Origin of the sequence: Cellvibrio mixtus subsp. mixtus J3-8 (genome assembly GCF_000766945.1) — a bacterium.
Classification (GTDB): domain Bacteria; phylum Pseudomonadota; class Gammaproteobacteria; order Pseudomonadales; family Cellvibrionaceae; genus Cellvibrio; species Cellvibrio mixtus_A.
Genome location: NZ_KN266215.1, coordinates 2,222 through 47,769, shown reverse-complemented (window position 1 = coordinate 47,769; position 45,548 = coordinate 2,222). Strand labels below are relative to the sequence as shown.

Below are 45,548 nucleotides of genomic sequence, written 5' to 3'. Positions count from 1 at the left end.
ATCACGATCACGATCACGATCACGATCACGATCACGATCACGATCACGATCACAAGCATCATGATCTCAATCTGAAATCAGCATACATACATGTTATTGCCGACGCTGCCACCTCTGTGCTTGCAATAATTGCGTTATTGGGTGGATGGATTTACGGCTGGTCCTGGTTGGACCCGGTAATGGGCATTGTTGGTGCCGTGTTAGTGGCAATCTGGGCAAAGGGATTAATTCGCGAAACCGGAAAAATATTACTGGATCGCGAAATGGATCATCCGGTTGTCGACGAAATTCGCGAAGTGATAGAAGCGGAAAATAACAATACTCGCATTACCGACCTCCACGTATGGCGCGTAGGTAAAAATGTTTATTCCTGTGCGATTGCTATAGCGACAAAAGATGCATCTCTAACTGCGGATATTATTCGCCAACGTCTTTCTGTACATGAAGAAATTGTTCATTCAACTATTGAGGTCCACACTGTCTCCTGAAAAAACTATTTGAAAATAAAAATTTAGCCATTCTGATTTATTTTTATATGGTATCGCGAAGCAACTCTAAGCTACCGGCTTCAATCCCGGGCTAAAAATTCTGCCAATGCTGAAAGATCTACCGGTTTAATTAAATGTGCGTCAAATCCTGCTTCCAATGAAAGGCGTCGGTCTTTTTCCTGGCTCATGCCCGTCAAGGCTACCAATTTGAAATTGTCTTTTCGCGTTTTACGAATTCTACGCGCCGCCTCATAACCATTGACCTCCGGCATCCCGATATCCAATAAAATTAAGTCAGGATAAAAACTCGCAGCCTTCTCTATGGCATCAAGGCCATCATGAGCGACCGCAACCGAGTGACCTATCAATTCCAGTAATGCAGCAAGGCTGATTGCAGAATCCCGGTTATCATCCGCGATCAATATCCGCAGGGGACCGGCATTTTTTTGCGCAGGGCTGTTTTGAACCTGTGAACTCACTGAAAATTGCCCGGATAACACCGGCAATCTCACAATAAATTCACTGCCGAATCCTAATCCCTCACTGTGTGCTTCTACAGAACCATCGTGCATATCAACCAAACTTTTCACTAACGCTAATCCCAACCCAAGTCCATTGCGAGTGCGCTCCAATGATTTATCCAACTGGACAAACATTTCAAAAATTTGTTGCAAATCAGCTTTATCAATGCCAATGCCATTATCGCGGATGCGCACGGATACAAGATCATTGTCATGCTCAACCATAAGCCAAATTTTCCCGCCTTTACCTGAAAATTTGCTGGCGTTGTTTAAAAGATTACCAATAACCTGTGTCAAACGAATCGGATCACCATAAATATAAATCGGGTCCGTGTGTAGGGTTACAATGAACTCTTGTTCCAGCTCATCAAATTGCGAGCGACTGGTTTCAACGGCATGGCTTATGATTTTTGTTAATGCGGTATTCTCTTTTCTGAGCTCAATTTTTCCTTGTGTAATCCGGTTCACGTCCAGCAAGTCATCCACTTGCCGCACCATATGGTCAACTTGCCGATTTAAAATTTCTGCCGCCAAACGCGATGTTTGTGCATCGCCATTTGCACGCAATAAAATTTGCCCCGCGTTGCGAATAGCCGCCAGCGGATTTCTTAATTCGTGTGCAAGCAATGCCAGGAATTCATTTTTGCGATGATCCGCCTCGCGCAACACTTGCTCTGTGCGAATTCGCTCCTGCATTGCAAGATGATGAACCATGATTACTGCAGCAGCGTTAGTCAGTGTACTGGCAACTTCCAGATCGCGTGGTGTTACGTCGCGCGGCTGTTGGTAATACATGCAAAATGTACCCACAATTTTCCCGCCGGCAACGCGCACAGGGAACGACCAGGTCGCACGAAAATCAAATCGGCGCGCAAGCCATAAATAGCTTTCCCAATCAGGGTCAGTATCGACATCCGAATAAATTAATGGCGTTCCAATATGCGCTGCCAATCCACAGCCGATAGAATCGGGGCCAACAGGAAAATCACCGATTACTTTCGTGTATTCGTCGCCCATTCCGGTGATGTGGTTAATTGTTTTGCCATCAGGTTTAAGCAAAAAAAATGATGCCCGCCCACCGTCGCCCATAAAATTGGTAGCGCACCTAATCAGCATATCCAGGGAAGTTTCCAACGGTGCACCGTTGATCGACGCTAAAAAAGCTTCTTTTTGACCTTTTAACCAGGTTTCATTGCGGAGCAATGCCTGCTCGGATTCGCGCACCTTGGTTGAATCATAAAAATAACAAACAACACCATATCGTCCATCCGGCAAGGTAATACGATGAAGTTCCCACTCATAGGCCTCTACAGCATCAATATCGGCGCGAGGCTCAATATAATCAACAGAAAAAAATGGTTCGCCTGAATCCAATGTGGTGCGAAATTTACTAATGACAAATGCCGCTACTGCTTCAGGCCAAAGAATGCGTATCGCTTCAGCAAAATCCCTCCCGATTACCGGATTTACATTGCGAAAAGCGTGTTTCTTGGATTCTCCATTCATCAAGGCAATTCGAAAATCGGAGTCGATTATATAAAGACCGAAGGGTGCGAGTTCGACCAATGAGAACAAGGACTCCCAATTTAAACGTGCCGAATCAGAAACGTTTTCATGCTCGTTAATCATGCTATTTACTCAGTGATGTTTTCGCCGGTGCTGAATACACAGATAATATCCTTCAACAAAAGTAGCCTTATTGAATGAAAGTTGGGACCAGCATTGTTGCCGACTATAGAACGGAAACTATTTTTTCGACAGTAATTCTTTTAAAAGCGGAGTGTTGCGGAAATTTTTGGCGCATCAATCAAGTAATATCAAAATCTATGCCTTGAATAAAAACGAAATTAACCGGAATGATCCAGCATAGGGCGGAACCCTGCCGCAATTAGCCGAGTGCCGTCAAACACAGGCTCCAGATCAGTAAACTGCATCCGTGAATCCGCCATTGCCTTTGCCATTCCTTCATCGCGGCTGCGTTTGTCAGGCCATTCAATCCATGACATAACAATTGTTTCATCAGTTTTAGCACCAGCGGTTGCTGCCATGGCTCTGTAATTAGCTGCTTCTTGACGTGCACTGTCCGCATGATAACTCGCTGCATCTGTTCCTTCATCAAGCCAACATTCCACCACTCTCAACGCTCCAAATTCCCGCACCACACTGGAAGAAATTTGCGCAAGCTTTTCATAACTCGCCTTATTGGCGCGGGGAACAGGAACCAGGAAACAATCAATGTAAGTCATGTGAAACTCCCGGTAATATGGATTGATTTTTGCGAAAAAATTAACTTATAGATAAATGAAAACAAAAACGCTCTAAAGTTCCAAATGCAATATAGTGGACCGCAACACACGGTGCTTCCCCGGAAGTATACGCAACAATGCTATATGTACGATCTGTATAATTTTTTATAAAAGAAGAAATGACATATCTCACATAGTCAGGATCTAAATTTTTTAGCCATAGAATTTTTTTCTGCCTTTAACGTTGTGCTAATCAAAAGTCATTTATTTTTTATTAATTCCATCAAGGCAGATGCTTATGTCATTGTATAAACTGAAACATTCAACCTCTATTTTTATAACTGATTTTGCAACCCGATCAATATGTTAATCAGGGTAAAATCCAATAAAGGCCCTGTAATACAGGGCATAAAGGATTATGGAAATGCGATTTTCTGATTTTTACCTGCAACTTGCTATGTATTATCGTTTTCGCCCAACAAAGCCAAAAAACTTTTAGGCAAGAGACTTAAACCACACAATTCCGCAAGTTGCTCTTGGGATAGCAGCCTTTTTTGCCTGAGCTCTTTAATTAACATACAAACCTCTCGTTGCCGAAAGCCCATAATATTAAAAAATGTGAACTGTCGGTAACGAAAAAAAGCCGCCTTTTTACCGCCAATTGGCAAATAACTACTTTATCGCTATGCAGTACATTGTTATATAGGATATATCGAAGTGATAATTAACAAAAAAGGTGGCAGATGCCACCTTTTTTGAAAAGTTACAGGATGCTATGCGAATGATTTAAAAAAATAGCTTACTTATTTCAACACGCGACTGGAACTGGCCGGATGCCATGGTTCCGGAACATAGCGCGTGCGCGCCAGGGTTTTGTAATATTCAAGGTCGTGTTTTGGTTGTTCATATTCTGCAGGAATTGGTTTTCCGGAAAACGTTTGGAAATACAGCACACAGGAATCACGCCAGATTACCGCATCGCGCTCCTGTATTTTCAATAGCGCTTTTACCTGCGCGAAACGCTCTGCATCGATAAATGATTCCAGCTTTTCCCATTCGCGTTGCATACTGCGCACTTGCTCAACACCATCGTAGTATTTGTGTACCAATTCATTCCACAGAGTGCGACCGGATTGCATCTGGTGGTCCCAACTGACATGATGAAACCACAGCAACAAATCTTCTGGCACGGTTTTTAAATCACCGTATTGTTTAGCCAGGGTTTCCGGATATTGTGCAACCGCATTGGAACCGGTTTTAGTGCGATTAAATCCAATACCATCTTTGGCGGCGCGATGGTAATAAATTGCAGTCCAATCCGGGCGTTCCAAATTTGCAGTCCAGGGTGCAGGGCCATAGTGATCGCCCTGTGAATACAAGTGTGTTAATCCCAACGGTGAACGATAATTTACGCCGGCCTCACGCGAAGCGAGCATAAATTGTTTTACCGGCTCGATAAATTTTTTGTCGTTGGTGAATGTCATTCGCAGCCACTCATCGGCAGCAACATCTGCAGAGATACTGTGATCCCACGCCATACGCCCGAACGCGTACCAGCTTGATTGCACAAAAGGATGACCGGTCCAGTTTCGATCTGTTCCCGGATTAATGACTGCCGCCATGCCAGTGTGTTTGGTGTTAAAAGTTTTTCCTTCCAAAATATTACCAATTGTGGAACCTTCACCTTTTACATAAGTTTCTGTGCGCAATGATTCTTCAAATAGCGACCCCTGGTAAGCAAGGTGAGTAGCAAAACCGAAATATTCTTGCGTAACCTGGAATTCCATCATCATGTTGGTTTTTTCCATCGCGGAAAATAATGCGGAATAAGGTTCGCGCGGTTGGAAATCGATAGGACCATTTTTAACTTGCAGGATCACGTTATCTGCAAATTTCCCATCGAGCGGTTTAAATTCATCGTAAGAACCGCGAAAGCGATCATCAATATCCGGGTGATATACAAATGCGCGCCAAAAAACTATACCGCCGTAAGGTTTTAATGCAGCAGCGAGCATATTGGCACCATCAGCGTGATTGCGTTTGTAATCTTGCGGGCCGGGCTGCCCCTCAGAGTTGGCTTTTACCAGGTAACCACCAAAATCAGGAATATAGTCGTAAACTTTTTTAGTGCGCTCTTGCCACCATTTTGCGACGCGTGGGTCCAGTGGATCTGCTGTGTCCAAATCGCCAAATGCACGGGGCGAATTATAATTAATCGATAGATAAACCTTTATCCCGTAGGGGCGAAATACATCCGCCAATGCTGCAATTTTTTGCAGGAATTGATCACTCAATACGCGCGGATCAGCATTCACATTATTGATCACCGTGCCGTTAATACCGAGCGACGCGTTGATGCGCGCATAATCTACATAGCGTTGTGATTTATGCTCCGGTAGCGTGCCCCAATCCCATAGCGATAAACCGGCATAACCACGCTCAATAACGCGGTTTAGGTTATCCCAATGGTTGATAACGCGATGTTGTAGTTTGGGTGCACTGCTGATGGAAATATTATCCAGCGCTTGCTGTGTTTGCAGTAAGCGCAATAAATGAAAACTGCCGTAGAGCACGCCAGTATCGGAATTAGCCGCAATAACAGTGACATTGCGTTTATTGATGCGTGCTTTCTCGATCAAATAACCTTCGTTACCCAACATCGATAAACGCGCGGATAAATCCAGTGACGCTATTAAAGGCGAGCTTGCCGGCGTGCCGACCACTAACGCATTACTGGATAATTTTTCACTGATAGCAACTGGCTTGGCAAGTAAACCACTTAATCCACGCTGCAATTCGCCAGTTGCAGCTTGCAGTGTTGGCGAATTGCCCTCAGTGATGATCGCTCTCAATTGTTGCTGATATGCCTTGCGGAGCTTCTGCTCTACTACCGGTTGGTAACGCAGCCAGGCCTCATAGCCGTCTTCAGCATGGGCAGGCATTGCCACTGTGAATGAAACCGTCAATAAGAGGAATATTTTGTAAAGAAATGCCCGACGCACGCCAACCCCCGTAGATTATTTTTAATCGCCGCCTTATAGTCATTGAAAATATAACACTGGTATACAAGAATACACATTTAATAAATGTAAAGGAAATGCGCAAGCTCGCCATTGCCCATAGCGATAACCCCGACTATAAAGTAGAAGCGGTCCATGAAGATTTCACCCTGGCGCACCTGAATGAAGGGGTAAACACCAACGGGTTATTGATCGCCCGGGATTATGGTTTGATCCACAAACATTACCTGATACCGATGATCAGACAGCGTTACTCACCCAATAATTTTTAATAACCTGGATAGCGAATTTTCAATAACCAGACCATTATCAACCGAGGAGACAAGAATGAAAATCTCACGCAGACATTTACTAGCGATGAGCGGAGCAACTGCCGCTATTATCGCCAGTGCAAAATTGCAGGCAGCAGAAAAAGCCGCTGCTGCTACCGGATTAAAAGAAGCATACAAAGACGATTTTTTAATTGGTGCCGCGCTCAGCGCCAGCATTATTAATAAACAAGATCCGAAATTGGTTGCAATTATCAATAAAGATTTCAATTCCATCACGCCGGAAAACTGCATGAAATGGGGTGAGATGCGCAATGAAGATGGCAGCTGGAAATGGGGCGATGCCGATGCCTTTGTTGCATTTGGCAGCAAACATAATTTGCATATGGTAGGCCACACACTAGGTTGGCATAGCCAGATCCCCGATAGCGTATTTAAAAATAAAGATGGCAGCTATATCTCCAAAGCAGAATTGGAGAAAAAACAAAAAGAACATATCACGACGATTGTTGGCCGCTACAAAGGGAAACTCGCCGCCTGGGATGTAGTCAATGAAGCCGTAGGCGACGATGGCAAAATGCGCGATAGCCATTGGTATAAAATCATGGGCGATGATTTCCTGGTCAACGCCTTTAACCTCGCACACGAAGTCGATCCCAACGCGCATTTGATGTACAACGATTACAACAATGAACGCCCGGACAAACGCCAGGCAACACTCGATATGCTGAAACGCCTGCAAAAACGCAATACACCAATCCATGGTTTAGGCATGCAAGCGCATATCGGTTTGGAAACCAACATACAGGATTTTGAAGACAGCATCCTCGCCTATTCTGCATTAGGTTTGAAAGTACACCTCACCGAGCTGGATATTGACGTACTGCCTTCAGTATGGAATTTACCGGTTGCGGAAATTTCCACCCGTTTTGAATACAAACCAGAGCGTGATCCTTACATCAAAGGTTTGCCTAAAGAAGTCGAGGAAAAATTGGCGAAGGCTTATGAATCGCTGTTTAAGATCCTGGTGAAACATCGCGATAAGGTTGACCGCGTAACTTTCTGGGGAGTGAGTGATGATGCCAGTTGGCTGAATGATTTCCCGATTAAAGGCAGAACCAACTATCCGCTATTGTTTGATCGCCAACAACAACCAAAACCGGCCTATTTCCGCTTGCTGGATTTGAAGCGCTAATTTTTTCCGGTAACAAAAACGGGCGATTACCTCGCCCGTTTTTATTTGGTTTCTGCTTTAATCGATATTACCAATTCATTTTTTGTTTGATAAATGCCGTTAACTTTTCTGCATTGGCTTTGTGCTGCGCGATGCGCGGATGCCCACCGAAGCCAGTGAACTCAAAGAAAATAGTATCGAGTTTTTGATCATTATTTTCTTTTTTCATACGTTCAACCGCCGTGGTGATATAGCCAGGCCACTTGGGCGTTGCCGTTGCATCCATACTGCCCAATGCACAAATAATTTGTGCCTTTGGATATTTGGCTCGCACACTGCGCACAAAATTAATATAGGCTTGAACACGTTGCGCGTCCGTTGGCGCAGGTTGTAAACGTTGTTCGCGATCTACCAGCCATGAATCATTCTGGAATAAATTAATTACCACGAGATCCGGGGTCCATTGGCTAAAGTTCCATTGGCTGTCGTTATTGCCTACCGCGCTAAGCTGGTCATAAAACTGCGGCATAATAAAAGGAAACCAGCTAATCATAATGCCGATTCCGCTTTGCGAAATAGTATGTAGCTCTGCATTCAGGTTGCGCGCCGTTATCGCGCCGTAAGCCCAATAATTATTTTTTTCGCTGAGCAAATGGTCTGCGCCATTATCAGCACCTTCGTTGCCTGCACCGGTAGTAATTGAATCGCCATAGATTTCAATACGACGAGCGGGTCGTGCTGGCGGCGCCAGCAATTTTGCATCTTTATCCAATAACAATCCCTTAAATGCCGTAGCGCCCTCTTCCCCTTCGGTACGCTTGTAGATTTCCAGGGTATGGTTGCCTGCTTTTAAGGCGGTGCTGATTACATAAGTTTGCTCGCCTTGTTTGGCTTCAAGCACATAAGGGTGCTGCGTTTCGCCATCGATAAAAATATTGAAATAATTTTTACCGAATTGATCATCCAGTTTTAAGGCTAATGAGGTACCAGTAAAATTCGCCTTGATACTGGTACCGGTCCAGGAAATGGATGGTGCTTTTTTATCTGCAAAATCAACGCGACCGGTATAGAGATAATTGGCGTTATCTGCCGGTATCAATTGCACCGGTTCACCAAATACAAACGGGGATGAACACAGAATACCCAATAGCAATCCATGGATTTTTTTCATGTTATATCTCTAAAGAAAAGGGCAATGTCGGGAGGGTTATATTGTGCTGCGAATCAGGGGTTGACTCAAGCAATGAAATAACATGCAGGTCAAGGATATTAATAATAAAAAAATCCCGGGCTTTAACCCGGGATTTTTACGATAACAAACGCGTGGAACCTTACTTCACTTCTACAACAACAACCGATTTAGCCGGCAGATCCAGCGCCAGTTTGCCATTGCTGGCCTTCGCAGAATAAGCCTCCGGTTTAATGTTGTTCGGTGCAGCAAACGTGTTGTGTGCATCCATCGCTTTCGCCGTTAACACCTGGCCGCTAACAGAATTAATTTTTACACCAGCAAGATTGATATCCACCGCTTCCGCTTTATTGGGATTGGTATTCACCAGCGCCAGATAAATTTTCCCGTCTTTTGCTCGCGCTGCGGTTGCACTTACCGCAGGAACTGATTGTTTACCCAGGGTATATTGTGGAACGTTTTTCAACTCCAGCGGAAATGATGTCGCATCCTGGAATGGTACATACATTTTATAAATATGGTAGGTCGGGGTCAGGATCATTTTTTCTTTATCCGTCAAAATCATTGCCTGCAGCACGTTTACCATTTGCGCGATATTGCTCATATGCACACGGTCTGCGTGCTTGTGAAAAATATTCAAATTCAATGCAGCAACAATTGCATCACGCAAACTATTTTGTTGATAAAGGAAACCGGGATTCTCACCTTTCTCCACGTCGAACCATGTACCCCACTCATCCACATAAAAACCTACCGTTTTCTCCGGATCATTTTTATCCATCACTTTTTTATTGTTGATAATGAATTCGTCCATTTTCAACGTATTAACCACCGTAGACATCCACTCAGCCTCTGGAAACTGCAATGCAGCACCTTTAACTTTCCAGTCGCCAGTCGGGAGCGTGTAGTAATGGAAACTCACTGCATCCATTCGCAAACTCCAATTGGGTTTTACATTGGCGGTGAGATGATCGGCCCAACTGGTATCTTCAGTGTGTCCACCGCTGGCAATCAGCTTCGGTTTATTGTGCTCGGGAGTTTTCAGGAAGCTGGCATATTGTTTATAGAGGTGAGTGTAAAACTCAGGGGTCATATTGCCGCCGCAGCCCCAAGCCTCATTACCAATCGCAAAGTAATGTACGCGGAAAGGTTTGTCGCGGCCATTTTTACGGCGTAACTCGGCAAGTGTAGATTTGCCCTCGCCCGTCATGTATTCAACCCAATCAGCCATCTCCTGCGCAGTGCCTGTGCCGAGATTACCATTCACATAAGTCTCTGCGCCGAGTATTTCGGCCAAATCAAAAAATTCGTGCGTACCTACCGCGTTATTTTCTTCCACACCACCCCAGTTGGTATTTACTTTTACCGGACGTTGCGCACGCGGACCAATGCCATCGCGCCAATGGTATTCATCGGCAAAACAACCGCCAGGCCAACGAACCAGAGGGACTTTGATTTCCTTTAGCGCGCCAATTACATCATTACGCCAACCGCGTGTATTCGGGATTTTGGAATCCGGACCAACCCACAGTCCCTCGTAAACACCGCGCCCCAAATGCTCGGCAAATTGACCGTAGATATTTTTATTAATGACCGGACCGGGCTTGGTCGTATCCACACTTAACTGGGTATTGGCAAAGACCAGGGAGGATGCGCACAGGCCGATAGCTGCCGCGAGCGGTTTGATAAAACGCATAGGATTTTCTCCAGAGTTTGTATTTATAGTTAAATCAGGCAAGTTAAGAATAGTCGCCCAGAGATAATATAGTCATACAATTTAACCTAATTTTACCCGTTGTTACCAGGCTTCACACTGACCCGTATGGCCTGGCAGGAACACTCACATCACCCTGGCCCAATTACCACTGCCGTAACCTGGCGATACCAGGGCATATCCTTTGCAACGCAAATACTGGTTTTTTAGCCATACTGTGTTTAAATACAGAAACCTGACCAACTCCTTTTAACAAACACTTTCCTGATGCGTAAAATTATTCACCTGGATGCCGATTGTTTTTTCGCCGCGATTGAAATGCGCGATGATCCGTCATTGGTGAAACTTCCCATCGCAGTAGGCGGGCGCAGTGAAAGCCGTGGTGTTATATCAACCTGCAATTATGTAGCGCGACGCTACGGCGTGCGTTCCGCGATGCCCACCAGCCATGCCAAACGCCTCTGCCCGGACTTACTGGTATTACCCCATCGCATGGATTCCTATCGCGAGGCATCTATGCAAATGCGCAGTATTTTTTATGAATATACCGAGTTGATCGAGCCACTCTCGTTGGATGAAGCGTTTCTGGATGTGAGCGATTCGGAATTTCATCACGGCAGTGCAACACTCATCGCACAGGAAATTCGCGCGCGTATTCAAAAAGAAATCGGCATTACCGTTTCTGCAGGCATCGCCCCCAATAAATTCCTCGCCAAAATTGCCAGCGATTGGAATAAACCTAATGGCCAATTTGTTATTACGCCAGCCAAAGTACCAGAGTTTGTAGCGCAACTACCGGTAAATAAAATTTATGGCGTGGGCAAAGCCATGGCGGCAAAACTGGCAGAGTCCAGTATTTTTACTTGTAGTGATTTGCATAAGTTTTCAGTGTTCGAATTAACCCAGCGCTACGGGCAAATGGGCACACGCCTTTATCATTTAAGCCGTGGTATTGATAACCGCCCAGTGACTGTGGATCGCCGCCGTAAATCCCTGAGTGTTGAAAATACCTTTGCAAACGATTTATCGGGATTACCACAGTGCTTGAACGAAATCCCATCTTTAAGCCAGCAACTGGCGATTCGTCTGCGCCGCGTGGATGACGATTACAAAGTGGTGAAGCTTTACGTAAAAATAAAATTTTCCGATTTCAGCATCACCACTATCGAACGCAGTGCCAGTGCTGTTTCACTCAGCGAATTGCAAAGCTTATGCGCTGAAGCGTACAACCGCAAAAATATGCCGGTGCGTTTATTGGGTGTTGGTGTCAGGTTTATTGATTTGCGGGAAGATAATAATTTTTTGCAGTTGGAGCTTTTTTCTAATCAAAGCTCCATCCAATATGCTGAGGCAAATTAATAACCTAGCGACTGTTGTTCCAATCATACTCCATTTGCCGCGCAGTTCTTTCTGCTAAATCGCGACTGTGCAAGCGCGCAACCAAATATAAACTCATGTCAATTCCCGCTGAAATACCGCTGGAAGAAACCAGATTCCCGGCATCGACCCACCGAATATTTTCCTGTACATCCAATTCAGGAAATTGTTGGCGCAGATCGGGAATATCTTCCCAATGGGTGGTGACTGTTGTATTGGATAAATTAGTAGCTTTAGCAAGCAAAAAAATGCCAGTGCAAACTGTTGCTGTTAACGATACCCGGCAATGCTGCTGTTTCAACCAAGCCATTACATTATCCTTTTCCATCTCGCCGGTGTGAACACCACCAACCACGACTAATAAATCCAGTACAGGATGGTTATGAATTGAATAATCCGGAAGCACTTTAAAACCGGCACGGGCTACAACAGTCGCTCCGGTTTCTCCTATCAAATACACACGAAATAGATCCGGGTTTTTAGCCACACGCGCAGCCGTGGAAAACACTTCGAATGGGCCAGAGAAATCGAGCACTTCAGCATTATCGTAAATATAGATGCCTACATTCATCGCCAACTCCTTTCAATTCAATATTTGCCCTGGTTTCTACTTTTTAATTTAACGCTCGCCCAGGTTAACAGCATCAGCGTAACCAATGCAAAGAATGGCACTTGCCATAAGAGTGAATGGCGTAACGCGTTGCCGTCTGGCGAATTCGGGAAATGTGCCAATAACATTGAAAAAGCCAAACTAAATAGGCCATACCCTAAATTGAAAATTAAACCTTTAACCGAAAGCACAGTTGCGCGGCGCGATGATTCCGCTTCCTCATGCAATACACGGCTGACGGTGAACCCCAGGAAAAACATCATGCTGAACAAAAAAATAGCGGGAATTAATCCGTAAATCGACCAGGCAGGAACCAACACAATCAATCCAACCAGGGTACAAATTACTATGAATAACAAGTTGGTGAACAAACTGAATTTTTCATTCAACCGTTTGGCAATACCGGGGATAATAAAACCCATTATTCCAAATAACGCACCAAGAAACCCATAAGTCCATTCCGGCACATCAATCAGGCGGTAATAACTGCTGTTGATGGTAGCAAAATTACGCACAATGGAATCCACCGCAACACCGATCACTATCACTACCAATGTCTTCGGATTAGTTAGCACCCAGCGCGCTGTAGTGAGAATATGCTCCCAGGTATTTTCCAGTTTTGCACCAGCGATGGCATGGGCAGGCTCGCGCATGCGCCAGGTAATAAATACACAAACTATTGCCTGCAACAACACTAATAGAACCGGTATGCGATGAGCAATGTCAGCAGGAATAGTCTGGTCTTGTGGTAACAAAAAATTCAGTATCTGAGGATCGTATAAAATCCCGCCTAAAATCATCGCAACAACAAATCCAATCGAGCGCCAGCGCATTACTTTGGCAAGCAGTTTATCCCATGCCAGGGTGCGATTCTGCTCTGGCAATGAATCGTAGGCTAGCGCTTCGTCTGCACCGCTAGCGCAAGCTTCCGATATTCCCGAACAGATACGATTGAGAATACAAAGCAAGAGCAGCATGGCTCCGCTGGACCAGGATGCGAATAACAAGCAAAGCATTTCAATAAACATCAGCGCAGATGCAGCCACCAACAACTTGCGCCGGCCGATAGTATCAGCCAATGCCCCCGAGGGAACTTCAAACAGGAAAATGGTAACTGCCCACACAAAATTGAGCATGACGAACTGATCCAGGGTTAAACCCAAATCAATAAATAAGATTGCCAGTACCGGATAGTAAGCACGCGCAGTAAAGAATACGGAGAAGATAATAAAGCGATTAATATTACCTGATAAATCCGCGCGCATATTGATGTCCCTGGTTTATCGCTGGAGAGAACCATCAATATAGCGGGTTACTTGCTAACCGCCAGCATCAGTATAAAAATTAAAACCGGTATTGGATTACTCCAATACCGGTTTCCATAGATCAAATTGGCTAAATAAATGTCATTAGCAATTTTTGTCCGTGGCTTTTTCGCAGGCATCTTCAACGCCATCTTTTACTTCGTCGGCAGCATCATCCAATTTATCGCGGGCTTCATTGCCGGCATTATCAATTTTTTCCCCAAGTTGCTCTGCTTTTCCGTCATTGGAATCACAGGCAGCCAGAGGAAAAGCCAAACATAAAATAATCAATGCATTTTTGAGAATAGTCATAATAGACTCCTTATCCTTTTTCGCTTGAATTGAATTGCTCAACGCAAAGTTCATACGAGCTAATGCGCATTGCGTGCCAGAAAATAAAATTACCAATAAATTCAATAGCTAAATGGCATAGAGTGACTAAAAACCATTATGGAAGGAGAACTAATAACAGAATTTTCTGTAAAACTTACAAACAAAAAAACGGCGACTATAAAGTCACCGTGTAGAAAGACATGAAATTTTCCACTGTAATTAACCAATCTTGAAGCGGTCCAACAATGCTTCTATTTGCCATTCACATTCAAAGTCCTGGCCGGAATTTTTACTTTCGCCGTTGACTGCGGCTCGATTGCCGACCGCGCAAGAATTATTTCATACTGGTCCTTGGCAATTTTCCAGGTTTTGGACTCGCTTTGATAAATAGCCAACAAACGGGGGTCGACAACAACAGAAACCTGCGTTGATTCTCCCGGTTTTAAATCCACCTTTTGAAATGCCCCCAAACGTTTTGGAGCTTCCCATTTAGTGTTGAGTGGAGCGATATACACTTGTGCCACTTCTTTACCTGCAACAACACCGATATTTTTTACACGGAAGCTGACATTCAGTTGATCATTTTTAACAGTTGCCTTTAAATCGCTAAACTCAAAATCCGTGTAAGACAATCCGTACCCAAATGGAAATAATGGTGTGTGGTTGTGGGCATCAAACCACTTATACCCTACGGTAGCGCCTTCGGTGTAATTCACATCAAAGCGCTGATCCTTTACTTCAGGATAACCATCCACTTTTAATCGCGGTAATTGTGCTTCTGCGGCAGGGAAAGTAATTGGTAGATGGCCGGATGGATTTACTTCACCCGTTAAAACGCGCGCGATTGCTTCACCACCGCTAGTGCCCGGATACCATGCTTCTACCACTGCACCCACATCATTTAACCAGGGCATTAATACCGCACCACCTGTTTGCAAAACGACAACAGTTTTTTTATTGGCTTTAGCCACAGCGGCAATCAATGCATCCTGATTATCAGGTAAGGATAAATTCGCGGCATCAACCGACTCTGCGGTCCATTGATTGGCAAACACCAACACCAAATCACTTTCTGCAGCCAATGTTGCGGCAATTTGAATATTGGTTCCTTCATCAAAGGTAATGCGGGTATCAGGCAAACGTGCCTCCAATGCCTTCATCGGGGATGATGGGTAATACACCATTGGTCCAGGAAATATTTTCGGACCAAGACCAGAAACCGCCATTCCGCCCAACGGATAAACTTGCGATGAACCACCACCGGAAAGTACACCGACATTAGCATGGGAGCCGATGATCGCGATTTTTTTCACACTTTTGGTGAGCGGTAAAAGCTTGTCATTTTTTAATAATACAATGGCTTCTTCTGCATCTTTTTGGGAAATCAATCCGTGCTTTTTGAAATCAATATTGTTGCTGCCTTTGGGAACAGGATTATCAATGACACCCTTATCAAACAACGCGAAGAGCACACGCCCGGCCATATCATTAAAACGTTCTTGCGATACCCAGCCATTCATAACTGCTTCTTTTAATGGCTCTTTAAAATAAGCGGAAACATCGAAAGGAAAACCGGATTGCTGATCCAGGCCATTATTTGCTGCGGGAACTGTAGAGTGGGTTGCGCCCCAATCGGACATAACCCAACCTTTAAAGCCCCAATCCTTTTTCAATACTTCATTTAATAAATAATCACTTTCACAACCATATACGCCATACACACGGTTGTAGGAGCACATTACTGAACCGGGGTTGCCAATTTCGTAAGCAAATTGCAGTGCAAGTAAATCGGACATGCGCCCTGCAGCTTCATCAATATTTACATTTAAATTAAAGCGACCGGTTTCCTGGTCGTTGTACGCAAAATGTTTCAATGTGGAAACAATATGATTGGATTGCACACCTTTAATTTGATGGCCTACCATCACACCGGCAAGATAGGGATCCTCACCACCGTATTCAAAATTGCGGCCGTTGCGCGGTTCACGTACTAAATTTACACCGCCGGCAAGTAACACATTAAAGCCGGAAATGCGCGCCTCAGCGCCGATCATTGCACCACCATCAAATCCAATTTTTGGATTCCAGGTTGCTGCAGTTGCCATGCCCGATGGTAATGCCGTGCGCTCACGCACATTGGGGCCAGATTGGGACGCGACACCTACACCGGCATCTGCTTGCCAGATATTGGGAATACCCAGTCGCGGCACACCATAAACAAAACCCGCCGACTGCGGATAGGACTCTTCAGGACGCGTGAAATTTTTCCAGGGTGCATCCGTACCAAAATAACCCATCAATAAACTGAGCTTTTCATCCACTGTCATTTCTTTTAACACCAACTGCGTACGTTCATGCGCACCAAGTCTGGTGTTCATCCAGGGCTTGCTGGCCAGTTCTTTTTGACTTGGTGCAGATGCCTGTTGTTGCGTTTGCGCATTCGCCATCAATATTGGGCCGGCCAGTGCGCAGCCCATTGCGATGATGCTGAGTTTTTTTAGAAAGGTCATATTGTTGAGCCCCTTGCGTTGTGTATTGGAGAGCATCGTTGTTGTTATGAGTTGAGCGTTGTTATAAAAATCCGGGCGATACTAGCCGTTCAAATATCGATCCGCAGGAACTTAACCGATATTTACCTGCACCAGATATAAAAACGGCCCTTTTACAAGAGCCGTTTTTATTACTGAAATAATTTATTTCACTTCAGTCTCAATCGTATAGACACCGGAAATATCGCGATTAAACGCCGTAAGATTGTCTTTATAAAAGACACGGAAATCGTCTAAAGTTCCATTCTTGATATTTTCTTCACGATTCGATGGAACCCAATAATGAGGAACGTTTTTTCCATTCGGACCGGGAACACCTTGCGGAGCATTACGCCAGGTCAGCAAGAATGCAATGTGGCGCGCTTCATTATCTGCTTTTAATCCGGCAATCAATTTTTGATACCACTGGTTATCGTATTTACCAGCCTCAATATCGGGTGCGCGAATACCAATTTCAGAAATTACCGGAATTTTTCCGCGCGCATCTGCCATGCGCACAACCAGTGCTGCATTGGCGACTACATTTTTAAACCAGTCAGTGTTATCCGCTACCGGACCGTAAGCATCAAAACCCAGAACATCCACCCAGGCATTACCAGGATAACGCTCCAAATAGTTCGCTTCAGTCACATCCCAAAAATTATTCGGGGAGTACGCGTAAAGAAAATTATGAACACCTTTTTTATCGCGCAAATATTCTACGGTGTATTGATAAAGCCTTTTGTATTGTTCGGGTGTCGATTGTTTATCGCCCCACCAAAACCAGCTCCCGGTATTCTCATGAAGGATGCGGAAAATAACGGGGATTAATTTACCCTGGTCATCTTTTAAATTATTAGCCCAATGGGCGAGCTGATCGAGATAACCTTTATAGACATCATTAAATTCACCACCGGGTAAAGATTCAACAACGGCCGGGGTCTGGTCCCACGCAGTACCGACCATTCCCTCACCTTTTTTCTTATCAGTTTTGGGGTTATCAAAATGCGAGCTCACAGTGATGATACCGCCGCGAGCGTAAGCTTTTTTAATTTGCGCAACCACATCGCCTTCCTGTTTTGGTGTCACGATGCTGAGCGTATCCCAACCATACACCGCAGCAAAATCCCCCACCGCATTGAAGGTATCGGATTGAGAGCCATCGGTTGATGTGATCGTCAAACCTTGCGTTGTGTCATGCTGGTGGCCAAACATGATCGCTTGTTTGCGATGCTGTTGCATAAATACAAACAGCGAATGGGTTTCAGCAGTTGCTTTTTTATCGACAATATTAATTTCTATTGGCAATGCTTTTTTCGCAGCAACCTTCGTAGCACCCACAGATGTTGCAGAATTGCTTTCCGCCATCGAAAGCGCAGAAAACATTCCCAGCATTAACGTTGAACAACACACCAGCGCCGATAATAACTTCGGTAATATACATTTTTTCATTCCACCCTCGCGGATTCTTAAATTGTAAGGAAACGAGTCCATTTCTTTTTATTGCTATTAATTACCGCTGGTGCTGTGTTTTGATTGCAGGATATATTTATCCAAAAATATGTTTATACATTAATCAATCAGGTTAAAAATTCTTGTAATTTTTCCGGCTCATTTATTTTCAATGTGGATTGCAAACCAATGCAACTCACTTACTAAAGTAACGCACGCGAATACCCAGATCAAATGACAACCGCAATTCAGTCGCCGGTAATTCCGCAGGGAAAAAACATCCGGAAATGTGAGCCTGGCAAAAACTCGCACCTTCCAATTGGGTATTGCGAAAATCTACTCCACGCAAATCGGCCCCGCGAAAATAAGCATCGCGCAAGTCCAGGCCACTGGCATCCAGCTCACGCAAATCAAGGCCGCGAAAATCGCCGCCGCGCAACATACCGTCTTTTATTTCGCCGCGCGCTTTGCGCTGGTTAAACTCGGCTACCCGCTCGGAACGCAACAGTTCGTAATACGGATTAGTGTGGACAATCGGCTTGGTCATAACAGACTCCGTTTTGGTAGCAATAATCGCAATAAAACCTGTTTTGACTATAGCTGATGAATCCACTTTTGCTTAACCGGTTTAGCGGCGCCCGGCATTATACTGTAAACGGTTACATTCGAGTTAAAGAAGTGTAATAGTCGTAATAAATCACTGCGGCTAGCTGTTGGTATTTTGCCTGCCAGCAGTTACACTGGTATCCAAGCTGCAACATAGCGGCACGCCCAATAGTTACGGTTTTCGTGTGGTCATCCATTGAGCCTTTTGGGCAGGCAATCCTCGGTCAAACTTATCTCTTCGTGTATTGGCAGCATGCTGGTACTCGATGGAATAACAACATTCAACCAGTCTCCCTTTCCAAAGGTTGTCCGTTTATTTTCGGGCCAGGCTTTTATTTATGGTTTGGGAAAACGAGACATGCGTTGAGCGTAATACTTTCTTGCCATCGCACAGCCTCAACGGGAAACGCTGTTGCTTCGGCATATCTTGAGGAATTGTGAGAATGAGCTTTATCCACGACGACTTTTTGCTCGATACCGAACAGGCGAAGGTGCTATTTCATGACTACGCCAAAAATATGCCCATCATTGATTACCACTGCCACCTGCCCCCCGAACAAGTAGGCCAGAATAAACAATTCAGAAATCTCTACGAAGTCTGGCTAGCCGGTGATCATTACAAATGGCGAGCCATGCGCTCCAACGGTGTTGATGAGCGCTACTGTACTGGCGACGCCAGCGACTGGGAAAAATTTGAAAAGTGGTGCGAGACGGTTCCTTACACACTGCGAAATCCGCTTTACCACTGGACGCACCTCGAACTGCGCAAACCTTTCGGCATTACGGACCGCCTGCTTGATAGCACCAACGCCAAACGCACCTGGGATCAATGTAATGAATTATTGGCCACACCGGAATTCAGCGCGCGCGGTTTAATGCAACAAGCCAATGTGAAACTGGTGTGCACCACTGATGACCCCATTCACGATCTGGCACATCACAAAACTGCTGCTGCCGACAAATCCTTTAAATCGTCCATGCTGCCAACCTGGCGCCCGGACCGGGCAATGGCGGTAGAAAGTGAAGCGGCATACAATAAATATCTGGATCGCCTCGCAATCGCTGCTGATGTGAACATCAACACTTTTGATGATTTGATTCGTGCGCTGGATATTCGCCATGATTATTTCCACGCAAATGGCTGCCGTTTGTCGGACCATGGTTTGGAAACTGTTTACGCAGCGGATTATACCGAGGAAGAAATCAAAACAATTTTCCTCAAAATCCGTAACCACAAAGAATTGGATGCCGTTGAAATTGAAAAATTCCAATCTGCCATGATGGTGCAATTTGCATTGCAGGATCATGCGAAAGGTTGGGTGCAACAATTTCACATTGGTGCGATTCGCAACAACAACCCACGTTTGTTCCGTACCCTGGGTGCAGACACAGGATTTGATTCAATTGGCGACCACAATTACGCGAAGCCCCTGGCAAAGTTTTTGGGCCGCCTGGACGACCAGAACAAACTCGCCAAAACGATTATTTACAACTTAAACCCGCGTGACAACGAAGTCATTGGCACCATGATCGGTAATTTCCAGGACGGTTCGGTAGCGGGCAAGATCCAGTTTGGCAGCGGCTGGTGGTTCCTCGACCAAATGGACGGCATGACTCGCCAGATTGAAGCCCTGAGCCAATTGGGTTTGTTGAGCCGCTTCGTGGGCATGTTGACTGATAGCCGCAGCTTCCTGAGCTATTCGCGCCATGAATATTTCCGTCGCATTCTGTGCGGAATTTTGGGTCGCGATATGGCAAAAGGCTTAGTGCCAAATGACACCAAAATGGTAGGTAAGATGATTCAGGATATCAGCTTCAACAATGCGAAAAATTATTTTCCGTTTGTCCTGCCTGAGTAGGTTCAACCTGATATTTCACCGTGTAATTTTTCCAGCACAATAAAGCCCGCTTCGCCGGGCTTTATAAAAATTACACTAACTTTTTCTGCCAGAATAACGCCTGTCCAGCTTCCGGTTTTAATTCATAACCCGCAAAACCAAATTTTAAATAGGCACGCTTTGCAGTTTCATTTCCGCTTAATACTTCCAGCGTTATTTTGCAGCAACCGCGTTCGCGCGCGATGCGCTCAAGCGCTGCCAATAACTGTTGGCTGAGTTGCAATCCGCGAAACTCCTGCACCACAACAATATCATGCACATTCAATAGTGGTTTTGCTGCAAAGGTTGAGAAACCTTCAAATGCATTTAATAACCCCGCCGGTTTGCCATCCACATACGCCAGCAACGAAATAGCGAAACTGCGCCTGGCTAATTCATCAACCAGAGTATTTTGCACATGTCCGGTGAGAGGAGCGCCGCCGCCCATTGGGTCCAGTGCATATGCATTTAGCAGATACACCAGATCTTTTGCGTGCTGCGGATTTTTATAATCAGCCGATACAATTTCAATCGATACATCTGCCATAGCTAGGCCTTCTCAACATCATTTTGCGGGAAATATCACTACCTGAATTAACCGAAGCGCGGCTCTTCCAAACCTTGAATGTCGGTTTGGAAAATAAATAAGTTACCCGCCTGCGGTTGCAGTTTCAAAGCGTCTTCGCTTAAACCAATTCGCGCGCTGGTTACTGCGAGCAAATTTAATTGTTCGCCACCAAACGCAACGCAGGTTGCCTGCGAAACCGGCATTGTTAATACCAGGTCTATACTGCCATCAGGTGCATAGCGCACCACGCGATTGCCGCCCCACTGTGCATTCCACACATACCCTTGCGCATCCACGCAAGCCCCATCCGGTTCTACACCGGGCTCAGTGCGCGCAAACACCTGGCGATTGGACAGTGTTCCATCAGCAGCATCAAAATCATAAACATTAATTGTATGGGTGGGCGAATCAGCGTGATACAACTTGCGCGAATCCGGACTCCAGCAGAGCGCGTTGGAAATATGCAGGCCGGTAAGATGCTGGTTTATTTTTCCGTCAGCACTTAATGAATAAAGTGATGCGTATTGATCCGGTGTATTTTTCTGGTCAAGGATTGTGCCCATCCAGAAGCGCCCCTGGCGATCACAACGTCCGTCATTAGAGCGATTTCCCGGTATATGTGCTTCCGGTTTCGCGATCCACTCCACAACACCGTTGCTGTAATCAAACCATGCAAAACCGGATTCAAACGCTGCCAGCAGGCGCGAATCATTTTTCGCAAACGCAAAGCAACAAAGCTTTTCCGGCAAATTCCAGTGCGACAGTTTTTTAGTAGCCAGATGATAGCGATAAAGTTTTGCGGAATGGATATCTGTCCACCAAAAACATTGGTCTTGGGAATTCCATTGTATGCCCTCGCCTAATACGTTTTCGCAGGGCACGGTATCAATGAGCGTGTAGTTAGCCATAGTTGTTAGCCACAATTATTATCTGCATGTCGTTGCATTTTCTTTTATCTGTAAACAGCAATTTAACATTCACTGTAAAACAGTTTGCAATCCCGCAAATAAAAAAACGCCCCAAGGGGCGTTTTAACCAGTCCCATCAGGGCACGAAGCTTACCACCAGATACTGTAGAAGGCGACGAGTATCACCACCACGCCAACGCAGGCAGCGTTGTATACCGGCTCGGTTTTAAAATTGATGCCACTGAGATCGATGGCTTTCTCCTGATCCTTACCACCGGCAGCATAGGTAACGATCACGGCAAGAACAGCACAAATTACGAATACCAGACCTACGCGATCCATAAACGGCAAGCCGGGATAAAATTCTTTGAATGCAATCGATAATAAAATGGAAGAAATGCCTGCAACCAAAGCAGATGTCGCCGTTGCTTTTTTCCAGAAGAAACCAAACAAAAACATTAACACAATTCCCGGAGTGAAATAGGCGGTGAAATCCTGAATAAACTGGAACGCCTGATCTGATTTCCCGATAAGCGGCTTGGCGACAACCAACGCAATAATTAATGAAATCGTAGCCGCAATGCGACCTACGTTGACCAGATGCGCTTCTGATGCCGATGGCTTGATAATTAATTTGTAAATATCCATGGTGAACAATGTGGAAATACTATTCACCTTCGAGCTGAGCGATGCGCAAATGGCTGCAACCAGACTGGCAAAGACAATTCCCAATAAACCATGAGGAAGTAATTTCATCATTTCCGGATAGGCGCGATCGGATGGCGATAAACCGGGAATCAAACTCGCCGCTGCAACACCAGGTAATACCACAATGATTGGCATCAACACTTTCAGGTATGCCGCCAGCGCAATACCTTTTTGCGCTTCCTGCAAACTTTTTGCAGCGAGTGTGCGTTGGGTTATGTATTGGTTGAAGCCCCAGTACGACATGTTCATTACCCACATGCCACCAATTAACACAGAAATACCTGGCAGGTTTTGATATTGCGGATTGCTTGGGTCAAGAATTAAATCAAATTTTTCCGGAACTGTTTCCAACAGCGTAGTGAAGCCATGCACGATACCTTGATCGCCACCAATTTTTTCCAAACCGAGATAGGTAATTAATAAACCGCCTAACACCAATAGAGTTACCTGGAATACATCGGTAAACGCGACCGCTTTCATGCCACCGTAAATGGAATAGGTGAATGAAAAAACCGCAAGGCCGATCATGGCATAAGTCATTTCAACACCGGTTACCGCTTCAATTGCCAAAGCACCGAGATATAAAATAGACGTGAGATTCACCAGCACATACAAGGTTAACCAGAAAATCGACATCACGATGCGCACGCGACGGTCATAACGATTTTCCAAAAATTGCGGCATGGTATAAATCCCCTTCGCCATAAAAATCGGCAGGAAATATTTACCAACGATGAAGAGTGTAATAGCAGACATCCATTCGTAGGATGCAATGGCAATACCCGCGGCATAACCGGCACCGGACATACCGACAATTTGTTCTGCAGAAATATTCGCAGCGATGAGTGAAGTACCTACTGCCCACCAGGGCAAGGATTTACTCGCCAGAAAATAATCTTCGGCGTTTTTTTGGTGCCCGGCTTTTTCGCGCGAAACATAATAAGCAATGAAAATCAGAACCATGGCGTATAACGCCAGAATAGAAAGGTCTAACCAATTTAGGCTATTAATCATTACCGCAGATCTCCTGACTACTTATTGAATTTTATTTTTATAGCTTCAATGAGCTTTTGGTAATCAGGATTACCTACCGCAACCATTACGCCATAATCATTAAATACGCCCTCCATCTACGATAAACTCTTGCGAGGTAATCATGGCGGCGTCGTCGGATGCCAAGAACAAGGCAAGCTTGGCAACATCATGTGCACCCAGACGTTTTTTCAGGCACACACGTTTCATCAACTCTGCTTCTTCTTCCGGTGAGAGCCATTTTTCCAATTGTTTGGGCGTTGCAACCCAGCCCGGCAAAATGGAATTCACCCGGATATTATCTATACCGTAATCCGTCGCCAGCGCTTTTGAAATTCCCAAAATCCCCGCTTTGGCAGTGATATAACTGGCAAGGTTGGGTGGGCCGAATTGCACGTTAATGGAGCTGATATTTACAATCGATCCGCCCCCCAATTTCGCCATCATAGGCTGTACGGTTTGCGCTGCAAAAAATGCCGGGTGCAAATTGATCGCCAAACCGCGATACCAATTTTCTTCGGTAATGCTACGCGTATCGTAACGTTGGTCATTAGCAGCGTTATTTACCAATACACTGATTTCACCGAGGCTTTCAGCAGCTTTGAGGATGCTTTGTTTAAGCGAGCTGATATCACTCACATCACACGCCGCAAACCAGGGGCGAATCCAGCCTTTTTGGGCAAGCTCATCGCATAATGCTTCGCCAGCCGGTACATCTATATCGACAAACGCCACCTTTGCGCCCTGGGAAGCAAATGCCTCGACCAGCGCCGCACCGATTCCCGTGGAACCGCCAGTAATAAACACGGCACGCCCTTCCAGACTGGGGTAGCGGGTATATCCTTGATGGCTTGAATAGCTTTGCATGTTGAATTCTCTCTGGTTACACGCGGTCATTACCGTTACTTAGCTTAGGCAGAAAACCCTTACCCTTGCAGTTTATTTCGGTTTTACCAGAGAGACATTAATTAACTGCATAACCTCTTGTAACAAGGTTTTTACCGCTTTACTGGCTGATTCCTGATCGCCAGCACAGATCGCATCGTAAATACGTTTATGGTCTTCGTAATCTGCGGTCAGTACACCTTTTAGCTGGTTGGTACTGGCGATACTTACACGCAGGGCGACCTGGATAAATTCACGCAACTGGAAGAAGAAGCGATTTTTGCTGGCAGCCAGGATTGCGCAATGGAACTCAATATCGGCCGAGAGCGGATCGTCTTGCCCTTCATCGGCTTTTTTCATACGCGCGAGCGCATCGCCAATGGCTTTAATTGCTGCTGCATCCTTATAGTTTTCGGCAGCCAATGCGGCAGCTTCCGGCTCAATCGCCATCCGCAATTGCGTGAATTCACGCAACAACTCCAATGACGGGCGCGCATTTAACGTCCAGCCCAATACATCGGCATCAAACATATTCCAGTGGGTACTGGGCATAACCCGGATACCCTGCCGTGGCCGTGAAGCAATCAGGCCCTTGGCCGTCAGCATTTTTACCGCTTCGCGGGTAACACTGCGACTGATGTTAAATTGCAGCGATAGCTCCGCCTCGGTAGGGAAGGATTTATCAATCGCATATTGACCTTGTACTATCGCCGCACCCAATTGATGGGTTAACTGGTGAGTTAGATTACGCCCTGTATCCAGCATATTTAATTAGCCTATTTATATTATATATTTATGCGCTCCCCGACAAGACTTATTCGCGTTGGATAAATCAATAAATCCCGTATTGGAGAGGGAAACGCTGTTGTGACCCCATAAAAACAAAACCCGCGCCTGAAATCAGGCGCGGGTTATTTAACAAGAGGATATAGCTTTAGTCACGCAAAATATGCATTGCAATAACCATAAAGGATTGATTCCTTCAGTTATTCCTTATTAGCGATGTTATCGGCAATCTCTTCAAGGTTGGAGTGGCGAACATCCTCGCCATTCACCAGATAAATGACATATTGGGCCAGGTTGCGCGCATGATCACCAATACGCTCCAACGCACGCAATGACCAGATGATATTAAGAACGCGCGTAATGCTGCGCGGATCTTCAATCATAAAAGTCACCAACTCGCGCATCGCGGTGCTGTATTCCATATCAACTTGTTTATCGGTTTGTACAACGGTCAGGGCAAGGTCCATATCCAGGCGAGCGAATGCATCCAGGGCGTCTTGCAACATACGCGATACATGGCCGCCGATATGGCGCACCTCAATATAACCACGCGGCGCATGGCCATCTTTATTCATCGCAATTGCCTGGCGGGCAATTTTGGACGCTTCATCACCGATGCGCTCCAAATCGGTAATTGCTTTTGTGACTGCAATGACCAAACGCAAATCGCTGGCAGCTGGCTGGCGACGGGCAAGAATACGTACGCATTCTTCGTCGATAGTCACTTCCATTGAATTGACTTTGGTATCGCCACGCACCACTTGTTCGGCGCGTTCAATATCGGCATCGATTAATGCCTGAATCGCATCGTTCACCTGACGCTGGGCCATGCCGCCCATTTCCGACAAATGCGTGCGGATGGTTTCCAGCTCAAGATTGTATTGTTGCGAGATATGATGAGTGTGACTCGTAATATCCATAACCATGATGCGCCCTCCGCATTAACCGTAACGGCCGGTGATGTAATCTTCAGTTTGTTTTTTGCTGGGATTGGTAAAGAGCGTGTCTGTTAGATCGTGCTCAATTAAATCCCCCATATACATAAACGCTGTGTAATCCGAAACGCGCGCTGCTTGCTGCATGTTGTGGGTAACAATAACGATTGTGTATTGGTGCTTCAATTCGTTAATCAGTTCTTCAATCTTCAATGTCGAAATTGGATCGAGTGCCGATGCAGGTTCGTCCAGCAAAATCACTTCCGGTTCAATTGCAATTGCACGTGCAATTACCAAACGTTGTTGCTGTCCACCTGACAATCCGAACGCATTGTCATGCAGGCGATCCTTCACTTCATCCCACAATGCTGCACCGCGCAATGATTTCTCTACGACTTCATCCAACACGCGTTTGGATTTCACACCTTGCAAGCGTAGACCATAGGCAACATTTTCGTAGATTGATTTTGGAAATGGATTCGGTTTTTGAAAAACCATCCCCACTTGACGACGCAATTCTGCAACATCAACCGATTTGTCATAAATATTGGAACCTTCCAATAAAATTTGACCTTCGATACGGCATGCATCAACCAAATCATTCATGCGATTGAAACAACGCAGCAACGTCGACTTACCGCAACCGGATGGACCAATAAACGCAGTCACTTTCTTTTCCGGGATTTTCATATTTACCGCGTTCAATGCGCGTTTCGGACCATAAAACAAGTCGAGGTTTTTCACTTCAAGCTTGATAGGTTCTGATTTAAAAGGTTCTACCAGTGCTGTTGGGCTCATAATCGGGGCCTGTGTAAGACTCGGTTAAATTTTGATTAACAATATATTTCAAAATAATGACAAATTTATTACAAAAACAACCTTGGTATTAATCCGAAGCACTACGATACTTTTCACGCAAATTGTTGCGGATTTTAATCGCAGAAATATTCAAGGCAATAATCAGTAATACCAATGTCAATGACGTTGCGTACACCAATGGTCGCGCCGCTTCGACGTTAGGGCTTTGGAAACCCACGTCATATATATGGAAACCCAAGTGCATAATTTTTTGATCCAGGTGCAGGTATGGATAGTTGCCATCCACCGGTAATGCCGGTGCCAGTTTCACAACACCCACCAACATCAATGGCGCCACTTCACCCGCTGCACGTGCGATCGCCAAAATTAATCCGGTCATCATCGCTGGCGTTGCCAGAGGCACTACAACTTTCCACAGGGTTTCTGCTTTGGTTGCACCCAATGCAAGGCTGCCCTGGCGAATAGTACTGGGAATACGCGATAAACCTTCTTCAGTAGAAACAATCACAATCGGTAACGTCAGGAGCGCGAGCGTTAAAGACGCCCAGAATAAACCCGGAGTACCAAATGTCGGCGAAGGTAATGATTCGGTGTAAAACAATTCATCGAGGTTGCCTCCGAGCGTATACACAAAAAATCCCAAACCAAATACGCCATAAACAATCGATGGAACACCCGCGAGGTTATACACAGAAATACGGATAATTTTCAGGAAGGTTCCCTGCTTGGCGTATTCGCGCAAATAAATAGCCGCGAGCACACCGAATGGCGTCACCATGATAGACATTACAATTACCATGGTAAGCGTGCCAAAAATTGCCGGGAAAATGCCACCCTCGGTATTTGCTTCGCGCGGTTCGTCAGTCATAAATTCCCAGAAGCGATCCAGGTATTGAACTGATTTGGCAAACACGCCCATTTCATTGGGGCGGGTAACACGGACGATATGATCGAATGCCACAACAACTTCTTTGCCGTCTGCAGTGCGTGCAATTAATTTGTCGCGTGTTGCCTGTGCAAGAATTTCATCGCGCTCTTTTTTAATAACATCGTACTCGGCTTCCAATGCTGCGCGACGCTCAGCGAGCTGTGCGTCTGCACTCGCCATTTGCGCACCGGTTATACCATCAAGCTCCAAACGACGGCGCTCCAGACGCAACTCATCCATTTGATTATTGATGCGGCCGATATCTACTTTTTCGATGCGGTGGATTTTATCGTGCAATTCAAGGGCGCGATGTAAACGCTGATCCAGTTGCTCCCAAAAATCAGATCCACTCAATTCACTGACGATATTGTCATGTTCTTTAATTGCTACCGGATAACCATAGAAGTTCCCCCACTCGCGACGCTCAATCGAAATTGCGTCCGCAGGATATTCCCATTTGCCCATTCCGGTATCGAGGAACCAGGCAAAGTCGCGACCATTGACATCGCGATTGCCCATCTTAAATAAATGACGGGTAATTAATTCCACATCCGCAGCAACGGTATAACCACCATCGCGCGCAACGGCAGCCGAAATAATTTCATCGCGCACTGCTTCGCCCATTACGATCTGGCTTTTGCCATCGCGATCTACAATCGTGGTTTGCAAAATATCGGCGGGCCAGAAATGACCGAAGCCGCGCACTGCAATTAACCCGAGCAAACCTAATACCATCAACATACAAATGGCAACGGCACCGCCGTTTAACCAGATCCAGGGAGAACCGCTGCTGAACCAGGAAGTTTTTCGTTTCAATAAATTTTTCATCACAGTCTTCCGAAAAAAGTCATCCGAAATTACAGATTGCTATAGCGCTGACGCAAGCGCTGACGAATTACTTCAGCCAGGGTATTCACCACGAAGGTCAACGCCAGCAACACCAATGCCGCGAGGAAGAGCACACGGAAATGCGTACTGCCTACTGCGGTTTCCGGTAATTCCACCGCGATATTTGCCGAGAGCGTGCGCATCCCTTCGAAGATATTAAAGTTAACAACCGGGCTATTACCGGTAGCCATAAGTACGATCATGGTTTCACCCACAGCACGACCAAAGCCCATCATCACTGCAGAAAAAATACCGGGACTCGCAGTTGGCAACACCACACCCACCATCGTTTGCCAGGGTGTTGCACCTAAAGCCAATGAACCTTGTGTGAGATGGCGCGGCACGCTGAATACCGCATCTTCTGCGATTGAAAAAATACTTGGGATAACCGCAAATCCCATGATGATGCCTACAACCAAGGCGTTGCGTTGATCGTAATTAACGCCATTGTCGGTAAACCATTGACGCATGCTGCCATCAAAAAACCAGACTTCCGCCAAGGGACTCAGCGCTACACACGCCCAGACTGTTGCAATGATTGGAAGTATGACGATAACCGCTTCCCAACCTTCTGGCATTTTGTTGCGGATATTTTCCGGGCATTTACTCCAGGCGAACCCGGTGACCAACATAATCACCGGCAACAAAATTAAAATACTGAAAATTGCCGGCAAATGGTTTTCCATAAACGGTGCAAGCCACAAACCGGCGAGGAAGCCGAGAATCACCGTCGGCAATGCTGCCATAATTTCAATAGTTGGTTTTACGATGCCGCGCAATTTGGGAGTCATAAAATAGGCGGTATAGATTGCACCCATTACTCCAAGCGGAACCGCAAATAAAATTGCAAAAAATGCTGCTTTTAACGTTCCCAATGACAGGGGGACAAAACTCATTTTGGCTTCGAAGTTGTCACTGCCCGATGATGCTTGCCAAATATATTCCGGCGCATCGCGACCTTCGTACCAGACTTTTTGCCAGAGTGAACTAAAAGACACTTCCGGATGTTTGTTCCACACATCCAGCAGTGACAGGTTTTTACTGTCGTCAATTAACAAGGCACGATTATTGATTGGTGAAATGGCAATTTTGTTAATCGATTTATCACTGACAGATTCAACCAACAACGTCCGCTGCGAAGTTCCAAAATAAATTCCGATATTTCCCTTGTCATCGCCCGCCCAAAAACCGCGACGTGCAAACTCCGGAGCAAAACCGGTAATCGCGCCATTGAGGGATTCGAAATCGCGCACATGGGTTACATGATATTCATTGTGCGGGTCACGCACTAAAAACCATTGGCTCACATGACCTTCGCTGGTACCTACAACCAACGAGCCAGTACCCACCAGGAATTGCATGGCAGTAATTTTTCCATTCGGAACAACCACCGCGTCTTTGCGTTCCGCCGCTGAAGGATTCACAATTTTGTACAAAATTATTTGCGATTTATCAGTCGCCACTACCAAATGCTGCGCACCTTCGTCGATTTGCATGTGCGTAGCAGTTACGCCTTGTGGCAAAGGCGGCAAGGTAAATACTTCTTGTTCAAGCATCACCGCACCGGTAATTAAATTGCTGCTACTGCTGAACACGCCTAGAAGTAAACGGTTATCGGCAGTTAATGCACCGATCAATGTACCGCTGGAAGTTTGCTGAATGGCCAACACTTTTAACGCACTGCCTTGCGCATCCAGTTGAATCGGTTGATCGCCTAATGGAAATGCCAGGCTGGGAGTAATTTGACGTTTATCGTTCGGATAACTGAGTTCATATTCGGTTTTTGCAACTGCAACCTGACCATTGCTGTAACCATAAGCCACTAAACCATGGTCGGCAGTGCTGGTGGCCATAACTGAAAATTCTGCCGTTTCAGGTTTTGGCATTTGCGCGGATAACAGGGTTTTACCATCATCGACGGTAAAAAAACTGACTGCCCCGCTACGCTTGAAATTACCGCCGATCTCTTCGTAACGTTCGAGCGTAAGAAATTCGGTTTTGTCCTCCGGCGCTTGATGTAACGCTTCGGGCGTGTAGGTTTTCACAATCTCTACAGATGCACCACGAAACAAAGGCGCGATTTCTGAAAACAGATAGAAAAATATCAACCCCAATGAAAAAACAACCGCCATGCCGGCGGTCATTACTCCGTAGCGGGATAGACCATCCTTAAATTTACGGAGGCGACGCAGACGATTACGCTGCTCGAGCGTCGGCATCAAACTGACGGGTTCTTTTACCAAGGGAATGGATTCGGACATGGTCTGCTCACCTGATTAAACTTCTGGCACAAGAATCCTAACAAGGGAAAATGACACTTTTGTTACAAACACCAATTTCATTGTCATTTTTCTGTAACACAATTCTTATGTGCAAAAAAAAGCCGCCGGAAGAGCGGCGGCCTTTGGAACGCCATTATTACTTTTGCAACACAGCGAGCGCTTTGCTGGTCATGGATTCTGGCAACGGGATGTAACCATCGCGCACTACAGTTTCCTGGCCTTGCTTGGAGAGAACCATTTTCAAGAACTCAAGTTGCAGAGCATCCAGCTTACGGTTCGGGTGTTTATTGATGTATACGTAGAGTACGCGCGCCAATGGGTAGGTACCGTCCAATGCGTGAGCAGCATCAGGAGTAATAAATGGCTGACCATCTTTTTTGGACAGTGGCAGAGCACGCACACCGGAAGTCACATAACCAATACCTGAATAACCAATACCGTTAATGGATTCGGATACACCTTGCACTACTGACGCAGAACCTGGTTGTTCATTAATGCTGGCTTTGAAGTCACCTTTACACAGGGCTTCATCTTTAAAGTAACCGTAGGTACCGGATACAGCGTTACGGCTGTAAATGGTGAAATCACGGTTCGCCCAGGCACCTTGCAGACCTACGTCACCCCAACGGGTAATGTCTTTTGCTTCGCCGCATTTACGGGTAGCAGAGAAAATCGCATCAACTTGCTGCAGGGACAAACCTTTGATCGGATTATCCTTATTCACATACACAGCCAGAACGTCGATCGCCACAGGTACCGCAGTTGGCTTGTAGCCGTGCTTGGCTTCAAATGCCTGGATTTCTTCTGACTTCATTTCACGGCTCATTGGGCCGAAGTTTGCAGTGCCTTCGATCAAGGCTGGTGGTGCTGTAGAAGAGCCAGCGCCCTGGATTTGAATATTTACATTGGGATACAACTTTTTGAAATCTTCTGCCCACAGGGTCATCAGATTGTTCAACGTATCGGAACCAATTGAGTTTACGTTTCCGGACACACCGGTTGTTACTTTGTATTCCGGCAGTTTGGAATCAACAGCAGCCTGCAGCGTAGCGGCGCAAACCATAGAGCTGGCCAACACCAACCCTTTAATAATTTTCTTAGCGTTCATAGAGCGCTCCGTTAGTCATTTCGTAAGTAGGTTTGAATGACAAGGCTTGCCTCGCCATTGGTAGTTACTCTAACCAGCGAATGTGACACTAATGTGACTGCACGGAGTTTTTGTCACAAATATGTCGCACAAGCGTCACAAACCTGCTCCAAAAACAACAACACCAGCCGAAGCTGGTGTTTGATAGGAAAAATTCTTTTATTTAACGACGCGCAAACCGGGCTTTTTAGGCGCATCACCAATTGACCTTACCGGTGATGGTGGTGTGGGCGGAGGAGGTGCTGGTGGCTGGGGATTTGCCTCAGGCTCAAACATCATTCCCTGGCCATTTTCACGGGCATATATTCCAAGAATTGCACCACAGGGAATATAAAGATTATTCACCACACCACTGAAACGGGCATTGAATGAAACGGCGGTGTTATCCATAAAAAAATCCTTCACCGCAGAAGGGGATATATTCAGGATTATCTGGCCATCTTTATTGACGTGTTGCTGCGGAACCTGGGTGTTTTGCACATGGGCATCTACCAGGATATGGGGGGTACAATTGTTATCCAGTATCCACTCATAAATAGCACGCAAAAAATAGGGACGGCTGGATGACATGGACATAGACAGTATTCCTTGAAAATAAACAACGCCGACAAGGTACAGGGATTTGGCAGGAGACTCAAATAAAAAGGGCGACTTGCGTCGCCCTTTTTGTGGTTCACCAATTATCAGTGAATATCTCGCCAGAACTCACGGTTCAGGAAGTAAACAAAGATAAACAGTATCACCAGGAAGCCCAATACATAGTAACCAATAGATTGGCGCTTAACAGCGATGGGTTCAGCTACATACTCGAGGAAATTAACCAGGTCATATACAGCTTCGTCAAATTCCGCCTGGGACAACGAACCTTTCACCTTGCCTTCTTTAAGCGCACCGCAATGCTCGTCAATTTCAACCTGGCCAACATCGTTACGCAATGCGCCGCCATGATGGTTCAGTTTTGGACCAGCACCACACTCCAGCAAACCTTGCGGGCCAATCAACACGTGCGGCATCCCCACGTTAGGGAATACACGGTTGTTAACCCCCCAGGGGCGGGTTTCATCTTTATAGAAGTTACGCAGGTAGGTATACAACCACTCAGGTGAACGCGCACGAGCCACCAATGTAAGGTCCGGCGGAACCACACCAAACCAGACTTTCGCCTGTTGTGGTTTCATTGCAATTTCCATCAATTGACCGATGCGTTGATCGCCGAAAATCAGGTTTTGCTCCATGACATCATGGGGAATTCCCAAATCGTCAGCCACACGCTCATAACGGGAGTATTTTGCTGAGTGGCACCCCATACAATAGTTCACAAAGTATTTGGCACCACGCTGCAGGGACTCTTTGTCATTCATGTCTGTTTCAATATGATCGCAAGGAATAGCGCCGCAATTGAACGAGCCTTCCGACGCTACCGCCTTGATAGGCACTACCGCAAGAATCACAAACAATGCAAAACCGGCAGCTACCAGAATACCCGGCAAACCTTTAGCCTGGGTGCGGGTCGGCTCGGGCAGATCCTTATCGCGCGCAGCCAAAATTGGCAACACTGCAAAGATGATCGCTAACAGGAAGCACAAACCCAGCAACAATCCGGGAACATCACCACCAATATAATCGAAGCCCATCCACGCAAAAATCACCGCAAACGCACCTGACAATACCCATGAAACTTTAGATTTGGCTTTCTCGGGGCTGGTAGTAGTCCATACCGGCATTGTTACAAAGTACGCAAAATAGAAAGCAGTTGCGATTTGCGACAACAGAGTTCTACCTTCCGTAGGTGCTTTAACACCGAGGTAACCCAGGATTACAAACATCGAGGCAAAGGCAATCAATGCGATACGCGGAATATGGCCGCGATAACGCATGGATTTAACTTTACTGCGATCCAGCCACGGCAACACGAACAGGATTGCAATCGCTGCGGCCATCGCAATGAAGCCCAGGAACTTGGCGGTCAATACCATCGGGCCAAGTTCGATTTGCATAGTTACCGCACGCAACACCGCGTAGAACGGGGTGAAATACCAAACCGGTGCAATATGGGTTGGAGTTTTCAGATTGTTAGCTTCTTCGAAGTTAGCGTATTCCAGGAAGAAACCGCCCATTTCCGGCATGAAGAACATAATGAAACAGAACGCAAACAGGAAAACAGTGACACCAACCAAATCATGCACAGTATAGAAAGGATGGAACGGAACGCCGTCACGCGGAATGCCATTTTCATCTTTGTTCTTTTTGATCTCGACACCGTCAGGGTTGTTAGAGCCCACTTCGTGCAGAGCAAGGATATGCATCACCACCAGTGCCAGCAATACGATTGGAAGAGCCACAACGTGAAGCGCAAAGAAGCGGTTCAGGGTAATACCGGAAATCAGGTAATCGCCGCGAATCCATTGCACCAGATCTTCACCAATGCCGGGAATAGCGCCAAACAGCGACACAATTACCTGCGCGCCCCAGTAAGACATTTGTCCCCAAGGCAATACATAGCCCATGAAAGCTTCGGCCATCAGCACCAGATAAATAGTCATCCCGAAGATCCAGACCAACTCACGTGGCGCCTTGTATGAGCCGTACATCATGCCGCGGAACATATGCAGATAAACAACAATGAAGAATGCCGACGCGCCAGTGGAGTGCATATAACGCAGCAACCAGCCAAAATCCACGTCACGCATAATATATTCAACAGAAGCGAATGCACCTTCTGCCGAAGGGTTGTAGCTCATGGTCAACCAGATACCAGTAACCAGTTGGTTTACCAATACCAGCAGCGAAAGCACACCAAAGAAATACCAGAAGTTAAAATTCTTGGGTGCGTAGTATTTACCCATATGGGTATCCCAGGCACGTTGTACCGGAAGACGCTTGTCAACCCACTGCCACAATCCAACTAACCAATTCATCTTTAAGCCCCTTGATCTTCGCCAATCACAACTACAGCATCACTCTCATAACGATGAGGAGGAACTTCCAGGTTTAATGGAGCAGGAACGCCGATGTAAACGCGCCCCGCCAAATCGTACTTCGACCCATGACATGGACAGAAGAAACCGCCTTGCCATTTTTCACCACCCAAATCGGCTGCGTGAACATCGGGGCGATACATAGGTGCACATCCCAGGTGGGTACAAACTCCCAACAGGATTGCAAATTCTTTATTGATAGCACGCTCAGGATTTTTTGCGTATTCAGGTTGCTGGGGTTCGTCAGAGTTTGCGTCCAGCAACACTCCCAACTCTTCCACTTTTTTCAGGCTATCCAATGCCGCCTGGGTACGACGCACAACAAACACCGGTTTACCGCGCCACTCAACGGTGACCATAGCGCCAGGCTCTACCTTGCTGAGATTATATTTAACGGGAGCACCGGCAGCTTTCGCCTTGGCACTCGGGTTCCAGGAACCCACAAAAGGAACTGCAGCACCAACCACACCAACCGCACCCACTGCACAAGTGGCTCCGATCAATACACGACGGCGCGTTTTATTTACAGCGTCATTACTCATGACGAATTTCTCCCCTAACAGCTAACGGCTAGCAAATCGCCTAAATCGCGCTGCGACTTTGCAAAAACTCTGATACCAAGTCCGACGACAAAGGATTTATTGGGTGACTCAAGAAAAGGCGGGCAATCTTAATGAATTCACACACGGCTTACAAGAATAACCACACACAATCAGTGGGTTATAGACCCGCAATTTTAGACGTAAAAAAACGCCCAAGCCAGAAAAGACTTGGGCGTTTTTTTGATGATCATCAAGCAGCAACCATAAAAGCCACTGCATGAAATCATTAACGCTTGGAGAATTGCGGCTTTTTACGTGCTTTACGCAAGCCAACTTTCTTACGCTCAACCTCACGGGAATCGCGGGTAACGTAACCGGCTTTACGCAATTCGCTACGCAGGTTGTCATCGTACTCCATCAGGGCGCGAGTCAAACCGTGGCGAATAGCACCAGCTTGACCGAAACTACCGCCACCAGAGACAGTAACATTCACATCAAACTTTTCTACCAGACCAACCAGTTCGAGCGGTTGACGAACAACCATGCGCGCCACTGGACGACCAAAGTATTCGTCCAGAGGACGATCATTTACAACGATATTGCCAGTACCAGCAGTGATGAATACACGTGCGGTAGAGGTCTTGCGACGGCCTGTGCCGTAAAATTGTGCTGCAGACATATCGGCTCCCCTTAGATGCTCAGTTCTTTCGGTTGCTGAGCAGCATGTGGATGCTCATTACCCGCATAAACTTTCAATTTTCTGAACATTGCACGACCCAGTGGGCCTTTCGGCAACATGCCTTTAACAGCGATCTGGATGGTGCGCTCTGGAGCCTTCTCGATCAATTTATCGAAGGTAATGGATTTAATACCACCAACGAAGTTGGTGTGATGGTAATAAACCTTGTCAGTAGCTTTACGGCCAGTCACACGCACTTGAGCAGCATTGATAACAACGATGTAATCACCGGTATCAACGTGTGGAGTGAATTCTGGCTTGTGCTTGCCACGCAAACGCGAAGCAATTTCCGCAGATAAACGGCCGAGGGTTTTTCCCGCCGCATCCACGATGAACCAGTCATGTACGACAGATTCAGGTTTGGCAATATAGGTCTTCATGTTATTCCTGCCTAAATTGGATGTGGAACTAAATGTTAAATACCCCTGAAAACAGGGAGGCGGCATACTACACACCCAGGGAGTATTTTTCAACCACAATATAAGCTCTATTCCGGTCTATGAGGACGGGAAAGGTATTCATGGCTTTGCATTTCCAGTAAACGGCTGATTGTACGCTGGAATTCGAAGTCCAGTTTACCCGTGGAATAGAGTTCGGCCAGCGGGCGCTCCGCAGAAATAATCAGCTTTACCTGGCGGTCATAGAATTCATCAACAAGATTCACAAAGCGTCGCGCCTGGTCGTCTTTTTCACGCCCGAGGCCGGGGACATTACTGAGGATAACGGCGTGATATTCACGCGCGAGTTCGATGTAATCGTTTTGTGAACGCGGCCCATCGCACAACTCAACGAAATCAAACCAGATAATCCCTTCACTAACGCAGCGGGACAAAATCATCCGCCCTTCTACCTCTATCTCCTGCTGTTCGCGAATCTCTGCGCCGGCAGGCACCAGGCTTTTAAAGCTGCACATCAAACTTTCATCAGCTGCCGCATCCAGCGGGTGGTGATATAACTCCGCCTGCTCCAGAGCACGCAGACGATAATCAACCCCGCCATCCACATTCACCACAAGGGTATGCTTGTTAAGCAAATCGATTGCTGGCAAAAAGCGGGCGCGTTGTAATCCATCCTTATAAAGGCCATCAGGAACAATATTGGAGGTTGCAACCAACGTAACACCGCGCGCGAAAAGCTCTTCCATCAAAGTGCCAAGAATCATGGCATCAGTGATATCCGATACAAAAAACTCATCAAAACAAATCACCCGCGCTTCAGCGGCGATAGTGTCGGCAACCAGTTTGAGCGGATTTTTTTTTCCGTCCAGTTTTTTGAGTTCCGCATGGACACGACGCATAAAACGATGGAAGTGGGCGCGTAGCTTTTGCTCGAAAGGCAAGCTCTCGTAAAAATTATCCATCAGGTAGGTTTTGCCGCGCCCCACCCCACCCCAAAAATACAAGCCGCGCACCAACTCGCGCGATGAATCGCCAGTAAATCGTTTGAAAAAATTACCCAGCAGGCTTTGTTGTTGTTCGGCTTTCCATGCAGAAACCAATTGCTCATATAGATGCTGCAAATGATTCACTGCAGCTTCCTGGGCTGGATCATGGCGGAAATCGGGGCGTTGCAAATCGCGCTGATAGCGTGCAAGAGGGGAATTGGTATCGGGAATGGTCATGGGATTAGCGACTGGCATTAACATCAAATAACAAAATATTGCATCACGCCACCACTTTAGCGGCTGCAACCAAGAATAACCACGCTTATTGCAATTGTCGTTGCAGGATTTGGGTTAAGTCAGTTTTTAATGCAGTTAAATATCCATGAAAAAAGTGCCCCGCCCCGGGATACCGCAACAATTCAACATCACCCCGTAAAGTAGCCACCCAGTCATAAACTCCCCGGGCAATCACACGCTCATCCTGATCCCCCTGCACAACACACGCTTTGCAGGGAAACTGATTATCCCGCGCATACGGATAACGCTCTACCGGAGGGGCGACCAATGAAAGGTGCTGCACACCGGAAACCTCATAACTCACCTGGGCGGCAATGGAAGAACCAAATGAAAACCCGGCCAATAGCAAACCGGCTTCCGGCAAATTTTGTTGGGCCCAGGCGACTATCGCACGAAGATCATCCAGCTCACCGATAGCGTTATCAAAAACACCCTCGCTCTTGCCCACACCACGAAAATTAAAACGCAACACATGAATCCCCACGTCGCGATAAGTACGCATCAAGGTTGTGACAACTTTATTATCCATAGTACCGCCGTGAACCGGGTGGGGATGGCACAGGATTACCAACCGCGGCCTATGTGCCAAACCTCCAAGTTCATCCCCCTGATGTAAAGCTGCCTGCAATTGCCCTGACGGACCTGAAATCATTAACAATTCTTCTTTTGCAAAAGGAAAATGCATGAATTACCCCAAATTTCATTACTCTGCCGGAAAGGCAATAATTTTTGCCCATTTTAATGAGAAAATGGACTTATAATAGGTCTATCAATGTTTAAGGTCGTATATACGCTTTAAACACGCTTGTCGATGAGGAGATCCCCCGTGTATTCATTCAGTGCGCTATTTATAACCGGTTTACTGTGCTTGTTAGCGGGCGGGGCCATTGGCGCCGCTATATTGTATATTTTTCGCGCGCAAATTCTGGGGCGAGATCTGGAGCAGCGTTTGCACGAGGCTGAAAGCTCACTACAAGCCTATCAGCGCGATGTTGCTGAGCACTTCACCCAAACGTCGCAATTGGTAAATAACCTTACCCAAGCCTATCGTGAAGTACACGAGCATTTGGCCAATGGCGCATTGAAACTGGCAACCCCGGCGATTAGCCGGCAGATTATCGACTCAGCCAACACCAATTTAAGTGGTGATACCAAAGCATACATTAATGAACAACGCATTGAGCCGCCGCGCGACTGGGCCCCAAAAGCACCGGGAGCAAAAGGGACATTAAGCGAAGACTACGACCTGCGTGAAGATCAAAACCATAGCCGCATGCCAATGGAATCTGCGGATGATTTCGACTTTGATGGAAAAGCAAACCGTTACTAAAATTTCCTGAAGTGGTTAACCACTTTCGCGTACAGGATGTCGAATATAGTTGTTAAACCCCGCGCCCTGCGGGGTTTTTGTTGGCCAAAAAATAAAACGACGGGGACAAACCTAATGTTTTTACAACGCTTGCTAAGTTTTATCGGCTGGCCGGTTATTGCAGGCGTGATTATCGCGTTACTTGTATTGTTTTTATTTCCGCAATTACGCAGTGCACCCGCACCAGCAACTCATGCACCGGCCAACGTAAATACTGGCGTTGTGTCTTACGCTGATGCAGTAAATCGTGCAGCTCCTGCCGTAGTTAATATTTATACACAAAAACGCGTCGTACAACGTTACCAAAATTTTTATAACAATCCGTTTTTTCGCCAGCTTTACAATAATTCCAATACACCGCAGCAGGAACGTATGGAAAAAACCCTTGGCTCGGGTGTTATTGTGGATAGCGAAGGTTTCATTCTTACTAACAACCATGTGATTAACGGCGCTGATCGTATCTCGGTCTTATTGTACGACGGACGCTACACCGCCGCCGAATTGGTAGGCATTGATAAAGCTAATGACCTCGCCGTATTGCGTATTAAATTAGATAACATCACTGCCATTAACATTGGCAACTCCGACAATATTCGCGTAGGCGATGTGGTGCTCGCGATTGGCAATCCATTTGGTGTCGGACAAAGTGTGAGCCAGGGCATTGTGAGCGCTACAGGTCGTTGGAACCTTGGCATCAACAGCGCTGAAAATTTTATCCAGACAGATGCAGCGATTAACCCCGGCAATTCAGGTGGTGCGTTGATCGATGCCTATGGCAACTTAATTGGCATCAACACAGCAATGCTGGATGAAACGGGTGCATCTTTTGGTATCAGTTTCGCAGTGCCGGTTGATAAAGCCCTGAACTCGCTGAAACAAATTATTGAATTTGGTACGGTAAGGCGAGGATGGTTAGGACTAGGGGTTAGCTACCTCAATCGCGAACAGGCAGAACAACTCGGCAGTAATGGTGTGCTAATCAATGAAATTGAAAAAGATAGTCCGGCCGCTAAAGCGGGCTTTCAACTGAATGATGTCATCACCCATATCGATAATATCCCGATTGGTATTGCACCCGGCAAATTCGAAATCCATGCGCTGTCAAATATCCAGCCTAACGCTGAAGTCGTGTTCAAGGTTATTCGCGATGGAAAATCATTGGAAATTAAAGCAATCGCTGCATTTCCCCCAACAAAAACCTGATTCAGTTTTCTCATCACAAGAATAAAAAAACGGGTGCATATGCACCCGTTTTTTTCTGGCATTACGTTAAAAATTATTTCAGTCAATAATCCGGTATTCCGCCGAACGCGCATGCGCTTCCAGTTGTTCGCCACGCGCTAACACTGACGCGGTTTTAGATAGTGTTGATGCTCCTGCAGGTGAACACATAATAATTGAACTGCGTTTCTGGAAATCGTAAACACCTAATGGCGAAGAAAAACGTGCAGTACCTGACGTTGGCAGCACGTGATTAGGCCCTGCACAATAATCACCTAATGCTTCCGGTGTATGGCGCCCCATAAAAATGGCACCGGCGTGGCGAATTTTCGGCAACAATGCTTCAGGATCAGCAACGGATAATTCCAGATGCTCCGGCGCAATGCGATTGCTGATTTCAACAGCCTGTTGCATATCAGCAACCTGGATTAATGCACCGCGATTTTTTAATGACACACTGGCGATTTCATTGCGTGCCAATGTTGGCAATAATTTTTTGATGGATGCTTCAACGTTATTTAAAAATTCCGCATCCGGGCTCAACAAAATTGCTTGTGCCTGTTCATCGTGTTCTGCCTGGCTAAACAAATCCATCGCAATCCAGTCGGGATGAGTGAGGCCGTCACATACCACTAAAATTTCCGACGGGCCGGCGATCATATCAATCGCCACCTGCCCGAATACCGCACGCTTTGCAGTAGCGACATAAATATTTCCAGGGCCAACAATCTTATCAACTTTGGTAATTGTTTCAGTACCAAATGCCAGGGCAGCAACGGCTTGCGCACCGCCAATCGTAATAACGCGATCTACACCGGCGACGGCTGCAGCAGCCAGTACTATCGGGCTGATTTCACCATCCGGTGCCGGCACCACCATTGTCAATTCATCAACACCGGCAACTTTCGCTGGAATTGCATTCATCAACACTGAAGATGGATAAGACGCTTTACCACCGGGAACGTAAAGCCCCACTCGCTCCATCGCCGAAATTTGTTGGCCCAGCACAGTGCCATCCGCTTCTGTGTAGCGCCATGAATTTTGCAGCTGATGCTTGTGGTAACTACGAATACGCTCGGCAGCAATTTCCAATGCGATGCGCTGCTCGGATGTAATTTGGTTTAATGCCGCGTGCAGTTGCGCCGGTGGGACAACCAGATCCTGAATTGTTTGCGCCGTGCGGCGATCAAATTTATTGGTGTATTCCAATACCGCTGCATCACCGCGATTTTTTACTTGATGCAGAATGTCATCGACAACACCGGCAACGCGGGTATCGCTTACTGATTCCCAAGCTAATAACTGGTCCAGGCGCTGGTTAAAATCACCCTGGCTCGCATCCAATCGTGTGATAACGGATTCAGACATAAAAAACTCATTGCGATGACAATAAAAAATTAATCGACAGGAAACGTATGATGCTCACCGGCGCTTGCAATTGCTCATTAACTAATTTAATTGCCCCAATAGAGAGTCAATTAAATCCATAGCAATGCAATCGCCGGTTAGCGAAGAATTTATTCGGCAGACTGTATTGCACCGGCGACACAATCAATAATCGCCTGGATTTGTACGTGTTTCATTTTCATCGAGGCTTTATTCACGATCAAACGTGAACTGATATCCGCAATAAATTCGCGCGGTTCCAAACCATTTGCACGCAAGGTATTGCCGGTATCAACAATATCGACAATCTCATCGGCCAGATTCATAATCGGGGCCAATTCCATTGCACCATAAAGTTTGATCACATCGATCTGGCGGCCTTGCGCAGCGTAATACTGCTTGGCGATATTGACATACTTGGTCGCCACACGGATGCGACCCGGCGGTGTAGTTTGGCCTTTCACACCCGCTGTCATTAATTTGCAGCGCGCGATATTTAAATCAAGCGGTTCATACAAACCGTCAGCACCGTTTTCCATCAAAGTATCTTTGCCAGAAATTCCCATATCAGCCGCACCAAATTGCACGTAGGTGGGAACATCAGCACCGCGCAACAATAAGAAACGCACATTAGGCTGGGTGGTTTCAAAAACCAGCTTGCGGCTTTTTTCCATATCTTCGAGCGGGCGAATATCCGCTGCCGCCAACAACGGCAAGGTTTCATCCAGGATGCGCCCTTTGGTCAGGGCGATGGTCAGCGTCTGGCTCATGCTCAGGAACCTTTTACACGGCGCACGCTCGCGCCGAGACTTTGGAATTTTTCTTCGATGGCTTCGTAACCACGATCAATGTGGTAAATACGGTCGATCAGGGTTTCACCATCAGCCACCAGACCGGCAATCACCAGGCTCGCCGAAGCGCGCAAGTCCGACGCCATTACCGGCGCTGCTTTTAAACGCTCAACACCTTTTACAATCGCGGTATTGTGTTCAAGTTCGATGTGCGCGCCCATGCGGTTTAATTCCGCAACCTGCACCAACCGATTTTCAAAAATTGTTTCGGTAATATGGCTCACACCTTCGGCAACCGCATTCATCGCCATAAATTGCGATTGCATATCGGTCGGGAACGCCGGATAGGGCGCGGTGCGCAGGCTTACCGCTTTCGGGCGTCGGCCGTGCATATCCAGTGTGATCCAGTCTGCACCGCTGGCAATATCAGCACCCGCTTCCTGCAATTTCAAAATCACCGCTTCCAGAATGTCGACACTGGTGTTTGTCAACTTGACCTTGCCACGTGTTGCCGCTGCGGCGACAAGGTAAGTGCCGGTTTCGATCCGGTCCGGCATAACGGCATAATCACACCCCTGAAGCGACTCAACGCCGGTAATCGTTAGGGTTGCTGTGCCGATACCATCAATTGTTGCGCCCATTGCCACCAGCATATTGGCAAGGTCGACAATCTCCGGTTCGCATGCAGCGTTTTCCAGCACCGTGACGCCCTCCGCCAACACTGCCGCCATCAGCAAATTCTCGGTGCCGCCAACAGTGACGATATCCATCAGGAAATGGCAACCTTTCAAACGGCCATTGGAGCGCGCACGAATATAACCGCCATCAATTTCAATAGTGGCACCCATGGCTTCCAGGCCGCGCAGGTGGATATCCACCGGACGCGAACCAATCGCACAACCACCGGGAAAGGACACATTGGCTTCACCATAACGAGCCAATAGCGGGCCCAGTACGAGAATGGACGCGCGCATGGTCTTCACCAGATCATAAGGCGCGGTGTAAGAGTTGATGGTATTCGGGTCCACAATCACCACGTGATCCCCCTGGATCTCAATGATCAACCCCAGGGTTTTCAACAAAGTGACCATAGTGGTCATATCTTTTAAATGCGGAACATTGCTCAAACGCACTTTGGATTGGGCGAGAATCGTCGCCGCCAGCAGCGGTAGGCCCGCATTTTTAGAACCGGAAATACGAATTTCACCGGATAGAGGGCCACCGCCTGTAATCAAAAACTTATCCATTACCAACCTGAAAACATAAAAAATAGAAAGAAAATTGCCTGAAATAGCAAGTTATTGCTGCTGTTGTTGCTGTTGCCACTGCTCAGGGGTAAAGGATTTGATGTAATCCACGGCATGGATACTGCGATCAGCAAATTGTTGGCTCAGGGTAGACAGCACCAATTGCTGCTTCTTGACCGGGGTTAGACCTGCGAATGCCGGGCTGACAATCACCAGACCAATGTGATCGCCCTGCACTTCTACAGATTTAACATCGCAATCGGGGATTTGGCTCTCAATAAGCGCTTTGATTTGTTCGGCTTGCATAGTTCTACTCGGAAGGATTTGGCCTGGATTGCAATGCGGATACATTGCAATTTTTAAAATAAGGCGCGAAGTTTACCGGAACTACCGGCAACTCGCATCCCAAAAACCGGTTTTGCACAAAAACAAAGCCCTGGCTGTTAGACCGGGGCTTTGGACAAACTCAATAAACGCTCAGAAATAGAAAGATCAGTTTGATTGCCAGGTTGTCGCCAGCACCGGGGTCAATTGATCCTTCATTTCCTGGGTAACGACAGATCCAACTCCAACCGGTGGTGCAAACGCAGCCATTGCATTGACGAGTTGATTGACCTGGCTATTCAGTAACACCGCCGAATCCACTTCGATTTTGTCGAGTTGATAGGAAGCACCTGAATACCAATTGCTTACATTAACCTTGTCGGTGGTACCGACGCGGCTAATGACCAGGTCACTGCCTGAACGGCTGAACCACAAATCTTCGATAGTGGCGTTATTGAAATGTGCCACATCGATACTTGCGGTGTTGGTGTCGTAGTTATTGATGGTGTCTTGGCCGAAGGCGCTATTGAAGATGTAAGTATCGCTACCGGCACCCCCCGTCAACGAGTCATTGCCAGCGCCGCCATCCAGCAAATCATTGCCATCACCGCCGCTGAGCGTGTCATTACCAGCTTCACCATACAACGCATCATTTCCACCATCAGTATTAATAACG

Annotated in this window: 40 protein-coding genes; 7 read left to right on the top strand and 33 right to left on the bottom strand. The window is 46.5% G+C overall.

Annotated elements, in window-relative coordinates; translation table 11 throughout:
* Positions 1 to 488: cation diffusion facilitator family transporter (locus A596_RS23640; RefSeq protein ID WP_235425796.1), on the top strand; the 488-nt coding region annotated here is incomplete at its 5' end.
* Between the two features lie 80 nt (positions 489 to 568).
* Here A596_RS23640 and A596_RS22375 read toward each other — a convergent pair.
* The 3 genes from A596_RS22375 to A596_RS20255 all read right to left on the bottom strand — a co-directional run bounded on the left by A596_RS22375 (position 569) and on the right by A596_RS20255 (position 6,257).
* The gene (locus tag A596_RS22375; RefSeq protein WP_052417742.1) at positions 569 to 2,638 is read right to left on the bottom strand and encodes an ATP-binding protein; all 2,070 of its coding nucleotides are present in this window, start codon (positions 2,636 to 2,638) and stop codon (positions 569 to 571) included.
* A gap of 218 nt (positions 2,639 to 2,856) precedes the next feature.
* Positions 2,857 to 3,255: a DUF1428 domain-containing protein gene (locus A596_RS20260; RefSeq protein WP_039918297.1), complete on the bottom strand. Its 399-nt coding sequence runs from the start codon at positions 3,253 to 3,255 to the stop codon at positions 2,857 to 2,859.
* 803 nt (positions 3,256 to 4,058) lie between these two features.
* On the bottom strand, positions 4,059 to 6,257 hold the full coding sequence (locus A596_RS20255) for an alpha-glucuronidase family glycosyl hydrolase (RefSeq protein ID WP_039918295.1): 2,199 nt from the start codon (positions 6,255 to 6,257) through the stop codon (positions 4,059 to 4,061).
* A gap of 95 nt (positions 6,258 to 6,352) precedes the next feature.
* Between A596_RS20255 and A596_RS20250 the strand changes: the two genes are divergently transcribed.
* Together A596_RS20250 and A596_RS20245 are read left to right on the top strand one after the other, a co-directional pair.
* Positions 6,353 to 6,547: a hypothetical protein gene (locus A596_RS20250; RefSeq protein WP_039918292.1), complete on the top strand. Its 195-nt coding sequence runs from the start codon at positions 6,353 to 6,355 to the stop codon at positions 6,545 to 6,547.
* Between the two features lie 55 nt (positions 6,548 to 6,602).
* Positions 6,603 to 7,739, top strand: a complete 1,137-nt coding sequence (locus A596_RS20245; protein ID WP_039918289.1) for an endo-1,4-beta-xylanase — start codon at positions 6,603 to 6,605, stop codon at positions 7,737 to 7,739.
* A 67-nt stretch (positions 7,740 to 7,806) separates the two neighbouring features.
* On the opposite strand, the gene A596_RS20240 is transcribed toward A596_RS20245, so the two are convergent.
* Both A596_RS20240 and A596_RS20235 read right to left on the bottom strand, forming a co-directional pair.
* Entirely contained in the window at positions 7,807 to 8,889 is a 1,083-nt protein-coding gene (locus A596_RS20240; RefSeq protein ID WP_084128717.1) for an SGNH/GDSL hydrolase family protein, read from the bottom strand.
* A 160-nt stretch (positions 8,890 to 9,049) separates the two neighbouring features.
* Positions 9,050 to 10,603: an alpha-N-arabinofuranosidase gene (locus A596_RS20235; protein ID WP_039918287.1), complete on the bottom strand. Its 1,554-nt coding sequence runs from the start codon at positions 10,601 to 10,603 to the stop codon at positions 9,050 to 9,052.
* Positions 10,604 to 10,888: 285 nt separating this feature from the next.
* Between A596_RS20235 and dinB the strand changes: the two genes are divergently transcribed.
* Positions 10,889 to 11,980 (top strand): DNA polymerase IV, encoded by a 1,092-nt coding sequence (gene dinB, locus A596_RS20230; protein ID WP_039918285.1) that lies wholly within the window; start codon positions 10,889 to 10,891, stop codon positions 11,978 to 11,980.
* Between the two features lie 4 nt (positions 11,981 to 11,984).
* On the opposite strand, the gene A596_RS20225 is transcribed toward dinB, so the two are convergent.
* The 6 genes from A596_RS20225 to A596_RS20200 form a co-directional block, all read right to left on the bottom strand.
* Entirely contained in the window at positions 11,985 to 12,569 is a 585-nt protein-coding gene (locus A596_RS20225) for a DJ-1/PfpI family protein (protein ID WP_039918282.1), read from the bottom strand.
* Between the two features lie 17 nt (positions 12,570 to 12,586).
* Positions 12,587 to 13,873 carry an MFS transporter gene (locus A596_RS20220; RefSeq protein ID WP_052417741.1) on the bottom strand — a complete coding sequence of 429 codons (1,287 nt, stop codon included), beginning with the start codon at positions 13,871 to 13,873 and terminating at the stop codon, positions 12,587 to 12,589.
* 144 nt (positions 13,874 to 14,017) lie between these two features.
* Positions 14,018 to 14,224 carry a hypothetical protein gene (locus A596_RS20215; RefSeq protein ID WP_039918280.1) on the bottom strand — a complete coding sequence of 69 codons (207 nt, stop codon included), beginning with the start codon at positions 14,222 to 14,224 and terminating at the stop codon, positions 14,018 to 14,020.
* A 272-nt stretch (positions 14,225 to 14,496) separates the two neighbouring features.
* Positions 14,497 to 16,755, bottom strand: a complete 2,259-nt coding sequence (locus A596_RS20210) for a glycoside hydrolase family 3 C-terminal domain-containing protein (RefSeq protein ID WP_039918277.1) — start codon at positions 16,753 to 16,755, stop codon at positions 14,497 to 14,499.
* A gap of 183 nt (positions 16,756 to 16,938) precedes the next feature.
* The gene (locus A596_RS20205; protein ID WP_039918275.1) at positions 16,939 to 18,225 is read right to left on the bottom strand and encodes a glycosyl hydrolase; all 1,287 of its coding nucleotides are present in this window, start codon (positions 18,223 to 18,225) and stop codon (positions 16,939 to 16,941) included.
* Between the two features lie 196 nt (positions 18,226 to 18,421).
* Positions 18,422 to 18,772, bottom strand: coding sequence for a pentapeptide repeat-containing protein (locus tag A596_RS20200; protein WP_039918430.1), 351 nt, complete (start codon positions 18,770 to 18,772; stop codon positions 18,422 to 18,424).
* A 502-nt stretch (positions 18,773 to 19,274) separates the two neighbouring features.
* On the opposite strand from A596_RS20200, the gene uxaC reads away from it, so the two are divergent.
* Complete coding sequence (gene uxaC / locus A596_RS20195; protein WP_039918273.1) at positions 19,275 to 20,690, top strand: glucuronate isomerase; 1,416 nt, start codon at positions 19,275 to 19,277, stop codon at positions 20,688 to 20,690.
* Positions 20,691 to 20,760: 70 nt separating this feature from the next.
* Here the strand turns inward: uxaC and A596_RS20190 are convergent, their stop codons facing one another.
* The 17 genes from A596_RS20190 to A596_RS20110 form a co-directional block, all read right to left on the bottom strand.
* Positions 20,761 to 21,255: a GNAT family N-acetyltransferase gene (locus A596_RS20190; protein WP_039918271.1), complete on the bottom strand. Its 495-nt coding sequence runs from the start codon at positions 21,253 to 21,255 to the stop codon at positions 20,761 to 20,763.
* A 47-nt stretch (positions 21,256 to 21,302) separates the two neighbouring features.
* Positions 21,303 to 22,184 carry an SMP-30/gluconolactonase/LRE family protein gene (locus tag A596_RS20185; protein ID WP_039918269.1) on the bottom strand — a complete coding sequence of 294 codons (882 nt, stop codon included), beginning with the start codon at positions 22,182 to 22,184 and terminating at the stop codon, positions 21,303 to 21,305.
* Between the two features lie 150 nt (positions 22,185 to 22,334).
* Positions 22,335 to 23,906, bottom strand: coding sequence for a sodium:solute symporter family transporter (locus A596_RS20180; RefSeq protein ID WP_039918266.1), 1,572 nt, complete (start codon positions 23,904 to 23,906; stop codon positions 22,335 to 22,337).
* Positions 23,907 to 24,005: 99 nt separating this feature from the next.
* Positions 24,006 to 24,791 (bottom strand): SDR family NAD(P)-dependent oxidoreductase, encoded by a 786-nt coding sequence (locus A596_RS20175; protein WP_052417739.1) that lies wholly within the window; start codon positions 24,789 to 24,791, stop codon positions 24,006 to 24,008.
* A 72-nt stretch (positions 24,792 to 24,863) separates the two neighbouring features.
* Positions 24,864 to 25,574, bottom strand: a complete 711-nt coding sequence (locus A596_RS20170; RefSeq protein WP_039918263.1) for a FadR/GntR family transcriptional regulator — start codon at positions 25,572 to 25,574, stop codon at positions 24,864 to 24,866.
* 221 nt (positions 25,575 to 25,795) lie between these two features.
* Positions 25,796 to 26,515 (bottom strand): phosphate signaling complex protein PhoU, encoded by a 720-nt coding sequence (gene phoU / locus A596_RS20165; protein ID WP_084128735.1) that lies wholly within the window; start codon positions 26,513 to 26,515, stop codon positions 25,796 to 25,798.
* Between the two features lie 21 nt (positions 26,516 to 26,536).
* Positions 26,537 to 27,328 carry a phosphate ABC transporter ATP-binding protein PstB gene (pstB, locus tag A596_RS20160; RefSeq protein WP_039918259.1) on the bottom strand — a complete coding sequence of 264 codons (792 nt, stop codon included), beginning with the start codon at positions 27,326 to 27,328 and terminating at the stop codon, positions 26,537 to 26,539.
* A gap of 88 nt (positions 27,329 to 27,416) precedes the next feature.
* Positions 27,417 to 29,105: a phosphate ABC transporter permease PstA gene (pstA, locus tag A596_RS20155; RefSeq protein WP_039918257.1), complete on the bottom strand. Its 1,689-nt coding sequence runs from the start codon at positions 29,103 to 29,105 to the stop codon at positions 27,417 to 27,419.
* A gap of 29 nt (positions 29,106 to 29,134) precedes the next feature.
* Positions 29,135 to 31,426 carry an ABC transporter permease subunit gene (locus A596_RS20150; protein ID WP_039918254.1) on the bottom strand — a complete coding sequence of 764 codons (2,292 nt, stop codon included), beginning with the start codon at positions 31,424 to 31,426 and terminating at the stop codon, positions 29,135 to 29,137.
* A gap of 157 nt (positions 31,427 to 31,583) precedes the next feature.
* Positions 31,584 to 32,555, bottom strand: coding sequence for a PstS family phosphate ABC transporter substrate-binding protein (locus A596_RS20145; protein ID WP_039918251.1), 972 nt, complete (start codon positions 32,553 to 32,555; stop codon positions 31,584 to 31,586).
* Positions 32,556 to 32,753: 198 nt separating this feature from the next.
* A complete protein-coding gene (locus A596_RS20140; protein ID WP_200882977.1) occupies positions 32,754 to 33,170 on the bottom strand; it encodes a ClpXP protease specificity-enhancing factor in 417 nt (138 codons plus the stop codon).
* Between the two features lie 107 nt (positions 33,171 to 33,277).
* Positions 33,278 to 35,512 (bottom strand): ubiquinol-cytochrome c reductase, encoded by a 2,235-nt coding sequence (locus A596_RS20135; protein ID WP_039918249.1) that lies wholly within the window; start codon positions 35,510 to 35,512, stop codon positions 33,278 to 33,280.
* Between the two features lie 2 nt (positions 35,513 to 35,514).
* Positions 35,515 to 36,114: a ubiquinol-cytochrome c reductase iron-sulfur subunit gene (gene petA / locus A596_RS20130; protein WP_039918246.1), complete on the bottom strand. Its 600-nt coding sequence runs from the start codon at positions 36,112 to 36,114 to the stop codon at positions 35,515 to 35,517.
* Between the two features lie 286 nt (positions 36,115 to 36,400).
* On the bottom strand, positions 36,401 to 36,793 hold the full coding sequence (gene rpsI / locus A596_RS20125; protein ID WP_039918245.1) for a 30S ribosomal protein S9: 393 nt from the start codon (positions 36,791 to 36,793) through the stop codon (positions 36,401 to 36,403).
* Between the two features lie 11 nt (positions 36,794 to 36,804).
* Complete coding sequence (gene rplM, locus A596_RS20120; RefSeq protein ID WP_039918243.1) at positions 36,805 to 37,233, bottom strand: 50S ribosomal protein L13; 429 nt, start codon at positions 37,231 to 37,233, stop codon at positions 36,805 to 36,807.
* Positions 37,234 to 37,340: 107 nt separating this feature from the next.
* Complete coding sequence (zapE, locus tag A596_RS20115; RefSeq protein WP_039918421.1) at positions 37,341 to 38,474, bottom strand: cell division protein ZapE; 1,134 nt, start codon at positions 38,472 to 38,474, stop codon at positions 37,341 to 37,343.
* Between the two features lie 85 nt (positions 38,475 to 38,559).
* Complete coding sequence (locus A596_RS20110; RefSeq protein WP_039918241.1) at positions 38,560 to 39,219, bottom strand: alpha/beta hydrolase; 660 nt, start codon at positions 39,217 to 39,219, stop codon at positions 38,560 to 38,562.
* Positions 39,220 to 39,360: 141 nt separating this feature from the next.
* Here A596_RS20110 and A596_RS20105 point away from each other — a divergent pair, with 141 nt between their 5' ends.
* Together A596_RS20105 and A596_RS20100 are read left to right on the top strand one after the other, a co-directional pair.
* Entirely contained in the window at positions 39,361 to 39,864 is a 504-nt protein-coding gene (locus A596_RS20105; RefSeq protein ID WP_039918239.1) for a Z-ring associated ZapG family protein, read from the top strand.
* Positions 39,865 to 39,978: 114 nt separating this feature from the next.
* Positions 39,979 to 41,106, top strand: a complete 1,128-nt coding sequence (locus A596_RS20100; protein ID WP_039918238.1) for a trypsin-like peptidase domain-containing protein — start codon at positions 39,979 to 39,981, stop codon at positions 41,104 to 41,106.
* A 78-nt stretch (positions 41,107 to 41,184) separates the two neighbouring features.
* On the opposite strand, the gene hisD is transcribed toward A596_RS20100, so the two are convergent.
* The 5 genes from hisD to A596_RS20075 form a co-directional block, all read right to left on the bottom strand.
* Positions 41,185 to 42,492 carry a histidinol dehydrogenase gene (gene hisD, locus A596_RS20095; RefSeq protein WP_039918235.1) on the bottom strand — a complete coding sequence of 436 codons (1,308 nt, stop codon included), beginning with the start codon at positions 42,490 to 42,492 and terminating at the stop codon, positions 41,185 to 41,187.
* 149 nt (positions 42,493 to 42,641) lie between these two features.
* The gene (hisG, locus tag A596_RS20090; protein WP_039918233.1) at positions 42,642 to 43,280 is read right to left on the bottom strand and encodes an ATP phosphoribosyltransferase; all 639 of its coding nucleotides are present in this window, start codon (positions 43,278 to 43,280) and stop codon (positions 42,642 to 42,644) included.
* 2 nt (positions 43,281 to 43,282) lie between these two features.
* Positions 43,283 to 44,548 carry a UDP-N-acetylglucosamine 1-carboxyvinyltransferase gene (murA, locus tag A596_RS20085; protein WP_039918230.1) on the bottom strand — a complete coding sequence of 422 codons (1,266 nt, stop codon included), beginning with the start codon at positions 44,546 to 44,548 and terminating at the stop codon, positions 43,283 to 43,285.
* Positions 44,549 to 44,599: 51 nt separating this feature from the next.
* Positions 44,600 to 44,854 (bottom strand): BolA family protein, encoded by a 255-nt coding sequence (locus A596_RS20080; RefSeq protein ID WP_039918229.1) that lies wholly within the window; start codon positions 44,852 to 44,854, stop codon positions 44,600 to 44,602.
* Positions 44,855 to 45,040: 186 nt separating this feature from the next.
* The coding region (locus tag A596_RS20075) for a calcium-binding protein (RefSeq protein ID WP_084128714.1) at positions 45,041 to 45,548 on the bottom strand (508 nt) is incomplete at its 5' end.

Excerpts from the sequence above, each read along its gene's own strand:
- A596_RS22375 (WP_052417742.1), bottom strand. The coding sequence starts at position 2,638 with ATGATTAACGAGCATGAAAACGTTTCTGATTCGGCACGTTTAAATTGG.
- A596_RS20260 (WP_039918297.1), bottom strand. The coding sequence starts at position 3,255 with ATGACTTACATTGATTGTTTCCTGGTTCCTGTTCCCCGCGCCAATAAG.
- A596_RS20250 (WP_039918292.1), top strand. The coding sequence starts at position 6,353 with ATGCGCAAGCTCGCCATTGCCCATAGCGATAACCCCGACTATAAAGTA.
- A596_RS20245 (WP_039918289.1), top strand. The coding sequence starts at position 6,603 with ATGAAAATCTCACGCAGACATTTACTAGCGATGAGCGGAGCAACTGCC.
- A596_RS20240 (WP_084128717.1), bottom strand. The coding sequence starts at position 8,889 with ATGAAAAAAATCCATGGATTGCTATTGGGTATTCTGTGTTCATCCCCG.
- A596_RS20235 (WP_039918287.1), bottom strand. The coding sequence starts at position 10,603 with ATGCGTTTTATCAAACCGCTCGCGGCAGCTATCGGCCTGTGCGCATCC.
- dinB (WP_039918285.1), top strand. The coding sequence starts at position 10,889 with ATGCGTAAAATTATTCACCTGGATGCCGATTGTTTTTTCGCCGCGATT.
- A596_RS20225 (WP_039918282.1), bottom strand. The coding sequence starts at position 12,569 with ATGAATGTAGGCATCTATATTTACGATAATGCTGAAGTGCTCGATTTC.
- A596_RS20220 (WP_052417741.1), bottom strand. The coding sequence starts at position 13,873 with ATGCGCGCGGATTTATCAGGTAATATTAATCGCTTTATTATCTTCTCC.
- A596_RS20215 (WP_039918280.1), bottom strand. The coding sequence starts at position 14,224 with ATGACTATTCTCAAAAATGCATTGATTATTTTATGTTTGGCTTTTCCT.
- A596_RS20210 (WP_039918277.1), bottom strand. The coding sequence starts at position 16,755 with ATGACCTTTCTAAAAAAACTCAGCATCATCGCAATGGGCTGCGCACTG.
- A596_RS20205 (WP_039918275.1), bottom strand. The coding sequence starts at position 18,225 with ATGAAAAAATGTATATTACCGAAGTTATTATCGGCGCTGGTGTGTTGT.
- A596_RS20200 (WP_039918430.1), bottom strand. The coding sequence starts at position 18,772 with ATGACCAAGCCGATTGTCCACACTAATCCGTATTACGAACTGTTGCGT.
- uxaC (WP_039918273.1), top strand. The coding sequence starts at position 19,275 with ATGAGCTTTATCCACGACGACTTTTTGCTCGATACCGAACAGGCGAAG.
- A596_RS20190 (WP_039918271.1), bottom strand. The coding sequence starts at position 21,255 with ATGGCAGATGTATCGATTGAAATTGTATCGGCTGATTATAAAAATCCG.
- A596_RS20185 (WP_039918269.1), bottom strand. The coding sequence starts at position 22,184 with ATGGCTAACTACACGCTCATTGATACCGTGCCCTGCGAAAACGTATTA.
- A596_RS20180 (WP_039918266.1), bottom strand. The coding sequence starts at position 23,906 with ATGATTAATAGCCTAAATTGGTTAGACCTTTCTATTCTGGCGTTATAC.
- A596_RS20175 (WP_052417739.1), bottom strand. The coding sequence starts at position 24,791 with ATGCAAAGCTATTCAAGCCATCAAGGATATACCCGCTACCCCAGTCTG.
- A596_RS20170 (WP_039918263.1), bottom strand. The coding sequence starts at position 25,574 with ATGCTGGATACAGGGCGTAATCTAACTCACCAGTTAACCCATCAATTG.
- phoU (WP_084128735.1), bottom strand. The coding sequence starts at position 26,515 with ATGGATATTACGAGTCACACTCATCATATCTCGCAACAATACAATCTT.
- pstB (WP_039918259.1), bottom strand. The coding sequence starts at position 27,328 with ATGAGCCCAACAGCACTGGTAGAACCTTTTAAATCAGAACCTATCAAG.
- pstA (WP_039918257.1), bottom strand. The coding sequence starts at position 29,105 with ATGAAAAATTTATTGAAACGAAAAACTTCCTGGTTCAGCAGCGGTTCT.
- A596_RS20150 (WP_039918254.1), bottom strand. The coding sequence starts at position 31,426 with ATGTCCGAATCCATTCCCTTGGTAAAAGAACCCGTCAGTTTGATGCCG.
- A596_RS20145 (WP_039918251.1), bottom strand. The coding sequence starts at position 32,555 with ATGAACGCTAAGAAAATTATTAAAGGGTTGGTGTTGGCCAGCTCTATG.
- A596_RS20140 (WP_200882977.1), bottom strand. The coding sequence starts at position 33,170 with ATGTCCATGTCATCCAGCCGTCCCTATTTTTTGCGTGCTATTTATGAG.
- A596_RS20135 (WP_039918249.1), bottom strand. The coding sequence starts at position 35,512 with ATGAATTGGTTAGTTGGATTGTGGCAGTGGGTTGACAAGCGTCTTCCG.
- petA (WP_039918246.1), bottom strand. The coding sequence starts at position 36,114 with ATGAGTAATGACGCTGTAAATAAAACGCGCCGTCGTGTATTGATCGGA.
- rpsI (WP_039918245.1), bottom strand. The coding sequence starts at position 36,793 with ATGTCTGCAGCACAATTTTACGGCACAGGCCGTCGCAAGACCTCTACC.
- rplM (WP_039918243.1), bottom strand. The coding sequence starts at position 37,233 with ATGAAGACCTATATTGCCAAACCTGAATCTGTCGTACATGACTGGTTC.
- zapE (WP_039918421.1), bottom strand. The coding sequence starts at position 38,474 with ATGACCATTCCCGATACCAATTCCCCTCTTGCACGCTATCAGCGCGAT.
- A596_RS20110 (WP_039918241.1), bottom strand. The coding sequence starts at position 39,219 with ATGCATTTTCCTTTTGCAAAAGAAGAATTGTTAATGATTTCAGGTCCG.
- A596_RS20100 (WP_039918238.1), top strand. The coding sequence starts at position 39,979 with ATGTTTTTACAACGCTTGCTAAGTTTTATCGGCTGGCCGGTTATTGCA.
- hisD (WP_039918235.1), bottom strand. The coding sequence starts at position 42,492 with ATGTCTGAATCCGTTATCACACGATTGGATGCGAGCCAGGGTGATTTT.
- hisG (WP_039918233.1), bottom strand. The coding sequence starts at position 43,280 with ATGAGCCAGACGCTGACCATCGCCCTGACCAAAGGGCGCATCCTGGAT.
- murA (WP_039918230.1), bottom strand. The coding sequence starts at position 44,548 with ATGGATAAGTTTTTGATTACAGGCGGTGGCCCTCTATCCGGTGAAATT.
- A596_RS20080 (WP_039918229.1), bottom strand. The coding sequence starts at position 44,854 with ATGCAAGCCGAACAAATCAAAGCGCTTATTGAGAGCCAAATCCCCGAT.